Genomic DNA, 56405 nt, shown 5'->3' with positions numbered 1-56405 from the left:
CGAGGTCGGCGGCCGGGATGTGCTTGGCGGCGTCGATACGGAAGCCGTCGACGCCGTAGGAGAGCAGGCTGTTCATGTAACCGGCGATGGCCGAGCGGACGTACTCCTCGCCCGTGTCCAGGTCGGCGAGGCCGACGAGTTCGCAGTTCTGGACGTTGGTGCGGTTGGTGTAGTCGCTGATGGTGGCCGTGCAGTCGTCGAAGTCGAACGACGAGTACAGGCCCGGGTAGTCGTACTTGGTGTACGACGAGCCGCCGGTGCCGGTGCCGCTGCCGGCCGACATGTGGTTGATGACGGTGTCGGCGACGACCTTCACCCCGGCCGAGTGACACGTGTCGATCATGTCCTGGAAGTCGGTGGCGTCACCGAGCCGCCCGGCGATGCGGTAGCTCACGGGCTGGTACGAGGTCCACCACTGCGAGCCCTGTATGTGCTCGGCGGGCGGCGAGACCTGGACGTATCCATAACCGGCGGGGCCGAGCCGGTTCGTGCACTCCGCCGCCACCGAGTCGAACTTCCACTCGAAGAGCACGGCGGTGACGTCCTTGGTGCCGGGCGGGGAGGCGTACGCGGTACCGCTGGGGACGGCGACCGCGATGGACGCGGCCGCCGCGAGGGCGAGCGCGCCGGAGAGGGTTCTGCTGGCCATGTGGGGTCCTTCTCCGTTGAAGGGTTCCGGTCAAAGGGAGAGCGGCAAGATCGGTTGCCGATTCTTGCTGCAAGATGGCTGAAATATTTCAACCGAGAGGAAGGTACGAGTCCACTTGTCACACGGTCAACCCTCCGGACACGCCTTCTTCATGCGACTGAAACGCCCCGGGTCCCGATGCGACCGAAACGTCCGGTCCCGCTCCGGGAGGGCGTCGGACCGGAGGCCGAGAGGGCGTCGGGTCGGGGGCCGAGAGGGTGTCGGGTCGGGGGCCGAGAGGGCGTCGGGTCGGGGGCCGAGAGGGCGTCAGATTCCGTTCCCCGAGTGGGAGTTCCGGAGGGCCATGTACGCGGCCCGGGCGTCCAGCAGGGGCGGGGTCACCGAACGGCGGCGGCCCGGGCCGTGGGTGAGCGCGTGGCGTACGGCCGCCGGGCCGGCGTTCGGGAAGGCCGAGCACAGCAGGGCGGCCGCACCCGTGACGAAGGGCGCGGCGGCGCTCGTACCGCTCAGGGTGAAGGGGCGGCCGTCGGGGCCCGGCGCCTGGATACGGTCTCCGGGGGCGCCCACACCGTTGCGGCCGATGGAGGCGCCGAGGTTGGACTGCGGCATGGGGTGCCCGGCGCGGTCGTAGGCGATGACCGGGACGACCCAGGGGTGTTCGGTGAGGACGGAGGAGCCCACACGGCCCTGGTTCCCGGCGGCGACCACGACGATCACACCCCGGCGGGCGGCATGGTCGAGTGCCGCCTCCAGGGCGTGGTCGCGGAGTCCGGAGGGCGCGGGCTGGGCCATGCTCAGGTTCAGGACGTGGACGCCCGCGTCGACGGCCTCCGTGATCGCCTCGGCCAACTCCCCCGTCCGTACTCCGGTGAGGCAGGTCGCGGGGCCGCCGTCGGCGGGACGGTCGGTGAAGAGGGGGCGGGACAGCAGGGTGCAGCGGGGGCTGATGCCCTGGTCCCCGGCGATGATCCCGGCGACGGCCGTGCCGTGCGCACAGCAGACGTCGGCCCGGCCGCAGGCCGTTTCACCCGCTGCCGGGCGGAGTTCGCGGACCGAGCGGCCGGCGAAGGCGGGGTGCGCCAGGTCGACCCGTCCGTCGACGAGGCCGACGACCACCGAGGACCGGCCGGCGGTACGCGCCATGAGCGGCGGGAGGCCGACGAGGTCCAAGGGGTTCACGGCACGACGCCGGCCGGGGTCATTTCGGCGGCCAGGGCGTGGAGCACATCTCCTCGATGCACTCGTCGACGCAGTCGGGATTCCATGAGTGCTCGCACCCGGACTCGCAAGGTGGCCTGAACTCGTCCTCGCAGGGGATCTGCTGGGGGAACAGTCGGTCACCGGCCACGGCGGACCGGGACGTACGGGGGAATCCTGGCAGGGTCATATCGGATCACCGGGCCTGAGATCGGACGCCGTCGGAGCGACGGGTCACCACTTGACTGAGCAGAGCCTCGCGAGGCACCTCCGCACGCACGCGCGCGGGTCATGGGCGCCCCTGCACTGGTGGCGGCAGACCGGGGCCAGTTCCTCCTCGCAGGTGAACTGCTGAGGAACGACCAGGTCACCGGCGTGACCGGCCCCGCGTGGTGCCGACTCGACGGCGAATCCGGGGATACGCATGTCCGTTCGCCTCTCTTCTCTCTCGTCTCTCGTCTCTCGTCGGGTGACCGGCTGCACTCGCCGGTCAGCGGCTGTAGTACGGCTGGATCGGCGTCACCCGGAAGGGGAAGAGTCCCGCGAGTCCGACGCGGACGAACCACTTCTCGGTGACGTTGGAGCGGCGGTGGGTGTAGGAGAAGACGACCGTGATGACGGACTGGGAACCGCTGCTGAGCCGTGAGGGCGCGGCCTCCACCGAGGTGAGGGCGAAGCCCTCGGAGCGCATCTCGCTGGTCTTCCGGTAGATCTCCTGCTCCCTCACCGTCAGGTAGTTGAGGGCGCGGTGGGCGGGGTCGACGCCCGCGTTGTCCTGGAGTTGCAGCACCCGGTCGAGCACCTCTCGGGCGGTTCTCTCGAACTCCTTGCGGGAGGTGTCCTCGGGGCGGTCGATCGCCTCGATCAGCTCCCTGCTGTCGAAGGCCCAGATCTTCTCGACCCGGACGACCGGGACGGACAGCCCCTGGCAGACGCCCGGGGGCACGATCGGGCCGAGCGTGCCCACGACCACGGCGAGGTCGCGGTGGTCCCTGACTGGGCGCAGGGCCTCCACGAGGTCGTCCAGCCCGGCGGGGTCGGCCGGCTCCAGGATGTAGGTGTCGATGTCCTGGACGGAGAGGACGTAACACATCTGCCGGGCGATGTAGCGGTTGTCCGGGTCGGACAGGACGCGGTGGAAGGCGTCGGCGTCGGTGGCGTCGCGTATCCCGTCGGCGTCCGCCACCTGGAAGAACTCGTGCTGGACGGAGACATCGGGGAAGACGGGGTGCACCCGGCCGAGGACATAGACGGGACCACCGGTGGCCCCGCCCACGGCCTCCCCTCCGCCTCCGCCCTCGTGGGCGGCGGCCTCGCCGCAGCCGCAGCAGGCCTGTGTGACTGTGGGCTCGGCGGGCGCGGGGCGGGCGTTCTCGGGGTCGGGTGTCGGGGTGGGAGCGGGGGGTGAGGGTCGCGCCTCGGGTTCCGCCGGAGGTTCCAGGGCGGCGGCAGTGTCGGTGATCTCGGGGTCCATGGGTCACTCCTCCCACACACGCGGTCGGGCTCCGGGGCCGGATGCGGGCGCGCGCCGACGTTTCGGCGCTCCCGCACGCCGGCGCCTCAGCCGTCTCGTCCGCCGCCGATCGTCATCCACCGGTTCAGCGCGTCGGCCCTGCGTCCGCAGCCACCGCACGGCCGGATTCCCACCGCCGAGGTCACCCGGGCGACGGCGTCGCCCAACCCAACCTCCGGGCCCTCGTGCGCGAAGCCCGGGATACGGACCCGGTGGCGGGGCCTGTCGTGCGGGCGCGACTCACCGGGGCCGGGTTCCGACGGCACCCTGGGGCCGGATTCCGTCGACTCACCGAGGTCGGGGGCCGTCGACTCACCGGGGCCGGGTCGCGTCGGCTCTCCGGCCACACGGCGACCGCCCGCTCCGGCCGCACCGCGACCGCTCGTCCGGGCCGCGCCCCGACCACTCGTTACACCGTCAACCATCCTGCTCACATCCCGGTGTTGACGACTCTCACCCGGCGCCACCGGCGCGCGCCCGCCCCCTTCCACCGTCCTCCCGAGGCGCCCGGACCGCACCCCGACCGACCGGTGACCGCCGGGCGAGCGCGGTCACCGGCCTCAAGACCTGGACCTCAGCCGGTGGTCCACCAAACCGTCGTGTCCCCCGGCAGCTTCGCCTCGTCGGCCGCCACCGTGACCTCGCCGTTGGTGATCAGGACGTCGCCGTACGCGGGGATGCGGACGGACTCGGTGGTGGTGTTCACGACGCAGACGAAGTCACCGCGGCGGAAGGCGAGGACGCCCTCGGGGGACTTCAGCCATTCGACGGAGTCACCGGGGCCGAGGGCGGGCTCCCGGCGCCGTACGGCGAGGGCCGTGCGGTACAGCTCCAGCGTCGAACCCGGCGCCCCCGTCTGGGCCTCGACGCTCAACTCGCCCCATTCGGCGGGCTGGGGCAGCCAACTGCCGCCCGTCCCGAAGCCGTACGACGAGCCCTCCCGCGTCCAGGGGATCGGCACCCGGCAGCCGTCGCGGAAGCCGTCCTGGCCGGCGCCCCGGAAGTACGCGGGGTCCTGGCGGACCTCGTCGGGCAGGTCGACGACATCGGGGAGGCCCAGCTCCTCGCCCTGGTAGATGTAGGCGGAGCCGGGGAGCGCCAGCATCAGCAGGGTCGCCGCCCGGGCACGACGGAGCCCCAGTTCGCGGTCGCCCGCGAGACGGATCTGCGTGCCGAGGCCCGGCTCGTTGGCGAAGCGCGTCGCGTGGCGGGTCACGTCGTGGTTGGACAGGACCCAGGTGGCGGGGGCGTTGACCGGGCGCATGGCGTCCAGGGTGCGGTCGATGACGACCTTCAGCTCGGCCGCGTCCCAATCGGTGCTCAGATACTGGAAGTTGAAGGCCTGGTGGAGTTCGTCCGGGCGGACGTAGTTCGCGGTGCGCTCCACGGTCGGGGTCCACGCCTCGGCGACGAAGATCCGCCCGCCCGTCTCCCACCACCGCCCTTCTGAGGAAGGCCCTTCGGGCCCCTTGTTTCCCGCGTACTCGTCCAGGACGAGACGCCATTCGCGGTAGATCGCGTGCACACCGTCCTGGTCGAAGAACGGCATGACATCGTTGCCCAGCAGCTTCACCTGGTCGTGGGAGCCCAGGTCGGGCAGTCCCTCCGCCTTCACCAGGCCGTGGGCGACGTCGATACGGAAGCCGTCGACGCCCATGTCCAGCCAGAAGCGCAGGATGGAGCGGAACTCGTCGCCGACCGCCGGGTGCTCCCAGTTGAAGTCGGGCTGCTCGGGGGCGAAGAGGTGGAGGTACCAGTCGCCGGGGGTGCCGTCCGGTTCCGTGATCCGGGTCCAGGCGGGCCCGCCGAAGATGGACTCCCAGTCGTTGGGCGGGAGTTCGCCGTTCCCACCCTTGCCCGCACGGAAGTGGTAACGGTCGCGCAGCGGTGAGCCGGGGCCCTCCGCCACCGCCCGCTTGAACCACTCGTGCTGGTCGGAGGAGTGGTTCGGGACGAGGTCGACGATGACCCGGAGGCCCAGGTCGTGGGCGTCGCGGATCAGGGCGTCGGCGTCCAGCAGATTGCCGAACATGGGGTCGACGGCGCGGTAGTCGGCGACGTCGTAGCCGGCGTCGGCCTGCGGGGAGGCGTAGAAGGGCGACAGCCAGACCGCGTCGACGCCCAGATCGCGCAGATACGGGAGTCGGGAACGTACGCCCTCCAGGTCGCCCATGCCGTCACCGTTGCTGTCGGCGAAGCTGCGCGGATAGACCTGGTAGATCACGGCGTCGCGCCACCAGTCGCGGCGTGCGGCGACGGTGGCCACGGCGGAGTTGTCGGCCGGGTCGGCGGAGGAGTGCTGGCTCATGGCGTCCTTGGTGAGTAACGGAAGTCGGGTACGAGGCGGCCGCGGTGACAGCGGGGTCGGATGGACACCGCGACCGCCTCGGGTTTTCGGGGAGGGGGAACGATGAGCGCCCTTCAGGGGCGCGGGGAACTGCGCGACCAGCCACAACGGCGCCGCAGCCGAACCACGCACCCCCACCGGAGCCTCACCCCTTGGTGCCACCCGCAGTCAACCCGGTAACCAAGTTCTTCTGCACGAGATAGAAGAACCCGGAAACAGGAATCGCGACCAGCACAGCCGTGGCGGCCATCAGGTTCCGCTGGGCGTCATGCTCACTGACAAAGCTCTGCAGCCCCACCGCGAAGGTGTACTTCGTGTCCGACAGCATGAATGTCGAGGCGAAGGCGACCTCCCCGAACGCGGTGATGAAGCTGTAGAACGCGGCGACCGCGAGCCCCGGCTTGGCGAGCGGGAGGATCAGCCGCGCGAACGTGCCGAAGGGGGTCAGCCCGTCGACGCGTCCGGCCTCGTCGATCTCGAACGGGATCGTGTCGAAGTAGCCCTTCAACAGCCAGGCGCAGTACGGCACGGCCGTCGAGCAGTAGACGAGGATGAGTCCAAGGTAGCTGTCGATGAGCTTCAGTTCGGAGAGAATCTCGTACATCGGCACCATCAGGACCGCGACCGGGAACATCTGGGTCACCAACAGCACCCACATGAACTTGCGGTAGCCAGGGAAGCGCATCCGCGAAACCGCGTAGCCGGTGGAGGCGGCGATCAGCACCCCTATGACGGTGGTGCCGAGGGAGACCACGAGCGTGCTGACGAGCCAGTCGAAGAACGGTGTCTCCTTCAGCACGAAGGTGTAGTTGTCGAACGTCATCTTCCCGAAGATGCGCCCGGGGTGCAGATAGTCGTCCTTGTCCGGGCCGAGGGACAGGAAGACCAGCCAGGCGATCGGGAAGAGCGCGACCAGGCTCGCCACGGTGAGGATCGCGTGGGAGGCGAGGGAGCCGGCGAGGCTGTTCTCGCCCCGTCGGCGCGTTCGGCGCGGCGCGTCCCCGGTGGTCCGGGCGGCCGGCCGGTCTTCGGCGGCCGGGGTCGTGACGGTCGTCGTGGTGCTCATGGTGGCTCCTGCCTCAGATCGCGAGCTGCTGCTCATCGCGGTTCAGCCAGCGGCGGTAGACGGAGGTGAAGGCGATCAGGATGGCCAGCAGCAGGATGCCGTAGGCGGCCGACTGCGCGAAGTCACGCGGCTGCTGTCCGAAGCCCAGGTAGTACGCCCAGGTGACGAGGATCTGCGCGTCGGGCGCGGTGTCGCCGAACAGCAGGAAGATCACGGCGAACTGGTTGAACGTCCAGATGACGCCGAGGAGGACGACGGTGGAGCTGACCGACCTCAGGCCCGGCAGGGTGACGTAGCGGAAGCGCTGCCAGGCGCTCGCGCCGTCCATCTCGGCGGCCTCGTAGAGCGAGGTGTCGATGGACTGCAACCCTCCCAGCAGCGAGACCATCATGAACGGCACCCCGCACCAGGTGTTGACCATGACGGCGGCGAACCGCTGCCAGAAGGTGTCCTCCAGCCACAGCGGCGTCGGCAGGTGCAGCGCGTCGAGGGCGGCGTTGATGATGCCCTCGTCGGCGAGCATGAACCGCCAGCCGAACACGGTGACGAACGTCGGCACCGCCCAGGGCAGGACGAGGATCAGCCGGTAGAAGGTGCGGCCGCGCAGCTTCTGGTTGAGCAGCAGCGCGAGGCCGAGGCCGATGACGTAGTGGAGGGTGACGCAGAGGACCGTCCAGGCGATCGTCCAGATGAAGTGCGACCAGAAGCGGTCGTACGACGTCGGGCCCCACAGGATGTCGGCGTAGTTGTCGAAGCCGATGAACTCGTAGGTCGCCTCGATGCGGTTGACGCCGATCGTGCGGGCCGAGTTGAGGCTGTTGGCGTTGGTGAGCGTCAGATAGAAGCCCCGGACCAGCGGATACACCACGAGGACGCCGAGGACGACGACCACCGGGGCGATCATCGCGTACGCGTACCAGTAGCGCTGGTACGACTGCTTCAGCCGCGTCAGCGGGCCGGGGCGCCCGCCGCCCGGCTCACCGCGGCGCTTGCCGGTCGCGCGGTCGATGGCGACTGTCATCGTTCGACACCTTCTGGAAGATCTGGAAGATCGGTGGCTGGGCTTGCGCAGGGCAGTGGCCGCCGCATCCCTCCCCCGAAGCCGGGGATGCGGCAGCCACTCGGGGTCATTTGCTGTAGTCCGGGACCAGCTTGGCGATCGCGGTCTCCGCGTTGCTCAGACCCTTGTCCAGGGACTCCTTTCCGCCCGCGACGGCGAGCAGCTCGGTGTCGAGCGGGCCCCACAGGGAGCTGTACTCGGGCAGCTCGGGGCGCGGCTGGGCGGCGGCGAGGACGGTCTGGTAGCCGGCGATGCCCGGGTCGGCCTTGACCTCGGCGGTGTACGCGTCCTCACGCGTGGGCAGCGTGGAGTTCTTCAGGGCGATGGTCTCCTGGGACTTCGCCGAGGTCATGAAGTTGACGAACTTCAGCGCGGCCTCCTGGTGGGCCTGGTCCGAGCCGGCGTACACGGAGAGGTTGTGGCCGCCGGTCGGGGCGCCCGGCTTGCCGGTGGTGCCGGCCGGGACGGTGGCTATGCCCAGGTTGGCCTTGTCCTTGAAGGCGGAGCCCTTGTAGAAGTTGGTGATCTCCCACGGGCCCTGGATGATCGCGGCGACCTTGCCGTTGACGAACGCGTCCTGGATGTGGGCGTAGGCGTCGGCGGTGGTGTCGGCCTTGTGCAGGCCCTTGCCGTCGAAGAGGCCCAGCCAGGTGCCGTACGCCTTCTTGGCCTCGGCGGAGTTCACGGTGATCTTCTTGGCGGCGACGTCGACGGTGTCGGTGCCGTCGCCGTAGAGGAAGGACTGGGCGTAGTAGGCCTGGGTGGAGCCCCAGTAGCCGTCGACGCCGGTCTTGTCCTTGATGGTGGCGGCGGCCGTCTTCAGGTCGTCCCAGGTCTTGGGGGCCTCGGTGATGCCGGCCTTCTCGAAGAGTTCCTTGTTGTAGACCAGCGCGAGGGTGTCCGTGACGAACGGGACGCCGTAGGTCTTGCCGTCGTACTGGGCCTGCTGGAGCAGGCTGGGCTGGAACTTGTCCTGGTCCGCGAGGGCCTCGGTGCCGTCGAGCGGCGCGAAGAAGCCCTTCTTGGCGAAGGCGGGGGTCCAGCCGACCTCGGAGCGCAGCACGTCCGGGGCGCCGGTGGCGCCGGCGGCGGTGTCGAACTTGTTCTGCGCCTGGTCGAACGGCACATTGACGTACTTGACCTTGATGTCCTTGTTGGCGGCCTCGAACTCCTCGACCAGGGCCTTGTACGTCGGCGCCTCATTGGTGGCGTTGGAGGTGTCCCACCAGGTGATGGTGACCGGACCGTCGGCGCTCTCGCCGCTGTCGCTTCCGCCGCAGGCCGTCGCTGTGAGGGCGATCGACGCCACCAGCGCGGTGGCCGCTATGCCACGCCGCATGAGTTCTCCTTGAGGGTGAAAAGCCCGTGGGTGCAGGGGGCGGTCCCGTCGCCGCTCCTGTCTCGCCGACCGCGCATCGCCGCCGCCGGGCGTGGCCGAACGTAACAGCGTTGTAAGCGCGACGAAAGACCTTGCTGCAAAAAATTGCAACAACGGGCGATGGTTACCGGCCCGTGACCTGCGCTCGACTTGGCCGAAACCCGGTATCGGGGCCGCTCAGCGGGGGTTCGTACGGCTGTGAAAGACTCTGCAAGCTCTTGCCACCACCGACGGGGACGGCAATCATCACCCTGTCAGCGCCTTGCGGACGCGGGGCACGGACACCGACCGGAATCACGCCGGACACCGACCAGAATCACGAGGGACCGTTGATGACGCCGCAGCAGCCCGCAGTGGGCCGCACCCCCGCCCGCACCCGCCGCAGGGCCGGTGGGCAAGCGGACACCCGGCCGGTACAGTCCAGTGCTGTGACCACACGGCTTGCCGACATCGCAGCCCAGGCGGGGGTCAGCGAGGCGACTGTCAGCCGCGTCCTGAACGGGAAGCCGGGCGTCGCCGCGACCACCCGCCAGTCCGTACTCGCCGCCCTCGACGTCCTCGGCTACGAGCGGCCCGTACGGCTGCGCCAGCGCAGCGCGGGCCTGGTCGGTCTCATAACCCCGGAGCTGGAGAACCCGATATTCCCGGCGCTGGCCCAGGTCATCGGCCAGGCGCTGACCCGGCAGGGCTACACCCCGGTCCTCGCCACCCAGACCCCGGGCGGTTCCACGGAGGACGAACTGACGGAGATGCTCGTCGACCGCGGGGTCGCCGGCATCATCTTCGTCTCCGGACTGCACGCGGACACCTCCGCCGACATGCAGCGCTATGAGCAACTGCGCGCCCAGGGTGTGCCGTTCGTGCTCGTGGACGGCTTCTCCCCCAAGGTGCAGGCGCCTTTCATCTCACCGGACGACCGCGCGGCGATGACGCTGGCGGTGACCCACCTCGCCTCCCTGGGCCACACCCGCATAGGTCTGGCCCTCGGCCCGAAACGCTTCGTGCCCGTGCAGCGCAAGATCGAGGGCTTCGTCCGCACGATGCAGGACCAGCTGGGCCTTGCCGCGGCGGACATCGAGGCGGAGCTGGTCCAGCACTCCCTGTACACGCTGGAGGGCGGCCAGGCGGCGGCCACGGCGCTGATCGACCGGGACTGCACGGCGGTGGTGTGCGCGAGCGACATGATGGCGCTCGGCGCGATCCGGGCGGCCAGGCAGCGCGGCCTCGACGTGCCGAAGGACATCTCGGTCGTCGGCTTCGACGACTCCCCCCTGATCGCCTTCACCGACCCGCCCCTGACGACGATCCGCAAGCCGGTCCCGGCGATGGGCCAGGCGGCCGTGCGGACGCTCCTGGAGGAGATCGGCGGTACGCCGGCCCCGCACAGCGAGTTCGTGTTCATGCCGGAACTGGTCGTGCGCGGCTCGACGGCTTCGGCGCCGGGGGAACGCGGCCGATCCTGAACCTTCCGGGGCCCGAGCCCGGCGGCCCCTCCATGGACCGAACCCGATCATCTCTGAACCGAATTCGATCACCCGCGGAGCGAACCCGAAGCCCCTACGGGGCGTCCTCTTACCTGGGTGGGAGAAAGCCACGGGCGGGGCGATACGTACGGAGGAGACGTCCCCCTGAGGTACCCCCACGGACGTGCGTGATGAACCCGACCAGAGGATGATCGGAGGGGCATGGCTTTTCTGGCAGACTCTGTGCACATGGGTGACACGACCGTGACGACGCCGAAGGAAGGCCGGGAGCAGGCCGCTCCCCGGTCCGTCACGGCTGTGCCGGAGCAGGGCGTGCCGGAGCAGAGGTCCCTGCACCGGCTGCGGACTCCGCGTCGCCCCCGCTTCTGGTTCGAGATCCTTCTGATCGCGGTGAGTTACTGGACGTACTCACTGATCCGCAACGCGGTGCCGGAGCAGAAGGCCGAGGCGCTCGCCAACGCCGACTGGATCTGGAAGGTGGAGCACCACCTCGGGATCGCCGTCGAGGACACCGTCAACCACGCGGTGAACTCGGTGACATGGCTGATCGTCGGCATGAACTACTACTACGCCACCCTGCACTTCATCGTCACGCTCGGTGTCCTGGTGTGGCTCTACCGCAGCCACCCGGGCCGCTACGCGGCGACGCGCCTCGTGCTCTTCGCGACCACGGCCGTGGCCCTGATCGGCTACTACTTCTACCCGCTGGCCCCGCCCCGCCTGATGACCAGCGAGAAGTTCATCGACACGGTCCTCGTCCACCAGACATGGGGCTCCATGGCCTCCGGCGACCTGAAGCACATGTCGAACCAGTACGCGGCCATGCCGTCGATGCACATAGGCTGGTCGCTCTGGTGCGGCCTGACGATCTTCGCCCTGGCCTCGGTGCCCTGGGTCCGCGTGCTCGGCCTCCTCTACCCCGCCCTGACCCTGGTCGTCATCGTCGCCACCGCCAACCACTTCTGGCTCGACGCCGTCGGCGGCATGCTCTGCCTCACCTTCGGCTACACGGTGGCCCGCCTCTGGTACGGGACCCTGCCGTACGCACTACCGAGAACGGTGACGGCGAGTGACGGGGGCCGGCGGTTGGCGCCGGTGAAGGCGTAGCTGTCCGGCCGGGTCCCTGGCGGGGGTTTCAGGGGTCCCTGGCGGGGGTTCCAAGGGGGCGCAGCGCCCCTTGGCGGGGTCCGGGGCGGAGCCCCGTGGCGGGGGGAAGGGGGCGCAGCCCCCTGGGATGGGAAGGGTAAGGGCGGCGGGGGCGAGAACAATCGTCGCGGAACCCGGCTGCGAGCTGAACGGCCCCCACCCCCACCACTCCGGTTAGGCTCATGCCCGTACGACCTTGGTCGACCTTGATCGAGCGGCGATCGAACGAGAATGCGGGACTTCGACGGGAGGCCGAGGATGGCGGCGGCGCCGGGGCGCAGGAGCAGTACCTTCTCACGGCTGCTGCGGCACGGTTTCACCGATCCCCAGGCCGCCGAGCGGCTCCTGGAGAGCGTGGACCTGACCGCCGTACGCAACGACCCCGTCCTGCTGGACGCACTCGGCGCGACAGCGGACCCCGACCTCGCGCTGCTGGGCCTCGTACGGCTACTGGAGGCGCAGCCGGACCGTACGGCGCGGCGGGAGCTGCTGGACACGCTGATAGCGGCCAAGCCGCTGCGGGACCGGCTGCTGGGGGTGCTCGGCGCGTCGACGGCGCTCGGGGACCACCTCGCGCGCCACCCGCACGACTGGCAGGCGCTGGTGACGTACGAGCCGCAGGATCTGCATCCGGGGATCGAGGAGTTCGAGCGGGGCCTCGCCGAGGCCACCGACCCGGTGTCGCTGCGGATCGCCTACCGCCGCTGTCTGCTGTCGATCGCCGCCCGGGACGTGTGCGGGACGACCGATGTCGCCCAGGCCGCCGCCGAACTCGCCGACCTGGCCACCGCCACCCTGCGCGCCGCCCTCGCGATCGCCCGCGCCGCCGCCCCCGAGGACGACGCCCAGTGCCGGCTGGCCGTGATCGCGATGGGCAAGTGCGGCGGCCATGAGCTGAACTACGTCTCCGACGTGGACGTGATCTTCGTCGGGGAGACCGCCGACGGGGCCGACGAGCAGAAGGCGGTCCGCGCGGCCACCCGTCTCGCCTCGCACATGATGCGGATCTGCTCCGAGACGACCGTCGAGGGCAGCATCTGGCCCGTCGACGCCAATCTCCGCCCCGAGGGCCGCAACGGCCCGCTCGTACGCACCCTCAGCAGCCATCTCGCCTACTACCAGCGATGGGCGAAGACCTGGGAGTTCCAGGCCCTGCTCAAGGCGCGGCCGGTCGCCGGGGACATGGAGCTGGGCGAGGCGTATGTCACCGCGCTCGAACCGCTGGTGTGGAAGGCCGCCGAGCGCGAGAACTTCGTGCCCGATGTGCAGCGGATGCGGCGCCGGGTCGTGGCGAACATCCCGGCCGCCGAGGTCGACCGTCAGCTGAAGCTCGGCCCCGGCGGACTGCGGGACGTCGAGTTCGCCGTACAGCTGCTGCAGCTGGTGCACGGCCGCGCGGACACCACGCTGCGCTCCGGCACCACCCTCGACGCGCTGCGGGCGCTGGCCGGGGGCGGCTATGTGGGCCGGATGGACGCGGCCCAGCTCGACACGGCGTACCGCTTCCTGCGCTCCATGGAGCACCGCATCCAGCTGTACCGGCTGCGCCGCACCCATCTGGTCCCCGAGGACGACGCGGACCTGCGGCGCATCGGCCGCTCGCTGGGCCTGCGCACCGAGCCGGTCGCCGAGCTGCAGCGCGAGTGGCGGCGCCACGCGGCCGTCGTACGACGACTGCACGAGAAGCTGTTCTACCGACCGCTCCTCGACGCGGTGGCCCAGCTCGCCCCGGGCGAGACCGGGTTGAGCACCGACGCGGCCCGCGAACGCCTGGTCGCGCTCGGCTACGCCGACCCGGCCGCCGCCCTGCGCCATCTGGAGGCGCTGGCCTCCGGTGTCTCCCGCAAGGCGGCCATCCAGCGCACGCTGCTGCCGGTCCTGCTCGGCTGGTTCGCCGACTCGGCCGACCCCGACGCGGGCCTGCTGAACTTCCGCAAGGTGTCGGACGCGCTCGGCAGGACGCCCTGGTATCTGCGGCTGCTGCGCGACGAGGGCGCCGCCGCCGAGAACCTGGCCCGGGTCCTGTCCGCCGGCCGTCTCGCCCCCGACCTGCTGATGCGTGCCCCGGAGGCGGTGGCGCTGCTGGGCGACGGTGACGGTGCGGCCGGTGGCGCGGGCGGCCTGGAACCCCGGGAACGGGCCCAGCTGGAGCAGGAGATCCTGGCCGCCGTGGGCCGCGCCGACGACGCCGCGCAGGCGGTCACGGCCGCACGCGGCGTCCGCCGGCGCGAACTGTTCCGTACGTCCGCCATGGACATCGTCGGCTCCTACGGCACCGAGTCGACGCCGGCGGCCGCCGATCAGGGCGCGCTGGTGGACCTGGTCGGCGGCGCGGTGTCGGACCTGACGGCGGCGACGCTCGCCGGGACGCTCCGGGCCGTGGTCCGCGAGGGCTGGGGCGACACCCTCCCCACCCGTTTCGCCGTCATCGCCATGGGCCGCTTCGGAGGCCACGAACTGGGCTACGGCTCCGACGCCGACGTCCTCTTCGTGCACGAGCCGTGGGAGGGCGCCGACGAGCAGGAGGCGGCCCGCGCCGCGAACAAGGTGGTCGCCGAGATGCGCCGCCTGCTGCAGATCCCCAGCTCCGACCCGCCCCTCCTCATCGACGCCGACCTGCGCCCGGAGGGCAAGTCGGGCCCGCTCGTGCGCACCCTCACGTCGTACGAGGCGTACTACCGCCGCTGGTCGCTGGTCTGGGAGTCCCAGGCCCTGCTGCGGGCCGAGCCCGTCGCCGGGGACGAGGACCTGGGCCGCCGTTTCATCGACCTGATCGACCCGCTCCGCTACCCGGCGGAGGGCCTGGGCGAGGACGCCGTACGCGAGATCCGCCGGCTGAAGGCCCGGATGGAGTCGGAGCGGCTGCCCCGGGGCGCCGATCCGACCCTGCACACCAAGCTGGGCCGCGGCGGCCTCTCCGACGTCGAGTGGACCGTCCAGCTCCTCCAGCTCCGCCACGGCTGGGCCGAACCGGGCCTGCGCACCACCCGCACCCGCGAGGCCCTGGCCGCCGCCCGCGCCGCCGAACTGGTCACCACCGAGGACGCGGCCATCCTCGACGAGGCCTGGGTCCTCGCCACCCGGGTCCGCAACGCCGTGATGCTCGTACGGGGCCGCGCGGGCGACACGTTCCCCTCCGACGGCCGCGAACTGGCCGCCGTCGGCCGCTACCTGGGCTACGGCCCCGGCCATGTCGGCGACATGCTCGACGACTACCGCAGGACGACCCGGCGGGCTCGGGCGGTGGTGGAGGAGCTGTTCTACGGGGCGTGAGGGCGTGGGAGACGAGGCCGGCCTCGGCGGCGCCCGGGCCGCCGGTACACGCCGCCGCACTCGAAGACCCCCCCACCGGCCGACGGTCCCAACGGCGGCTCGGCCGACCGCCCGGCAAAGGTGCCCCCGAGGCCACCCGCGCTGCCTCTTTTCCTCTGTCGCCGGGCCCGCCCGCTGTCCTACACACGGAAGGAACGGGGAGGAGGCAGGGCCCCGGTGAGCGAAGGGGAGTCGGCGTATGCGGGACCGGAGTCGGGACGAGCAGGACGGGGGAGGCCGGGGGTCCGTTCGGGTCGCCCCGCGCCGTGTGGACGCGGGGCGCACGGCCGAGTCCATGACAGCGGCCGGTGCGCGGCAGGACCTGCCCACGGGGCTGCGCCAGGGGCTGCCCACCACCCCCGCCGGGTTCCTGGCCCTGCAACGGCTCGCGGGCAACGCGGCCGTGTCCCGCGCCGTCACCGCGCAGCGGCACGCGGCGGGCGGGCCGGGGCACCGGTGCGAGGAGGAGGCGGAGCGTACCGGCGGCCCCTCGGAGCCGGTGCGGCGCAGTACGTCCGTCCATGAGGTGCTGGGCACGTCGGGCCGTCCACTGCCGGGGCCGGTGCGTCAGGACATGGAGGCCCGGTTCGGCGGGACCGACTTCGGTGACGTACGCGTCCACGACGACGCGGCGGCCCGTCGGTCGGCACAGGAGATCGGGGCGCGCGCGTACACCTCCGGCAGCCATATCGTCATCGGCGACGGCGGCGGCGACCGGCACACGCTCGCCCATGAACTCACCCATGTCGTCCAGCAGCGCCAGGGCCCGGTCGCGGGCGCCGACCACGGTGACGGGCTGCGTCTGTCCGACCCCTCGGACCGTTTCGAACGGGCCGCCGAGGAGAACGCCCACCGGGTCCTCTCCGCGCCGACCGCCGCGCCCGCGCCCACGGCCGAGAGCGGCAAGAGCGGCAAGAGCGGTGAGACCGCCGAGGCCGTGCAGCGGGCCGTGGGAGGACCGGCGATGGAGGGGCCCGCGATGGTGGGAACACCGGCGGTGGGGACGGCCGCCATGGCGATGCCCGCCGTGCAGCGCGCCGGCTCGTCACGGGGGACGGCCGCGCTGGACCGGCCGACGCGACGCCGACGGGTGGACGTCGCCGGTCTCCCCGACTTCTTCGAGCTCCCGTCCTACACCCGCAGCCGCACCCGGGGTGCCGGCGGGACGCGCTCCCACGCCGTCCTCGGCCCGAACGGCTACTCCAGCAGAGGCACCGACGCCGACAGCACGCTGCCGCCCGCCATCGTCCAGGCCCGCCGCGACTACGGCATCCGCTTCATCGCCGGACACCTGCTGAACTCGGACTTCGGCGGCAGCGGCACGGACTCGAAGAACCTGACCATCCTGACGCCGGGCGCCAACTCCCGTATGAAGGGCTTCGACGACCCGGTCAAGGTCGCCGCGGAGACCCTGCGCAAGGTGTACGTCGGGCTGTCCCGTCTCTACTGCCCTGTCGACCTTCTGGCGTACGGCATCGAGATCGAGGTCAGCACGAGCGGGCCCGAGTACGTCTGGGACGACAGCTACCCCGGCAACTGCATCTCCCAGTTCGTCCACTGCCGGGCCGGAGTCATCGGGGGGTCGGCGATCGACGACTGGTACGAGGACTATCTGAACGGCGGAGCGCGCGACCGGCGGTCGGACGATCTCTGGGCCGAAGTGCTCGCCAACGCGGCCCTGGTGCGCCGCCTGGTGAGGCAGGCGAACCGGTACGTCACCATCAGCAACGAGGAATGACCAGGGGGCGCCCCGGTCCCGTACGGGGCGCCCCCTGCCGTGTCCGTCAGCGCGGTGCGGCGCCCCGGTCCTTGAGCATGCCCGTCATCAGGGAGATCTCGGACTCCTGGGCGTTGACCATCCCCTGGGCGAGCTTCTTCTCCACGCCGACCGTGCACCGGGAGACACAGCCCTCGGCCATGTGGATGCCGCCCTTGTGGTGGTCGGTCATCAGCTGGAGGTAGAAGATCTCGGCCTGCTTGCCGTTGAGCTTGCCGAGCTTCTCCATCTCGGCGTCGGTCGCCATCCCGGGCATCAGGGAGCCGTCCTCGCCGGAGGCCATGTCGCCCATGCCCATCCAGGCCATCGGCTTCTCCGAGGACACCTTCGGCAGACCCCACAGATCGAGCCAGCCGATCATCATGCCGCGCTGGTTGGCCTGGGTCTGGGCGATGTCGTAGGCGAGGCGGCGCACCTCCTCGTCGTCCGTGCGGTCACGGACGATGTACGACATCTCGACGGCCTGCTGGTGGTGGACCGCCATGTCCCGGGCGAACCCGGCGTCCGCCGAGTCGGCGGACGGGGTCTTCAGCCCCGAGTCTCCGTCGGCGTCGGCGACCGCGTAGGTGATCGCCCCGGCCGCGACGAGCACCGTCGCGGCTCCCGAGGCGATCCAGGCGATGTGCTTCATATGTGCCACTGTCCCACTCCGCCGGGGGCCGCCGTCAGGAAACGCCGCCGGTGCAGGCCGCACCGGGCTCGGGCGTCTGCTCGCCCTGGACGTACGTCTCGAAGAACTTGTCGAGGTTCGGGTCGGAGGCACTGGTCACCGTGCGCTGGTGGCCCCAGGCGCTGAGCATGATCGGGTCCTTCTGGTCCTCGACCGGGCTCATCAGCGTGTACGGGGTCTTCTTGACCTTCGCCGCGAGCGCCTTGACATCGGCGTCGGATGCCTTGTCGTTGTACGTCACCCAGACCGCGCCGTGTTCCAGGGAGTGCACGGCGTTCTCGTTCTTGATCGCGCTGTCGTAGACGTCGCCGTTGCAGTTCTGCCAGACCGGGTTGTGGTCGCCGCCGACCGGGGGCTCCATCGGGTAGTCCACGGTCTTGGTGACGTGGTTCTGGGTGAGCTTGGCGCTCCAGGTCTTGACGCCGTCCGACCCGGTCTCCCACTTGCCCGAGTTCTTGGAGTCGCTGGACGCGGTGGAGCTGCCGCTGTCGTCGGACTGCGACTGGATCAGTACGGTTCCGCCCACCACGAGGCCGGCGACTATCACCACGCTGGCGCCGATCACGAGAATCCGGTTCCGACGCTCCCGGGAGCGCTCGGCACGGCGCATCTCCTCGATGCGCGCCTTGCGCGCCGCGCTGCTGGTGTTCTTGGCGGCCATGGGTTGAGTCCTTAGTGGGGGTTGAGGCGGATGGGACGGTCGGACCACTCGATCGTAATTTGATCTGATCCTCCGAGTAAACGAGGGATCTCGCCCTCCCATGCTCCCTCGCACCCGGCGTCGGACAACCTGGGCGTTACGGATGGCGGCGCGAACAGGCAAGATGGGGAGGGGCTGCGGAGCGGCCCGTGCGCCGGGCGACCGGGCGGTACATCTGCCGTACGCCGGGCGTTCAGCCCGATGTCGGTTCGCCGATGGGGGCGCGCAACGCGCGTGAAACGCTGTTGTGGTGTCATGCTCAGGTGCCCGACCGCCTCCCGTGCTCGGGAGCAAGGCGGCCTGACCAGCAAGGAATGGGTGGAAGCGGAAGATGGACAAGCAGCAGGAGTTCGTGCTCCGGACATTGGAGGAGCGCGACATCCGTTTCGTACGCCTGTGGTTCACGGATGTGCTGGGCTTCCTGAAGTCCGTGGCCGTGGCCCCCGCTGAGCTGGAACAGGCGTTTGACGAGGGCATCGGTTTCGACGGCTCGGCCATCGAGGGCTTCGCCCGGGTCTATGAGTCCGACATGATCGCCAAGCCGGACCCGTCGACGTTCCAGGTGCTGCCGTGGCGTGCGGAGGCCCCGGGTACGGCCCGGATGTTCTGCGACATCCTCATGCCCGACGGCTCCCCGTCCTTCGCCGACCCGCGCTATGTCCTCAAGCGGGCGCTGGCGAAGGCCTCCGACCTGGGGTTCACCTTCTACACCCACCCCGAGATCGAGTTCTTCCTGCTGAAGGACAAGCCGACGGACGGCTCCCGGCCGACCCCGGCCGACTACTCCGGCTACTTCGACCACACCCCGCACAACGTCGGCATGGACTTCCGCCGCCAGGCGATCACCATGCTGGAGTCGATGGGCATCTCGGTCGAGTTCTCCCACCACGAGGGCGCCCCGGGCCAGCAGGAGATCGACCTCCGCTACGCCGACGCGCTCTCCACGGCCGACAACATCATGACGTTCCGCCTGGTCATGAAGCAGGTGGCGCTGGAGCAGAACATCCAGGCCACGTTCATGCCGAAGCCGTTCAGCGAGCACCCCGGCAGCGGTATGCACACCCACCTCTCCCTCTTCGAGGGCGACCGGAACGCGTTCTACGAGTCGGGCGCCGAGTACCAGCTCTCCAAGGTGGGCCGCTCCTTCATCGCGGGCCTGCTGAAGCACGCCGCCGAGATCGCGGCCGTGACCAACCAGTGGGTCAACTCCTACAAGCGGATCTGGGGCGGCACCGAGCGCACGGCGGGCGCCGGCGGCGAGGCCCCCTCGTACATCTGCTGGGGCCACAACAACCGCTCGGCCCTGGTCCGCGTGCCCATGTACAAGCCCGGCAAGACGGGCTCGGCACGGGTCGAGGTCCGCTCGCTGGACTCCGGCGCCAACCCGTACCTCGCCTACGCCATGCTCCTGGCCGCCGGCCTCAAGGGCATCGAGGAGGGCTACGAGCTCCCGCCGGGCGCCGAGGACGACGTCTGGGCCCTCTCCGACGCCGAACGCCGCGCCATGGGCATCGAACCCCTCCCCCAGAACCTCGGCGAGGCCCTGTCCCTGATGCAGCGCAGCGACCTCGTCGCCGAAACCCTGGGCGAACACGTCTTCGACTTCTTCCTGCGCAACAAGAAGCAGGAGTGGGAGGAGTACCGCAGCGAGGTCACCGCGTTCGAGCTGCGGAAGAACCTGCCGGTGCTGTAGCGCTCCGCGCGGTTGGCCGGGATCGGAGGGGAGCCCCGTCGGGGGCTCCCCTCCTTGCCGTTCCCGTCGTCGAACAGACTCCCGTCGTGGAACCGGTCTTCGTCGTCGAACCGGCTTTCGTGGGCCGGCGGTGGACACGTAAGGTCATCCCCGTGACCACGCTTCGACGAAAGGCCCATGCCGCGTAGACGGCAGGGCGCGCTGCGCGCCGCACGGCGGCTTCAGCACCGGCCCGTGCGCTGGGACACTCCCGCGCCGGACCGTATCCATGGCCTCTCGGCCCGTACGAGTCTCGCGATCCACCACTACGAGGCACTCTCGACCGACTACGACGTCTTCCCCGGCGCCACCAGGGCCGCGCTGCGACGGTGGGAGGCGTTCGCACGGTCGCCGGGCCGCCGCCCCCGGTACCCCTTCCTGGATGACTGCGGCTGCCGGGGCTGCGCCCTGCTGGACGTCAGACACAGCCGCGACGTGCTCGACACGGTCCTGCGGAGTCTGCCGCCGAGGGCCCGTGCCGAGCTGAGGCGTCGGATCGAGCCGCTGGACGCCGCCTATCTCGACCGCACCCTGCCGGACCCCTTCGTCGCCGTACGCCGCTGGTGGCGCCCCCATGTCTGGTGGTACCGCCGCCTGGAAGGCTGCCGGTACGCGGCGACAGGCGCTGTCTGAGTCAGTCCTGCCGTGCTGCCAGGTCGGCCAGTACCCGGTGGAGCGGCTCGGTGGCGCGGCGGCGGTATTCCTGGACGGCCCAGCCGTTGCCGTCCGGGTCCTTGAAGTACATGAACGTGGCGCCGTCGTCGGGGGCGTACTGGACGGGCTCGGAGACGTCCAGGCCGCGTTCGGTGAGTTCGGCGTGGGCGGCCTTGATGTCGGCGACGCAGAGTTGCAGGCCCTGGTAGGAGCCTGGGGCGGGCTTGGCGCCCTGGGCCATCTCCCAGATGGTGTCGCCGAGGGCGATGGAACAGCCGGAGCCGGGCGGGGTCAGCTGGATGATCCGCATGCCCGGCATGACCTCCTGGTCGATGTCGACATGAAAGCCGACCTTGTCCCGGTAGAAGTCACGGGCCCGGTCGAGGTCGGTGACGGGCAGCGGGATCACTTCGAGGGTGAAGTCCATGGCGTGACTCCTTCGACTCGGGTGTCAGGCGAACCGCCACCGCGTCTGGCAGAACGGCTCCCCCTTACCGAAGCCGAAAACCGTGCCGGGCGCCACCGAGAAGACGAGGGCGCGGCCGGCGCCGTGGTGGGGAATGGACCTCCTGTACCTCGAAGTGCCAGAAGTCGCCGTACTTCGCCTCCCATCCGGCGGCCAGCTCGCGCAGCCGCTCGTCGTCGGTCACGCGTACGGCCTCGCCCTCCGCCTTGCGCTCCTCGGGGCCGGTGCAGAAGTGCAGCGCGCAGGCCGACCAGACCGCAGGCAGCGGCGTCACATGCGGCCGTCCGTCCGGTCGCACCGTCGAGATCCAGAACAGCTCGGCCCCGGCCGGCATCCCCTCCACCTCGCCCCAGTCGGGCGCGGCGGCAGCCGGATCGCTGTAGCGGGAGTCCAACCGGCCCTGCGGCGTACTGCTGCTCACCATGGTGTGCCCTCTTCCGTCGCAGCCTGTTCGTCAGGAAGCCGCTTCGATCACCCGGTAGCCGGGAACGGAGGGCCAGCGGACCGTCAGTACCACGGACTCCTCCTCCGCGAACCAGGAGTGATCGACACCTCGGCCCCACACGACGTAGTCGCCCTGCCGCTCCAGGAGAACACTGCGCCCGGGCAGTTCCACCCGGAAGGCGTCCTTGTAGTGCCCCAGCAGCCACCCCCGGTCCAGTGCCGCTTCCTTGCCGGCATTGCCCACATACACGCTGTCGGTCATGGCCCCGGAAGGTAGCAACCGGCAGTGTTCCGTCCCCCCGCCCCCGCACAGCCCCTGTCCCGAGCCGTGGGTGCCAGGGGCGGTCAGCTGTCCGAGGAGGGTTCGACCTCGACGCGGGCCGCGATCGGGAGGTGGTCGCTGCCTGTTTCGGGGAGGTTCCAGGACGCCATCGGTTCCATGTCGCGGACCATGATCTGGTCGATGCGGGCCATCGGGAACGAGGCGGGCCAGCTGAAGCCGAAGCCGTCGCCTGCGGCGCCCTGGGTGGAGCGCATCTGGGCGGTGACGGCGTTGAGGGCGCGGTCGTTCATGGTGCCGTTGAGGTCGCCGAGGAGGACCACCTGCTGGATGGGCTCGTCGGCGATGGCCTCGCCGAGGGCGTTGGCGCTCTTGTCGCGCTGCCGGGCCGTGAACCCGGCCTCCAGCTTCACCCGCACCGACGGCAGATGGGCGACGTACACGGCGACGGAGCCCTCGGGGGTCGTCACCGTGGACCGCATGGCCCGCTCCCAGCCGAGCTTGATGTCGACGGCCTTGGTGTCGTTCATCGGGTACTTGCTCCACAGCCCGACCGTGCCGACGACCTTGTGGTACTTGTACGTCGCCGCCAGCGCCTTCTCGTAGACCGGCACCGCGTTCTCCGTCAGCTCCTCCAGGGCCACGACGTCCGCGCCGGACGCGGCGACCTCGCGGGCCGTGCCGGAGGGGTCGGCGTTGTCGGCGTTGACGTTGTGGGTGACGACCATGAGGTCACCGCCGCCGCCGGTCTTGCTGGTGACGAGCCCGCCGAACATGTTCAGCCAGACGATCGTGGGCACCAGGACCGCGATCAGCGCCGTCGCCGACCTGCGGACCAGGGCGAGCAGGAGCAGCAGCGGGATCGCCGCGCCCAGCCAGGGCAGGAACGTCTCCGTCAGACTGCCGAGGTTGCCGACCGTGTTGGGGATCTGGGCGTGGGCCACCATGACCAGCGCCAGCAGCAGGGCCAGGACCGCGATGACGATGCCGCGCCGCCAGATCCGCCGGTCCCCTCTCCAACTGTCGAGGAACCGTCCGGGAAATCGTCCGAGCAGGCGCCGAATCCGGGTTCCCTCGCGGCCCTCGCCCGTGCCGCCGCCGCCCGTCTCCGTCACATACGCCTGCGCCATACCGTCGCCTCACTGCCTGCCGTGCACTTCGTCCCCCCGCGCCCTCAAGACCCTAGGGGATGATCGCCGTCGTTCTCACCGCCCCACGGCGGCCGTACGGGCACGAGGACGAAAACGTCGCTGCTCGGAGTTCCGGACCGACCGCCAAGGCTCGTTTTCTGTAACGAAACGAGCACATTGCACTGTGACTCACCTCGCAGACTCACTTCGCGGATGCCCGCCTCGACGACTCGCTTCGCCGACTCACTTCGCGGCGGGGCGCAGTCCTTCGAGGAGGGTGTCGACGATGCGCGCCGGGAGATCCTCGGGGAGGTCGGCGTCGGGGCTCAGCACGGTACGCACGAGCATGGGGCCGAAGACCATGTCGCCGATGAAGTCGACGTCGACGTCCGAGCGGATCTCGCCGTTCAACTGGCCTCTGCGGAGCGTGTCGATGCCCATCTTGCGGCGCGGGGCGACGACATTCGTCTGGTAGGCGTCCCAGATCCTCGGGCTCCGCTTCATCTGGGCGAAGACGTTGTGCAGGATCGCCGACGACCGGTTGAACAGGCCGCGTTGGCGTGTCGACTCCAGGAGGACGACGAGGTCCTCGCGCATGGAGACGCCGGGGAGTTCCGGTTCGGGGGGTTCGGCGGCGCGCATCACGTCGACGAAGAGTTCCTCCTTGCCGGCCCAGCGGCGGTAGATGGTGGCCTTGCCCACACCGACGGTCCTGGCGACGCGTTCGATGGACAACTCCGAGAGCGGGACGCCCTCTTCGATGAGCTTCATCACGCCCTCGATGATCGCCCGCTCCACGGCCTCGCTGCGGGGCCGCCCGCGTACGGGACCCGCTTCCCTGGTCCGCTCATCTCCGGCCGGACTTTCGGCGAGGCTCACGGTCGACTCCGTTTCTGTGCGAGGGCGCCGGTGTGATTCTCCCTCGCGTACGAGGTGTACGAGAGAGGAGGGCGCCCCCGGCGTCGTACGGGTGGCCGAATTCAGTTCTCCGCGCTCACCAACTCCGCCTCCTTCTCCTCCCCTTCGCCGCTCTTCGGCCTGCCCGGCAGGAAGACGGCCATCACCACGGCACCGGCGACGGCCACCGCCGCGCCGCACAGCGCGGTGACGTGCATGGCGTGCAGAAAGGCGTCATGGGCCGGGGTCACCAGGGCGGCGCCCCGGTCGCCGAGCCGGGCGGCGAAGCCGAGGGTGGCCTCGATGGACTCGGCGGCGGCGTGCGGGGCCCCGGCGGGCAACTCGCCCTCGACGGCGCCCCGGTACGACGCGGACAGCACGGAGCCCAGTACGGCGATGCCGAGGGCGCCGCCGACCTGGCGGAAGGTGTTGCTGAGCGCGGACGCGGAGCCGGCCTTCTCACGGGGCAGGGCCTGCATGATGACGACGCTGAGCGGGGTCATCACATGGGCCATGCCCACACCCATCAGGAAGAAGATCACCTCAAGAATCCAAATCGGCGTGTCCGCGTCCAGCACGGCGAACGCGGCCAGCATCCCGGCGATCAGCAGCATGCCGACCGTGCACACCGCGCTGTTGCCGAACCGTTCGACGACGAGCCGGGCGCGCGGTGCGAAGAAGAGCTGCGCGAGGGCGAGCGGCAGCATCAACAGGCCCGTCTCCAGCGGAGAGTAGCCGCGTACGGTCTGGGTGTAGAAGACGGAGAAGAACGTGACGCCCATCAGCGCGAAGAAGACCAGGCCGATGACGCCGATCGAGGCCGAGAACACCTTGTTCTTGAAGAACGAGATGTCGATGGACGGATGGTCGCTGCGCTTCTCGAACAGGACGAAGCCGGTGAGGACGGCGAGTCCGCCCGCGATGGGGGCGAGGACCGTGGCGTCGGCGAAGTCGGCGAGCTGACCGCCCCGGATGATGCCGTAGACGAGCAGGACGAGCCCGACGACGGAGAGCAGCACACCGATCGGGTCGATCCGTCCGGGGTTCGGGTCGCGGGAGTCGGGCACCAGCCACAGCATCAGCCCGAGCGCGAGGATGACGATCGGAACGTTGACGAGAAAGACCGATCCCCACCAGAAGTGATCGAGGAGCAGCCCTCCGGTGATCGGCCCGATGGCGATGGCGAGACCGACGCCGCCCGCCCATATCCCGATGGCCTTAGGCTGCTCGTCGCGCTCGAAGACGTTCATCAGGACGGCGAGGGTCGCGGGCATGACGAAGGCGGCGCCGAGGCCCATCAGCGCGCGGAACGCGATCAGCTGGACCGGTGAGCCCGACTCGGCGGCCAGCGCGGAGCCGATGCCGAACACGACGAGACCGCCGAGCAGCACCCTCTTGCGGCCGAGCCGGTCGCCGAGCAGTCCGGCGGTGAACAGCAGCCCCGCGAAGACCAGCGTGTAGGCGTTGATCGCCCACTCCAGCTCACTCTGGGTGGCGCCGAGCCCGGTGGGTTCCGGGGTCGAGATCGTCTTGATGGCGACGTTGAGGATCGAGTTGTCGAGCACCACGATCAGCAGGCTCAGCATCAGCACACCGAGAATCGCCCAGCGGCGCCTGTGCACCGCTTCGGGCACCCGCCGTTCGACAGGGGCAGCAGGAGAAGTCATGTCTTCGACGATAAGCCAATTCCGATACGGCACCGTCTCGTATCGAAAATCTTTACGGAGAGATGAAGAACGGACCTAGGCCACGGGACGTAGGCACCCCGCCGGTGTGCCGTGTCGGAGCCGTCCCTCCCGTTGCCGTCCCCCTCCCCTCGCCGTCCCGTCGCGTGACTCATCTCCCCCACCCCGCTTCTGGTCGTATCTGGCACGAGGTGCCACCATGGAGCTGGTCCGGGGACGCCGTGAGGGCGCCTCGAGATGACATGAAGGAGCCGTTGCGATGACGCAGCTTTCCGCTGCCCAGAAGCAGCCTGCGCAGGGTGTGCGGCCGGCCGCCGACAGCGCCAAGGCGCTGTACGGAGGCAAGAGCACCCGGCGCATCACCGTCCGTGACCTCGCCGCCGCCAAGGAGCGCGGCGAGAAGTGGCCCATGCTCACCGCCTACGACGCGGCCACCGCGTCCGTGTTCGACGAGGCCGGCATCCCGGTCCTCCTCGTCGGCGACTCGGCGGGCAACACCCACCTCGGGTACGACACCACCGTGCCCGTCACCCTCGACGAGATGACCATGCTCTCCGCCGCCGTCGTACGGGGCACCGGCCGCGCCCTGGTCGTCGGCGACCTGCCCTTCGGCTCGTACCAGGAGGGCCCGGTGCAGGCGCTGCGCTCGGCGACCCGGCTGGTCAAGGAGGCCGGGGTCGGGGCCGTGAAGCTGGAGGGCGGCGAGCGGTCGTACGACCAGATCCGGCTGCTGGTGGAGTCCGGTATCCCGGTGATGGCCCATGTCGGGCTCACCCCGCAGTCCGTCAACACGATGGGCTACCGCGTGCAGGGCCGGGGCGAGGAGGCCGCCCAGCAGCTGCTGCGCGACGCCAAGGCCGTCCAGGACGCGGGCGCGTTCGCGGTGGTCCTGGAGCTGGTCCCGGCGGAACTGGCCGCCGAGGTCACGCGCGTCCTCCACATCCCGACGATCGGCATCGGCGCCGGCCCGGAGACCGACGCCCAGGTCCTCGTCTGGACCGACATGCTCGGGCTGACCGGGGGCCGCGTACCGAAGTTCGTCAAGCAGTACGCCGACCTGCGCCAGGTGATGGGCGAGGCGGTCAAGGCGTTCGCCGAGGACGTCGTCGGCGGAACGTTCCCGCAGGAGCAGCACTCCGTCCATTAGAGCCGCCGGGGCCCGAAACGCCCCCGCCTGCCCTCGAACCACTGCGGTACCACAGCAGCCCGCCGATCTTCCCCCGTCGGCGGGCTGCTTCGTTGCCGCGGCTGCCGGATGACGTAGGGGAACCCCCGCGCCCGCGAGGTGTCGGCCGGCTGTCGGTTCCGTGTCGGTGGTTTGTCGGTGGGGGCTGGCATCGTCGTCCGTATGACACGAATCGACGACAAGGCCGGCGGCGCGAAGGGCGCTGTGACCGTACGGGGGTTGGTCAAGCACTACGGCGAGACCAAGGCGCTGGACGGGGTCGACCTGGATGTGCGTGAGGGCACCGTCATGGGGGTGCTGGGGCCCAACGGGGCGGGGAAGACGACGCTGGTGCGGATACTGTCGACGCTGCTGGCGCCGGACGCCGGCTCGGCGACCGTCGCCGGGTACGACGTCGTACGGCAGCCCCGGCAGTTGCGGCGGGTGATCGGGCTGACGGGGCAGTACGCCTCGGTGGACGAGAAGCTTCCGGGGTGGGAGAACCTGTACATGATCGGGCGGCTGCTCGATCTGCCGCGCAAGGCGGCGCGGGCGCGCGCCGATGAGCTGCTGGAGCGGTTCTCGCTGACCGAGGCCGCCAAGCGGCCGGCCGGCACGTACTCCGGTGGTATGCGGCGGCGGCTCGACCTCGCCGCATCCATGATCGGACGGCCGAGCGTGCTGTTCCTCGACGAGCCGACCACCGGGCTGGACCCGCGCACCCGCAACGAGGTGTGGGACGAGGTCAAGGCCATGGTCGGGGACGGGGTGACCGTGCTGCTGACCACGCAGTACATGGAGGAGGCCGAGCAACTCGCCTCCGAGCTGACCGTCGTGGACCGGGGGAAGGTCGTCGCGGCCGGGGGGATCGAGGAGCTGAAGGCCAAGGTGGGAGGGCGGACGCTCAGGGTCCGGCCCGTCGACGCCTCGCGGTTGCGGCCGCTCGCCTCCTATCTCGACGGTCTCGGGATCACCGGGCTCGCGACCACCACCGTCGACACCGCCACCGGCACCCTCCTCGTGCCGATCCTCAGCGACGAGCAGTTGACGGCCGTCGTCGGCGCCGTCACCTCCCAAGGCGTCACCCTCGCCTCCATCACCACCGAACTGCCCAGCCTGGACGAGGTGTTCCTGTCCCTCACCGGCCATCGCGCCAGTGCGCCGCAGGACGCCACGCCCGCCACCACCGACGAACGTCAGGAGGTCGCCGCCGTATGAGTACCACCACTTCCGTCGCCACCAAGCCCCTCTCCACCGGCGACGACGCCCGGATCTCGCTGCGCGGGCATCTGCGGCACACCGGGGCGCTCGTACGGCGCAATCTGCTGTGGATACGGCAGGACCCGGAGTCGATGGCCGACGCGCTGCTGATGCCGGTCATCTTCACCCTGCTGTTCGTGTTCGTCTTCGGCGGCTCGATCGGGCAGGCACTGGGCGGCGGACAGGACCAGTACGTCCAGTACGTCATCCCCGGCATGATCGCGATGATGAGCATGACGCTGTCCCAGGGCGTCGGCACCGGATTCAGCCAGGACTTCAACTCCGGCGTCATGGACCGTTTCCGGTCACTGCCGATCGGGCGGGGCTCGGTGCTCTTCGCGAAGATCTCGGTGGAGCTGCTGCGGATGCTGTTCGCGACGGCCGTGCTGATGATCGTCGCGGTCGCGGTCGGGTTCGAGATCACCGACTGGCCCGGGCTGTTCGCGACGGTGGCGCTGTCCACGGTGTTCGCCTCGTCGATCATGTGGGTGTTCCTCACCCTGGGCGTGATCATGAAGAACGCGCAGTCCGTGCAGGCGATGGGCTTCCTGGTGCTGTTCCCGCTGCAGTTCGGCTCGTCGATCTTCGCGCCGACGACGTCGATGCCGGGCTGGCTGCAGGGCTTCACCGACTACAACCCGCTGTCCACCCTCGCGGACGCCGCCCGAGGTCTGATGGTGGGCGGTCCGGTCGCCCACGACGCATGGGTGACTCTCGCCTGGTCGCTGGCGATCACGGCGGTGATGGCACCGGTCGCGATCCACAAGTTCCGCACGAAGAGCTGACGGTATGAGGCCGCCCGCGGCCGGGGCGCCCGCGGCCGGGGCGGATCACATCAGGGCGGTGGCCTCCTCCGCGGTGAGGCCGCCGCCCTCGGTGTGGGCCGCCGCGTAGCTCTCGTCGTCCAGTACGGCCCTGATGCCGGCCTCGGCCTGGACGCGGCCCTCCTTCTCCAGGGAGCTCGGGACGTGGCCCGGCGGAAGCAGGGCGTCGGCCGCGCCGAGGAGACGGGCCGCGTCCCGGGCTCGGGCACCGCCGTCGAGCCGCGTCATGGCCGTGGCGGCGGTGACGAGATGGCTGGCGGACATATGCGGGGTGATCACCTGGGCGAGCGGGTCCAAAGCCTGCTCCATGGCCTGCCGTGACCGGTCGAGGGCCCGGGCGTGGTCCCCGGACAGATTGTCCAGCCATGCCTCGATGCCGAGGACGAGCCCGGCGAAGAGCACGAAGTCGACCACGTCGGAGACCTGGCGGAGCCGGCCGAGCTGCTCACGGGCCTCGGCCAGGCGATCGGTGCGGCCGAGCCGGATGACGAGAAAGAGATGGGCCGCCAACCGGGCCTCGTGGGCGGTGTGGTGGTCGGCCGCCAGCACCTCCTGCAGCATCTTCTCGCCCTTCTCGGCCTCGCCGCACTCGATCAGCACATTGCCCAGCCGCACCCCGAGGATGCCCAACTGGGCCTTGGCACCTAGCCGTTCGGCGTATCCGATGGCCTGCTCGAAGTCCGCCGCGGCCTGACTGAACCTCCCCGTGCGCTCCAGGGCCTCACCGCGCGCCGACAGCGCCTCGGCGGCGCTCCAGTCGTCGCCCAGCCTCTCGAACAGCTCCAGCGACTCATCGGCGTCACGGGTGGCGTCGCCCGCCCAGTCGCTGCGGTTGGCGAGGATGTTGGCCCGCATCTGCAGGCTCGCCGCCAGCTCCCAGGTGTCGCCGAGGGCACGGGCGGTACGGATGTTGGAGTCGATGATCTCCTTCACCCGCTCCATGTCACCGGACAGCAGGACCGCGTAGAACCACAGCATGGTCGGGAAACGGCAGACCTGCGGCTGGCCGGTCCGGTACGTCTCCCGCATGACGCGTATCCTCTCCTGCGCCTCGGGGGTCTGCCACGCCCTCAACTCCGAGTCCATACAGCCGAGATGGACGAGATGCACCGCGCGCCGCGCCTCCTGGAGGACCTCCTCGCGCATCGGCGGCGGGTCGGCGAGCAGCCGCTCCGGCAGGTCCGGTACGGGGCGGGCGGGCGCGGTGAACGGGTCCGGGCCGAGCTGCCCGACCTGCGTGGACCAGTGCCGGGCCTCGCTCTTGAGGTCGTGCATCTGCCAGTACCAGGACAGCGACAGCGACAGACAGAGCGCCTCCTGCTCGTCCCGCTCGGCGACGGCGTGCCGTAGCGCCGTACGGAAGTTCTCGTACTCCAGCTCGATCAACTCGATCGCCGCGCGCTGGCCGGGGCCGCGCAGCAACGGGTCGGTGGTGCGGGCGAGTTCGCGGTAGTACGTGAGGTGGGCGCGCTCGGCGGCGGTGCGGGTGCCGGACTCGGCGAGCCGTTCCCCGGCGTACTCGGCGACCGTCTCCAGCAGCCGGTAGCGCATCTCGCCATGGGTGACCGGGGCCGCCACCACCAGGGACTTGTCGACGAGCGAGCCGAGCGCCTCCAGTGCGGCCGGGCCGCAGACGGCCTCCGCCGCGGCGAGGTCGCAGCCGCCTGCGAAGACCGACAGCCGGCGCAGTACCTCGCGTTCCTCCTCGTCGAGGAGTTCCCAGGACCAGTCGACGACGGCGCGGAGGGTCTGCTGGCGGGGCAGGACGGTGCGGCTGCCGGAGGTGAGCAGCCGGAAGCGGTCGTCGAGGCGGTCGGCGATCTGGCGGGGGGTGAGCATACGGAGGCGGGCGGCGGCGAGTTCGATCGCCAGGGGCAGGCCGTCCAGGCGGCGGCAGATCTCGGCCGCCGCGTCGGGGTCGTCGGCCACCGTGAAACCGGGGCGGGCCGCCGCGCCACGGTCCGCGAGCAGGCGGAGCGCGTACGGCTCGGGGAGGGGTTCGACGGGGCGTACCGACTCCCCCGGTACGCCGAGGGGTTCGCGGCTGGTGGCCAGGACGGTCAGGCCGGGGCAGTGCTGGAGGAGGCGTTCGACGAGGTGGGCGGCGGCGGTGATGACGTGTTCGCAGTTGTCGAGGACGAGGAGCATTCTGCGGCGGGCGCAGTGCTCCAGCAGGCGGGCCGTGGGGTTGCCGTGGCGGTCGGCCACCGCGCGCATCTCCTCGGCGCCGGCGCCTCTGAGGACGGTTTCTCGGGCGCCGAGGGCGGTGAGGACGGCTTCCGGGACGTCCTCGGGGGCGTCCACGGGGGCGAGTTCGGCGAGCCATACGCCGTCGGGGAGGGTGGTTGCGACTGCCTCGGCGGCCTCCTGGGAGAGGCGGGTCTTTCCGGCGCCGCCGGGGCCGAGGAGGGTGAGCAGGCGGGTGGTGGTGAGGTCGGTTCGGATGGTGTCGATGTCTGTGTCTCGGCCTACGAAGGAGGTCAGGCGGGTGGGGAGGTTGCCCAGCGCTGCCGCGCGGTGGGGCGGGTGGGGGTGGGTGGGTGGTTCTGGCCTGGGGCCGCCTGAGAGTTCGAGAGGGGTCTCGCCCCCGCCGCCCCTACCCGTCCCATCCCCAGGGGCGCTGCCCCTTCGACCCCGGGCGCCTGAGAGCTCGGGGGGTTGGGGTGTGATGCGCGGGTGAGGGTGAGTGGGGGGCTGGTCGCGCCCACGCGGCGGAGCCGCATATGTAGCTGCCCCGCGCCCCTGGGGTGGCTCGACTCGTCGTATCTCGGGACGTTCAGCCCAGCTCACGCGCGGCGCTCGGCTCCCGTTGGCTCGTGTCGGAGTTGTGGTCAGTAACTCCTTGTGCAGGGACTGTAGTTCTGGGCCTGGGTCCGTGCCCAGGTGGGTGGACAGGTGGCGGCGGAAGTGGTCGTAGGCGGCCAGGGCTTCCGCTGGGCGGCCTGTGGCTCTCAGGGCCTGGAGGCGGAGGGACTGGAGGGGCTCGTCCAGGGGGTGGGTGTCGCAGAGGGCCGTCAGGGTGGGGAGGGCGGAATCCGCTTGGCCCAGGGCCAGGGCCGCCGTGAGGCGGGTGCGGTGGGTTTCCAGGTGGCGGGTCCGCCAGCGGGACGCCTCGGCCGTGCGGTCGGGGAGGTCGGCCAGGGGTGGGTCCTGCCAGAGGGCGAGGGCCTCGTCCAACACCGCCGCCGCCTTCGCCGGATCGCCGTCCGCGAGTGCCCGGGTGCCTTCGGCCGACAGGCGGTCGAAGCGGTGGAGGTCCACGTCGTCCGGGCCGGCCGCCAGACGGTAGCCGCCGTTGCCGGACGCCACCGCCTCGGCGCCCAGGGCCCGGCGCAGTCGGCCGACCAGCGCCTGGAGCGCCCCGTGGGCGTCGGCGGGCGGATCTCCGTCCCACACCTCGTCGACCAGCGCCGGCGCCGGAACCGTACGGCCGGGGCGCAGCGCCAGCACGGTCAGCAGGGCGCGCAGCCGGGCCCCGCCGAGCGGGACGGGCGTGCCGTCGGCGTACAGGGCCTGGGTGGTGCCGAGGATGCGATAGCGCACGGGGTCCATTGTCTCTGTATCTGTACGGGGGCCGGGGCCGCGGAGCCAGGCGGCTCTCCGGCTGCCGGTCAAGCGGTTTGTCGTGCCCACCTTGCTAGGAACTCGGCGGTACCCGCGAGACGTTTTCGGCGTACGCCCGGTACCGTCGGGCAGTCCCATCCAAGAAGTCCCAGTACTTCGCAGAGTCCAGCCGCTTGATCGAGAGTCCTAGGAGCCCCATGACCACCGCCGCGTCCCGGAGTAGGAGCGACCGGAGGATCAGTCCTGTCTTCGTGGGCATCGTGGCCGTGATGGCGGTCACCGGCTGGGCCACCTGGTCCGGCTTCGCCGAGCAACCCGGGCTCGCCGTCTTCCTCTTCGTGACCTCGGCGTGGATCGTCTCGCTCTGTCTGCACGAGTACGCCCACGCCCGTACCGCCCTGCACAGCGGTGACATCTCCATAGGCGGCAAGGGCTATCTCACCCTCAACCCCCTGAAGTACACCCACGCCCTGCTCAGCATCGTGCTGCCGGTCATCTTCGTGATCATGGGCGGTATCGGTCTGCCGGGCGGTGCCGTCTTCATCGAGCGGGGGCGGATCAGGGGGCGGTGGAAGCACAGTCTGATCTCGGCGGCCGGGCCGTTGACGAACGTCCTGTTCGCGGCGGTGTGCACGGCCCCGTTCTGGCTGGGGGTGACGGACGGGGTGCCGGCGGCGTTCCTGTTCGCGCTCGCCTTCCTGGCGATGCTCCAGGTCACGGCGGCCATTCTGAACTTCCTGCCGGTGCCCGGCCTGGACGGCTACGGCGTGATCGAGCCCTGGCTGTCGTACAAGATCCGCCGCCAGGTGGAGCCGCTGGCCCCGTTCGGGCTGCTGCTGGTCTTCGTGGTGCTGTGGATTCCGTCGGTGAACGCCGTGTTCTGGGACGCGATCGACGCCCTCATGCGGGGGCTGGGTGTCCAGGACATCCTGTCCGACTGCGGTTTCCAGCTCTACCGCTTCTGGCGGGAGGACAGCGACATCTGCCTCACGGTGTGAAGCGTCAGCGCGGGCTCAGTTCGCCGCCGACTGCGCCCGCCCGGCCTTCGCCCGCCGTACGTAGTACCAGGTCATGTTGGACGACAGCCCGGCCATCAGGACCCACACCACACCCAGCCAGCTGCCCCGGGCGAAGGAGACCACGGCGGCCGCGACGGCGAGAAGACAGACGATGAGCGCGTAGAGGGCGAGTCGCCGGGCCGGGTTGGGTGGGGGCAAGGGGGGCATGGAAGTCGGCTCCTGACAGCAGGACGGTCGGACGGGGTCGTACGCGTCCGAAGGCGTACGGCGTCCAGTGTCCCCCATGCCCGTGCGCTCACGGACGTGACCTCACTCGGCACACGCGTCACACGTCACACGTCACACGTCGGTCAGGCGGATGCCCGCGTGGGCCTTGTAGCGGCGGTTGACGGAGATCAGGTTGGCGACGAGGGACTCCACCTGGTGGGCGCCCCGCAGCCTGCCTGCGAAGATGCCGCGCATTCCGGGGATGCGGTCCGCCAGGGCCTGGACGATCTCGACGTCGGCCCGTTCCTCGCCGAGGACCATCACATCGGTGTCGATCTCCTCGACCTCGGGGTCCTGGAGGAGTACGGCGGAGAGGTGGTGGAAGGCCGCGGTGACCCGGGAGTCGGGCAGCAGGGCGGCGGCCTGCTCGGCGGCGCTGCCCTCCTCCGGCTTCAGCGCGTAGGCGCCCTTCTTGTCGAAGCCGAGCGGGTTGACGCAGTCGACGACGAGCTTGCCGGCCAGTTCCTCGCGCAGGGATGCGAGGGTCCTGCCGTGGCCGTCCCAGGGCACCGCGACGATCACGATGTCGCTGCGGCGCGCGGTCTCGGCGTTGTCGGCGCCCTCGACCCCGTACCCCAGTTCCTCGGCGGCGGCCCGTGCGCGGTCGGCGGCCCGGGACCCGATGATCACCTTCTGGCCCGCCTTGGCGAGACGGTAAGCGAGGCCCTTGCCCTGCGGGCCGGTCCCGCCGAGGACACCGACGACGAGACCGGAGACGTCGGGCAGGTCGAAGGGGTCCTTGGCCGGGGCCTTGACGGGCTGCTGGGGCTGCGGTTGCTGCGGTGCGCTGTCGGTGGAGGTCATGCGCTGACTCTACGTGCGGGGATCGTGGAGGGAGCGGGCCCGGTCGGCTGGGGGTCAGGTGAGAGAGGTCACGGGGACACGGCGGAAGGTGATCGTCTCGTACGCGCTGAAGTCCCCTGTCTCGTACAGCAACCCGACCGTGTCGTCGTCGACGCGTACGAGGTCGGAGTACGCGGCGGGGAGGCCGTCGACGGTGTGGGCGGTGCGCCAGGTGACGCCGTGGTCCGTGCTGGCCCGGACGGTCATCAGGGCGCGGAAGCCGGGGTCGGCCGGGCCGGAGTACAGGAGCAGGTCGGGGTCGTGGAGTTGGAGGACGCTGCCCTCGACCACCGGGCCGGTGAGGCCCGCCTGCGGCCGGAACGGTTTGACCAGGCTCTCCCCGCCGTCCTCGGAGTAGGCGTCGGCGCGGGTGCCGGGGGCCGGGGAGTCGTTGCGGGTGTTGAAGTAGACGCGGCCGTCGGGGAGTTCGGTGGCGGTGGTTTCGTTGGCGTTGATGTAGCCGTCGGTGTTGTCGTCGACGTGGCCGAGCCGCCAGGTGACGCCGTCGTCGTCGCTGAGGAGGCAGTGGCCGCCGTTGTACTGGCCCTCCGTGCCGTTGTCGGTGCCGGTCGGGGGGAGGGAGTGGTTGGCGGGGACGACGACTCGGCCGGTGGTCAGTTGGAGGGCGTGGCCGGGGGTGGTGGCGTACCAGCGCCATTCCGGTTTCTTGGTGGTCGCGGTGATCTCCGTGGGGCCGGACCAGGTGGCGCCCTCGTCGTCGCTGTGCTGCACCCAGACGCGGCGGCCGTCGGCCGCGCTCACCGTGCCGCGGCGGATGGCGTCCTCCGTGGCGTGGGCGGCGTTGCGGACGTGGACCAGGAGGATACGGCCGGTGTCGAGGACGACCGGGGCCGGGTTGCCCGCGAGGTCGTCGCCGTTCTTGGCGGCGACCCGCAACGGGCCCCAGGTGCGGCCGCCGTCCGTCGACCGCTTCACCACGATGTCGATGTTCCCGAAGTCGTCCCGGCCGCCGACCCGCCCCTCGCAGAAGGCCAGCAGCGCGCCGGACGCCGTGGCGACGACCGCCGGAATCCGGAAGCTGGCGTAGCCCTCGGTGCCGGCGCGGAAGGGGACGCTGGTCTCTGGGGTGGGGGGCACGTGGAGCTCCTTGGGTCGTGGGTTGGTTCGGTCCGGTGTGGGGGTTTTCGCCGTTGGCGGGTGCGGGTACAGACCTTGCCCGCCCGCGCGCCACCCGTGTCGGCCAGGTCACACGTGCGGGTTTCCCGTGGAGGTTTTTCGCCGTTGGCGGCTGCGGGTGCCCGTCCGCGTCTTGTCTGCGCGGGAGTTGGGGCGGGCGGTGGGTGGTCAGGTGTTGTGCGGGTCCTCCGGCGTCGGGGTGTCGTGCCAGCGCGGGTCGGTTTCCCATTCCGCGTTGCGTTCCTGGGCCGTTTCCATCGCTCGGTTCGCGTCCCCGCGGGTCGCGTAGGGGCCCATACGGTCCTTGCCGGGGCAGTCGGGGCCCTCCTCGACCTTCTTGTGTTCCAGGCAGTAGAACCATTCGCCGGGCTTGCCGGCCGTGCGCCGCTTGAACAGAGGCATGACGTGAGCTCCTTTCACCGCCGATCGCGACGGATCGCCACCCACATGGTCCCCCACCGCCGCTGGTTAAACTCGCTGGCATGTCTGGCCAGTCGCTGCTCGCACCGGGGAAGCTCTCCCCCACCCGTGCCGTCCCGGGAAACATCCGCCGACCCGAGTACGTGGGCAAGCCCGCGCCCACTCCGTACACCGGGTCGGAGGTGCAGACACCCGAGACGGTCGAGGCGATGCGGATCGCCGGGCGGATCGCGGCCCGGGCCATGGCCGAGGCCGCCAAGCACATCGCCCCCGGCGTCACCACCGACGAACTGGACCGGGTCGCCCACGAGTACATGTGCGACCACGGCGCCTATCCGTCGACGCTCGGCTACCGAGGCTTCCCCAAGTCCCTGTGCACCTCGATCAACGAGGTCATCTGCCACGGCATCCCCGACTCGACGGTCCTTCGCGACGGCGACATCGTCAACCTCGACGTGACCGCCTACATCGGCGGCGTCCACGGGGACAACAACGCCACCTACCTGGTCGGGGACGTGGACGACGAGTCCGCGCTGCTCGTCGAGCGGACCCGGGAAGCCCTCACCCGCGCCATCAAGGCCGTCAAGCCCGGACGGCAGATCAACATCATCGGGCGCGTCATCGAGTCGTATGCCAAGCGGTTCGGGTACGGGGTCGTGCGGGACTTCACGGGGCACGGGATCAACTCGTCGTTCCACTCCGGGCTGATCATCCCGCACTACGACTCCCCGCACGCCACGACCGTGATCCGGCCCGGGATGACGTTCACGATCGAGCCGATGCTCACGCTCGGGTCGTACGACTACGACATGTGGGACGACGGCTGGACCGTCGTGACCAAGGACCGCAAGCGCACCGCCCAGTTCGAGCACACGCTGGTGGTCACCGAGACCGGGGCGGAGATCCTCACGCTTCCGTAGCCCACGGCCTACCTCAGACCGTCTGTCCGGCCCGCCCCCTGGTTCTGTCCATGGGGGCGGGCCTTTTTCTTCCGTGATCGAGGTGAACGGGATCGGGAGGCGGGGTAGCGTTTTTACCGACAGGGAGTCGGGAACCTGTTGACTTAGGTAAGCCTAACCATAGAAAATCGCGACAGGTTCTCATCCTTCCTCTTCGGCACCGGAGGCCTTCATGAACGCGTCGGCAGCACCCGGCAGCGGCTCCGCCACGGACTCGGTCACGGCGTTCTCCACGCTCATCCGCATCGCGTCCCACGAGCAGCACACGGAGGCGGAGAGCACGACGTTCATGGGCGACATGCTGGGCGGCAAACTCGGCGTCGACGCCTACGCGCGCTACACGGAGCAGCTGTGGTTCGTGTACGAGGCGCTGGAGAGCGGGGCGCGCGAGCTGGCCGACGACCCGGTCGCCGGGCCGTTCATCCAGCCGGAGCTGATGCGGCTCGCCCCGCTGGAGCGGGACCTCGCGCATCTGCGCGGGGCGGGGTGGCGGTCGACGCTCGCGGCGCTGCCCGAGACCGCGGCGTACGCGGAGCGGGTCGCCGAGTGCGCCCGGGAGTGGCCCGGTGGGTATGTGGCCCACCACTACACGCGGTATCTCGGTGATCTTTCGGGTGGGCAGATCATCCGGGACCGGGCCGAGAAGACGTGGGGGTTCGCCAAGAAGGGCGACGGGGTCCGGTTCTATGTGTTCGAGGACATCACGAATCCGGCCGCCTTCAAGAGGGGGTATCGGGAGCTGCTGGATCGGGTGCGGGCGGATGATCTGGAGAAGCAGCGGATCGTGAGTGAGTGCAAGCGGGCGTTCAGTTTGAACACTGCTGTGTTCCGGGCGTTGGGTGAGGAGTTTCCGTTGAGCGCGTGAGCGCTGCGCTTGCGAGGCCGTTCGTTCACTGCGGGTGCGTGGGGGCTGGTCGCGCCCACGCGGCGGCAGCCGCAGATCGATACAGCCCCGCGCCCCTTAAAAGACGGGGCTGCGCCCCTCTTTTTAGGACGCAGCCCCCTCCTCACCGCTCCAAGAACACCCTCCCCCCCACCTCCACCCAGCCGTGCGGCTGCGGTGCCGTCAGGATCTGGGAGCCCGTGCCCTGGACGATGTTCAGGGCGCGGCCCAGTTGGGCGGTGAGTTGGAGGGCTGCGGCGCCGGTGGCCTCGTCCTCGTCGATGCCGTCGTCTCGGCCGGGGAAGGCCCGCGCCCGGATGCGGCCCGCGGCCTCGTCCTCCCAGGCCCAGGCGTAGACCCTCCCCCAGACTCCGTCCGGGGGGACCCCCATCTCGCTTCGCTCGCCCGGCGGCGGGACCTCCAGGTCGTCGATCTCGGCCGGCGAGCCGTACTGGCGGAACGTGCGCGGCGGGGCCCACTCCGGCATCGCCTCGATCCAGCTGAACTCCCCGTCGAGGCGGGCCCCGACGACTCCGGCGGGGGTCACCAGTTCGGGTACGTCGAGCAGCCAGGCCGCGCCGACGCAGGGGTAGCCCGCGAAGGGCAGACGCAGGGTGGGGGTGTAGATGTCGATGACACCGCGCTCGGGGTCGTCCACGAACACGGTCTCGCTGAAGCCGAGTTTGGCGGCGAACTGCTGGCGGTCGGTGCGGTCGGGCATCACGGAGCCCTCGCGTACGACGCCCAGTTCTTTGCCGTATCCACCGCCGGGGCCGCAGAACACCCTCAGCACATCGAAGTCAGTCACGCCCGCATTGAAGCACCTCGCCGCGACCTCGCCCGCATCGCCGGGTCGCGGTCGGACGGCGACGCCATGGCGACCGGGCCGACCCGCCCAGCGAGGTAAGGCTCACCTAAGCTAATTCGACCCACCAGCCCCGAGAGGAACGACGTGACCGTACTGCGCAAACGGCACGACCCGGACCGGCCAGTGGCCGAGGATTCCGCGGTCGCGGCCGGTGTCTCCGGTGAAGGCACCGCCCCTCTCCCCCGGCCCCGCCGACGCGCCCCCCTCCTCCTCACCCTCGGCCTCCTCGCCGCCCTTCTCCTCCTCGTGCCGCTCGCCGGGGGGCTCGGGGCCTATCCGATCCCCACCGGTGATGTCGTGACCTCCGTCGCGCATCGACTGGGCCTCGGCGGCTCCGCCCTCGAACGCGTTCCCGAGTCCGTGCTCTGGAACGTGCGGTTCCCCCGGATCGTGCTGGCGTTGCTGATCGGTGCCTCGCTCGGGTGCGCGGGAGCGCTGACGCAGGGGGTCTTCGGGAATCCGCTGGCGGAGCCCAGTGTCATCGGGGTCTCGCTCGGCGCGGCCGTGGGGGCCGTCGCGTCTATCGCGTTCGGGATCACCTTCCTCGGGAACTGGACGGTGTCCGTCTTCGCGTTCGTCACGGGGCTCGTGACCGTGTTCGTCGTGTACGCGATGTCCCGGTCCGGCGGGCGTACCGAGGTGGTGACCCTGATCCTCACCGGTATCGCCGTGAACGCCTTCGCGGGGGCCACCATCGGTCTGTTCATCTTCCTCGCCGAGGACACCGCCGCCGTCAACCAGATCACCTTCTGGCAGCTCGGCTCGCTCGCCCAGTCGACCTGGCCGAAGGTGCTGGCGGTGCTGCCGTGCGCGGTGATCGGGCTGGCCGTCGCCCCGCTCTACACCCGGAAGCTGGACCTGCTGGCCCTCGGTGAGCGGCCGGCGCGGCATCTCGGGGTGGAGGTGGAGCGGCTGCGGGTGGTGCTGATCCTCGTGGTCGCGCTGCTCACGGCCGCCGCGGTGAGTGTGTCGGGGGTGATCGGGTTCGTGGGGCTGGTCATCCCGCATCTGCTGCGCATGGCCGCCGGGCCGGGGCACCGCTTCCTGATCCCGGGCAGCGCGCTCGGCGGCGCGGTCGTCCTGCTGGCGGCCGATCTCGCCGCCCGCACGATCGTCGCCCCGGCGGAACTCCCGCTCGGCGTCCTCACGGCCCTGATCGGCAGTCCCTTCTTCTTCTGGCTGCTCCGCAGAACCCGCCGCAAGCAAGGGGGTTGGGCATGAAATCCATGAACCTCGTAACGAACCCCGTACGAGAACTGCTCACGGGACGCCGCTTCCGTGCCGCCGCCGCTGCCGCTCCCCCACCGCCCCCCTGCCCCGGTGACGTCCTCGCGGAGGCCCACGCCCTGCGTGTGTCGCTCGGCTCGCGCGAAGTGCTGCGCGGGGTCGATGTCGTCGCCCGTGCCGGGGAGGTGCTCGCGCTGGTCGGGCCCAATGGGGCGGGGAAGTCGACCCTGTTGGGGGCGCTGGCCGCCGATCTGCCGCCCGACGGCGGGGTCGTACGGGTGCACGGTCGGCCGGTGGGCGAGTGGTCGGCCGCCGAACTCGCCCTGCGGCGGGCGGTGTTGCCGCAGTCGGCGGCGCTGTCGTTCCCGTTCACGGTGGCGGAGGTCGTACGGATGGGGCGGGCGCCCTGGGCGCGGCAGCCGGGGGCGTACGAGGAGGACGACCGGGCCGTCGCGGAGGCGATGGCCCTCACGGAGGTCGGCGGCTTCGCGGCGCGGCCCTTCTCGGCGCTGAGCGGGGGCGAGAGGGCCCGGGTCGCGCTCGCGCGGGTGCTGGCCCAGAAGGCGCCGCTGCTGATGCTGGACGAACCGACGGCCGCCCTCGATCTGCGGCATCAGGAGCTGGTGCTACGGGTGTGCCGGGAGCGGGCGCGGGCCGGGGACGCCGTCGTGGTCGTACTGCATGATCTGGGGCTGGCGGCGGCGTACGCGGACCGGGTGGCGATCCTGCGGGACGGCGTCGTCGCGGCGGACGGGCCGCCCGGTGAGGTGTTCGAGGACGAACTGCTGTCGGAGGTGTACCGGCAGCCGGTGGAGGTGTTTCCGCATCCTCGGACCGGTGATGTCCTGATCACACCGAAGCGGGGTTCTTGATCATCAAGGCTGGTTTGATCACTCAATGGCGCTCTTGATGACCCAATGCCGCCCTTGACCCGCGCTTGACCGGAATATGGGGGCTGTTTTGAGCCACCGTGATCGGGCCGTGCTCGCCCGGTCCGGGGGAGACGGTTTCACTGGAGGCACAGCATTTGGTGAGGTTAGCCTCAGATAACTTGGGGCGGCCTCACCTTTCCTGTGCACACCTGGTGAACTCCCTTGGAGCCGAAATGCGCCCCCTCAGATCCACCGTCGTCACCGCCGCGGCCACCGTGGCGGCCCTCGCCGTCGTCACGGGCTGCACGGAGAAGAGCAGCGCCGGCGAGGACGGGGTGATCGCGGTGACCGCCACCGACACCAAGTGCGAGGTGTCGAAGAAGGAGTTCCCGGCGGGGCATGTGGAGCTGGACATCGAGAACAAGGGTTCCAAGGTCACCGAGGTCTACATCCTCTTCCCCGACGACCGGGTCGTGACCGAGCGGGAGAACATCGGCCCGGGCACCAAGCAGAAGGTCACCGCCGAGGTGAAGGCCGGTCAGTACCGGATCGCCTGCAAGCCGGGCATGAAGGGCGACGGCATACGGCAGGACGTCACCGCCACGGGCGGCGGGAAGGTCGCCGAGCGGGACCCCCGGCTCGACAAGGCCGTCGCCGCCTACCGCAAGTACGCGCAGGAGCAGGCCGACGCGACACTCCCGCTGGTGAAGGTGTTCGCCGAAGCCGTCAAGGACGGCGACATCGAGGCCGCGAAGAAGGCGTACGCGCCCTCCCGGATCGGCTGGGAGCGCACCGAGCCGGTCGCAGAGTCGTTCGGTGACATCGACCCGAAGGTGGATGTGCGCGAGGACGGGTTGGCGGCGGGCCAGGACCCCGAGACGGACTGGACCGGCTGGCACCGCCTTGAGCGTTCGCTGTGGCAGGACGGCAAGCTCACCGACCGCGACTCCGAGCTGGCCGATCAGCTGGTGACGGACCTGGAGGACTGGCAGAGCCGCGTCGGCAAGGCCGAGATCACCCCGACCTCCATGGCCAACGGCGCCAAGGAACTCCTCGACGAGGTCGCCACCGGCAAGGTCACCGGCGAGGAGGAGCGCTACTCGCACACCGACCTCGTCGACTTCAAGGCGAACGTCGAGGGTGCGGAGGAGTCGTACGGGCTGCTGAAGGCCGTGGCCGCCGAGAACGACCCCGAGCTGACCGAGGAGCTGGACAAGCAGTTCGCCGCGCTGAACACGCTGCTCGACAAGTACCGCGAGGACAAGTCGGGTTACGACTTCGTCTCCTACGACAAGGTCGGCGAGACCGAGCGCAAGGAGCTGTCCGACGCGGTGAACGCCCTCGCCGAGCCGCTGTCCCAGCTGGCCGCCGCGGTCGTGAAGTAGCCACGGGGCGCGAGGATGACCGACTCGGACAGCGGGAACAGCAGGAACAGCGAAGACAGCAAGGGCAGCGGGGACGGCAGGACCGGCGGGGACGACATACGTGCCCAGGCCCCCTCGCGCCGGGCGCTGATCGGGTGGGGCGGGGCCGGGCTGGCGCTCGGTGCCGCCGCGGCCGGGGGCGCCGTCGCCGTGGCACGCGGCGGCGATGAGACCGACCCCGCCGCGAGCGGTGGCCCCGTCGCCTTCCACGGCACCCACCAGGCCGGTATCGCCACCCCGGTGCAGGACCGGCTGCACTTCGCCGCGTTCGACGTGGAGACCGACGACCGCGCCGAGTTCGTGGCGATGCTGAAGGAGTGGACGGCCGCCGCGCGCCGGATGACGGCCGGGAAGGCGGTCGGGGAGGGCGCGTACGGGGGTCTGGCGGAGGCTCCGCCGGACGACACCGGTGAGGCGCTCGGTCTGAAGCCGTCCCGGCTGACGCTGACCATCGGGTTCGGGCCGTCGCTGTTCGAGCGGTTCGGGCTCGGCGACCGGCGGCCCGAAGCGCTCGTCGATCTGCCGCAGTTCGCCGGGGACAACCTGGACCGGGCCCGCAGCGGCGGCGATCTGTGCGTCCAGGCCTGCGCGGACGACCCCCAGGTCGCGGTGCACGCCATCCGCAATCTCGCCCGGATCGGCTTCGGCAAGGTGTCGGTGCGCTGGTCACAACTCGGCTTCGGCAAGACCTCGTCGACGACCCCCGAGGCCCAGACCCCGCGCAACCTCATGGGCTTCAAGGACGGCACCCGCAATATCGCGGGCACCGAGACGGACCGGCTGAGGAAGTTCGTGTGGGTGGGCGAAGGGGACGGCCCGGCGTGGATGGCCGGCGGTTCGTATCTCGTCGCCCGGCGCATCCGGATGCATATCGAGACCTGGGACCGGACCTCGTTGCAGGAGCAGGAGGACATCTTCGGCCGGGACAAGGGCGAGGGCGCGCCGGTCGGCAAGGCGAAGGAGCGCGACGAGCCGTTCCTGAAGGCGATGAAGCCGGACGCGCACGTCCGGCTCGCGCACCCCGACTCCAACGACGGGGCGACCCTGCTGCGCCGCGGCTACTCCTTCACCGACGGCACGGACGGCCTGGGCCGGCTGGACGCGGGCCTGTTCTTCCTCGCCTACCAGCGCGACGTGCGCACCGGGTTCATCCCCATCCAGCGCAATCTGGCCACGGATGCCCTGGGCGAGTACATCCAGCACGTGGGTTCGGCGATCTTCGCGGTGCCGCCGGGCGTCCGGGACGCGGACGACTGGTGGGGCCGGGCGCTGTTCGATACACCGTCCGAGCCGTCATCGTCCGAGCCGTCTTCGAAGGGGGCCTAGGGCCGTGTTCGCGAACTATCTGATCGGGCTGCGCGAGGGGTTGGAGGCCGGCCTCGTCGTCTGCATCCTCATCGCGTATCTGGTGAAGACGGGCCACCGGGAGGCGCTGCGCCCCATCTGGATCGGTATCGGGGTCGCCGTCGGGCTCGCCCTCGGTTTCGGCTGTGTGCTCGAATTCGGCTCGCAGGAGCTGACGTTCCAGGCGCAGGAGGCGCTCGGCGGTTCGCTGTCGATCGTCGCGGTGGGCCTGGTGACCTGGATGGTCTTCTGGATGCGGCGCACCGCCCGGCATCTGAAGGCGGAGCTGCACGGCAAGTTGGACACGGCCCTGACGATGGGCACGGGTGCGCTGGTGGCGACGGCGTTCCTGGCGGTGGGCCGGGAGGGCCTGGAGACCTCGCTGTTCGTGTGGACGTCGGTACGCGCGTCGAGCGACGGCACCGAGGCCCCGCTGATCGGCGTACTGCTGGGCCTGGCCACGGCGGTCGTCCTGGGCTGGCTGTTCTACCGGGGCGCCCTGCGCATCAACCTCGCCAAGTTCTTCACCTGGACCGGCGGCATGCTGGTCGTGGTGGCGGCGGGCGTGCTGGCGTACGGCTTCCACGACCTCCAGGAGGCGGACTTCCTGCCGGGGTTGACGGACAAGGCGTTCGACATCTCGGGGACGATCCCGCCGGACAGCTGGTACGGCACCCTGCTGAAGGGCGTGTTCAACTTCCAGCCCGATCCGACGGTCCTCCAAGTCACGGTCTGGCTCCTGTATCTGATCCCGACGCTCGCGCTGTTCCTCGCCCCGGTAGGGTTCGCCTCCGGGAAGGGGAAGGTGAAGGTTCCTGATGAGCACGGTGCGCGGGGTTCGTCGCGGGATTCGTCGCGGGGTTCGCAGTCCACGAAGGCTTCGTGAGTACGGCCGGGGCCTCCTACTGACGACGGCGGTGGCCGTGTTGTCGCTGACGGCGAGCGGGTGCGTGGTGGTCCGCGGCGATCTGGAGATCGTTCCCACGGCGACCCGGGGCGAGGCGGCGCAGGCGCTCAAGGAGTTCACCACCGCGTACAACGCGGCGGACAAGGCGTACGACCAGTCCCTGGACGCCAATCGGGTCACCGGTGCCCTCGCCGACATCGACGGGGGCAAGCTCCGCTCGGGCGCGAAGATCAGCCCGAGCGGCAATCCGAACCATGTGCCGCTGGAGCTGACCGACGTCACGTACACGATTCCGGAGAAGGCGGCGTGGCCGCGCTGGTTCGTGGCCGACGCCGCCGCCAACAAGGGCCGGGACACGGATCGTTGGCTGTTCGTCTTCACCCGGGACGGGCTGGACGATCTGTGGGAGGTGTCGTTCCTGACGATCGTGGCGGCCGACGACATGCCGACGTTCCAGAAGGACGCGGACGGCTACGCGCAGGTGGTCTCCCCCGATGACCCGGCGCTGTCGATAGCGCCCGCCGAACTGCCCGACAAGTACGTGACGTATCTGGCCCAGGACAGCGCGATCTTCGCGGACGGGCCGTACACGTCCGAGGAGCGCACCCAGCGGCAGCGGAACTCCGAGCGGCCCGGCATCGTCCGCCAGTACATCGACGAGGCCCTGACGAACGGCGACTACGCCCCGCTCGGCCTGCGCACCGAGGACGGCGGCGCGTTGGTCTTCTTCACCATGCGCCACTACGAGAAGCAGACCGCCGCGCAGGGCGTGGACATCCCGGTCGACGACGCGGCCGTCAAGGCCCTGATGACGGGCGAGCCCACCCAGTCCCTCACCCTGGAGTTCATCACCAACCAGGCGGTACTGGACCCCGCGAAGACGGCCTCGGACCAGCAGGTGACGTTCCTGAGCCAGGTGGGGGGACTGGTGGGGGCGAAGGGGGAGTAGGCCGCGGGGGACCGTCCGGGAGATTCAGCCGCGTAGGGGCCAGGGGGCCGGCTGGTCGGTGGCGTGGCGGGCGCAGGCGTCGGTGAGGGTTTCGAGGAGGGTCAGGGGGTCCGGGAGGGGGTGCTCGGGGCCTCGTACCCAGTGGACGGTGAGGTCGCCGGGGAGCCGGGCCGGGGGGACGAGGACATACGAGCCCCGGCAGTGCCAGCGCAGGCCCGGATGCTCGTCCATGGTCTCCGGGTGGCAGTCCAGCTCACAGGGCCACCACTCGTCCTCGTCCTCCGGCGTACCCCGGGTGAGGGTGAAGAAGAGCAGCCGTCCCTCACCGGACTCGGACTCCTCCTCGGCGACCGGCCCGACGTCGATCCCGGCGGCGAGCAGCCGGTCCAGGGCTTCCCGCCCGGCCTCGAACGGTACGTCGAGTACGTCGTGGACCATGCCGGTCGCGGTGATGAAGTTGGCCTCCGGCTGGTGCCGGGCCCACCGCTCGATCTGGGCGCGGTCGGTGGTCGACTGTGTCTGCCAGGCGAACGACACCGGGTGCCGCGCGGGGGTCGGACAGCCGACGCGGTCGCAGGAACAGCGGTAACCGGACGGGTACGCGGCGGGCGCCAGCGGCAGCCCGGCAGCGGCGGCGGCGAGCAGCAGCCCCTCACGACCGGCGTCGTCGGCGGTCTCCTGCGGCGGGCGGCCTGTGCGGCGGGCGCGCAGCCACTCGGAGATCCTGCCCTGCCGGCCGGTCCGGCCGCCGAACGTCGCGCTCATCTATCGCCTCGCCTCGCTGTGGTGCGGACAGCATGCTCCATGGTCCCACCATCCTGCGCTCCGGGTGGCCAGAGCCCACATCCGGGGTAGGTGGGGCGATGCCGGAGCCCGGACAGGGATGGTGGGCCATTCCATGCTTTGGCGGGATTTTCGGACCGCGGTGATCGACCGCGATCCGGGCGCCGGGGCCCGCCCGGTCGGATTTGTCACACCTGGCGGCGCCGGGAGCGCCGGGGAGCGTCCGACGGCGGCCGGCGGCTGCGGGGAACGGGGACCGGCCGGTGCTCAGCGGGGGGCGAGGCCGTGCAGGGCGTAGTCGACGAGGGTGTCCGTGTACTCGTACGAGAGGGGCCCGCTGCGCTGGAGCCAGCGCTGGGCCAGCGGTGAGACGAAGAGTTCGAGGGCGATCCGCGGGTCGAGGTCGGGGCGTATGTCGCCCGCCTCCTGGGCTGCCCTCAACCGGCGGACGTAGAACTGCAGTTGGGGTTCGAGGAGTTTGGCCACGAATTCGGCGCTCAGCTTCTCGTCGACGAGGCCGGCGGCGGCGAGGGCGCGCGAGGGTGCCTCGAACTTCGGATCGAGGAGTTCGTCGACGGTGGCCCGCAGGACGCCCTTCAGGTCGGCCGCGAGGTCCCCGGTGTCGGGGATCGCGTACTCCTCGGGCTCCTGACCCGGCGCGGCGGCCTCCGCGGCCTGGTCCTGCAGATCGAGGAACGCCTCCAGCAGCACCTCCGCCTTCGAGGACCACCAGCGATAGATCGTCTGCTTCCCGACCCCGGCGCGCGCCGCGATGCCCTCGATGGTCGTCCTCTGGTACCCGACCTCGCCGATCAGCGCGAGGGCGGCGTCGTAGATGGCACGGCGGGACTTCTCACTGCGCCGGGCGGAGTCGGGGGCGGTCTTCGCGGGGGTCTGTTTGGCCATACCCCCGAATTTAACAGGTTGACAAGACGCTGCGTCTCGCCTGACGCTGGTATGCGTACGGGACGAGACGGATCGTTTCGTCCCGAGGTCCATCGATCGAGAGGAGACGGACCCCATGTCCCGAGGTGGAGCCGGAAACATGCTGGGAGTCGGGGGCACCCGCAGCAACCTGGGCCGCAAGGCCCTACGAGCCGGCCGGAACAACGACCGCGTGGGCGGCGCCCCCGACCCCCGGGCCCAGAAACGCGAACTGCTGCGCAAGCTCCAGGAGAAGCAGGCGCGGGCACAGCAGCGAGAGCAGCAACGGGAGGAGCGGGAGGAACAGCGGGAGTAGCCGGTCCGGCTCGGTCCGCCCCGGGTCGCGTCGAGCCGCCCCGGTCCGGGCCGCGTCGGTCCGTCTCGCTCACCGTCGGTCCCTCTCGCTCAGCGTCGGTCCGTCTCGCTCAGCGTCGGGCCAACGCCAGCAGGCTCAGGCCGAACATCAGGACGCCCAGGGGGAGATGGACCGACGGGACGTGCGCGATGCCGAGTACGACCTGGAGCGAGGCGAGTGCGAGGAAGCCGGACGCGTGCCCGATGGGCCGGGACGAGCCGCCGCCCGGCTTCCACGCCAGTACCGCCGCGAGCACGTACAGCATCGACGCCCCGTACATCACCCGTGCTCCGACGCTGTGCGGGGTCTCGCCGTAGGACGAGGTCAGCAGCAGCCCGGCGGAGACCGCCTGGAGGAAGATGGTCAGGGTCTGCAGGGCGATCGCGATCCGCAGGAACGATGCGCCGCGCCGCGCGTTCGCCGTCGTCGTCACCTGAGTGGCCATGTCACAGTCCCCTTGTCCGCCTTCGGGCAGCGGCCCTCCGGCAGTGGATGGATAAGGTCTCACCGGTTCGACGACGCGGGCCCGCGAAAGGTAAGGCGAGGGGGCGGCCGGAAGCATGGGGACTGTGGGGACCGGCGCGGACGGGACGGTCGGTGAGCGACGTCAACTGGTCAATGTCGCCTACCGGTTGCTCGGTTCGGTGACCGAGGCCGAGGACGCCGTACAGGACGCCTACGCACGCTGGTACGGGCTGCCGCGCGGCCGGCGGGAGGAGATCGACTCCCCCGGCGCCTGGCTGACGACGGTGACCTGCCGTATCTGTCTGGATCTGCTCGGCTCGGCACGGGCCCGCCGTGAACGCTATGTCGGCGCGTGGCTGCCCGAGCCGCTGCCCGACCGCACCGAGTGGGACCACGCGGGCGGAGCCGCCGCCACCGGCCCCGGGGACCCCGCCGACCAGATCGTCCTGGACGAGTCGGTGACCATGGCCTTCCTGGTGGTCCTGGAGTCGATGACGCCCGCCGAGCGGGTGGCGTTCGTCCTGCACGACGTCTTCCGGTACCCGTTCGCCGAGATCGCCGCCGTTCTCGACCGGACCCCCGCCGCCTGCAAGCAGCTGGCGGCCTCCGCCCGCCGCCGGGTGAGCCTCGCGCGCACGCCGGTGACGGCGTCCGGCCACGCCGAGGTGGTGAGGCATGTCAAAGCGGCGTGGGAGGCCAAGGACATCGCGGCCCTCGTCGGCCTCCTCGACCCGGCCGCCGTGATGACCGCCGACGGCGGCGGCCTGGCCGGCACCGTCCTCCGCCCGGTCGAGGGCGGCGCGCGCATCGCCCAGTACATGGTGGCCATCGCCGACAAGGCCCCGGGACTCGAACTCCTTCAGCGGTCGGTCAACGGGCTGCCCGGCCTGGTGGCCCAACGGGCCGGCGTCGTCATGACCGTGGCGTCGTTCGACATCTCCGCCGGGCGCGTCAGCCAAATCTGGGCGATCCGCAACCCGGAGAAGCTACGGCCGTGGGCGTGGCCGGGGGGAGGGACGGGGGCGGGGACACGGACGGGGACGGCGACGAGGACAGGGACGGGTTAGGCCCGCGCCGGGGACAGGGGCGACGAGCACCGGGACGGGGCCGGTGGCAGGGACGGGGACGGCAACGAGCACCAGGACGGGCCAGGCCCACGCCGGGGACAGGGGCGACGAGCACCGGGACGGGGCCGGTGGCAGGGACGGGGACGGCAACGAGCACCGGGACGGGCCAGGCCCGCGCCGGACGTGGGTCCCGATCATTGTCAGTGGGGCCGGTGGGCCAAGTGGGCGGCAGCTGCACGGCGGTTGTGCCTCTTCACGTCCGGCCGGACCGTCTGTGACCCGTGGGCCGCTCCAGTCCTTGATCGTCAACCCCTTGGTCGTCAACCCCCGGGTCGCTCTAGTCCCGGTCGTGGTCCCCGGCCGGCGGCGGCCAGGCGTCGCCCCAGTCGGCGTCGCGGGCGGCCCGGTAGAGGCGGCCGTGGCGTTTGGTGACGGTGGTCCGGGTGAGGACGGGCTCGGCCTCCCCGAATCCGGCCCCGATCCCAGCACCAGCTTCTGTCCTGGCCTCCGTCCCGGCCTGCGGCCCCACCCCGGTCTCCATCCCGGCCTCCGGCCCCACCCCGGTCTCGCAGAGGTCCAAGAGGACCTGGCCCTTGCGGATCTGGGGCTTGCGGATGATGCGGGCGGGGGCCGGGGTCGGGGGGAAGCGGGTGGCGGCGACGTAGCCGAACTTCTCGTCCTCGTACGCCAGGGAGCCGCCCTTGACCTGCCGGTGCAGGGAGGAACGGCTGACCCGGGCGGAGAAGTGGCACCAGTCCTCGCCGGGCACGATGGGGCAGTCGGCGCTGTGCGGGCAGGGCGCGGCGACATGGAACCCGGCCCGGATCAGACGGTCGCGGGCCTCGATGACGCGGGCGTAACCGTCGGGGGTGCCCGGCTCGATGATCACCACGGCCTGGGCGGCGGTCGCGGCGGCGTCCACCACGGCGGCGCGGTCGGCGGCGGTCAGCTCGCCGAGGACGTACGACACGGTGACGAGATCGGTGCTCTCGATGGTGAGCGCCGATCCGATACGGGAGCGCTGCCACTCGGCGGCCTTCAGCTCCGGGTTCGCGGCGGCGATCTCCCGCCCCAGCGTCAGCGCGGGCTCGGCCCAGTCCAGTACGGTCACCGGCCGCTCACCGGCCCAGGTCGCGTTCACGGCCCAGGTCGCCGCGCCCGTACCCCCGCCGACATCCACATGGCTCCCCGGCGCCCACCCGGGCACCGCCGCCGCGAACGCCTCCAGCGCCGTACCCACCGCCTCGAACGTCGCCGGCATCCGATACGCCGCGTACGCCACGACATCCGAACGGTCCCGCAGCACGGGTGCGTCCGTCGGCGTCCGCCCCCGGTAGTTCGCGATCAGCCGCTCCACCGCCTGCGAGGCCGCCTTCGGCGGCAGCCCGTCGAGAAGCCGGGCGAGGGCCGCGCGGAGGGTGTCGGCGGGGGCGGTGGAGAGAGGGGCGTTCACATGGTGATTCTACGAGCGGGCGAGGGGTCGTCCCGCTCGTCGTACAGGGTGGGGGATACAGGCGGGGGCGTAGGGTGCGGGGATGATCGAAGGGGGCCTGATGATCGACGTACCCGACTCGTTCGTACGGACCACGGTCGGGCGGGAGGGCGAGCCGGGGGCCGCGTGGCTGGCCGAACTGCCGGGAATCGTGGCGGAGTTGCTGGAGCGATGGGGGTACGAGCCGGACGGGGAGGTCCTGCACGGGGGCGTCGGGCTGATCGTCCCGGTACGGCAGCGGGGCGATGGCCGCGCCGCCGAGGCCCCCGAGGAGCCCGGCCCGGCCTCCGCCGCCGTGCTCAAGGTGTCCTTCCCGCACCCCGGCAATGTGCATGAGCCGGACGCGTTCGAGACGTGGGGCGGATGTGGGGCCGTACGGCTGTACCGGCGGGACGACGCGCGGTTCGCGATGCTGCTGGAGCGGGTACGGACGTCGACGTTGGCGGAGTCGGCCGACGAGGACGAGATCGTGACCGTCGCCGCGCGGCTCAACCGGCGGCTGGCCGTACCCGCGCCACCCGGTCTGCCCCGGCTCCGGGACCGCGTCGACGGCTGGGCGGAGGAGCTTCGCACGGACGCCGCCGAGCTGACCCACACCCTGTCGCGCGACGCGGTCGACATGGCCCTGGCCACGCTGCGCGAGCTGGGGCACGACCAGCCGGAGACCGTCGTCCACGGCGACCTCCACGCCCGCAACATCCTGCGCGCCGACCGTGAACCCTGGCTGGCCGTCGACCCCAAGGGCTACGTCGGCGACCCGGCGTACGACGGCGGCACCCTGCTCAAGTCCCGGGCGCTCAGCCTCATCGAGGCGGACGACCTGCGCGAAGCCGTCCACCGGGTACTGGACCTCTTCGCCGAGTCCGCGGAACTCGACCCCGTACGCGTCCACCGCTGGGCCCAACTCCACGCCGTCCAGGCCGCCTTCCACGCCCGCCGCCACGGCTTCCGCGTCGCCCGCACGGGAGCGCGGCTCGACTGGATCACCGAGTTCGTGGACCACTTCGTGGGGCTCCTGACGGAAGGGCCCCGGATGCGCTGAGCCGTCACCCGGCTAAAACGAACGAACCTTCGCTCACGAGCACCTGACCCGGGCTAAACGAACGAACCTTCGTTCACCGCCGCCTCCCCCCGGTTAGCCGCCTCCCCCAGTTAGCCGCCTCCCCCGCTTAAACGAACGAACCTTCGCTCACCAGCTCCTCCCCCGGATACCGCACCCCGATCCGCTCCCGCACCGCGTCCAGGGTGCGCATCACGGCGAGCGTGCCGTCGAGGGGGACCAACGGGGACTCGGTCTCGCCGGCGCGGAGGGCCCGCATGACCTCCCTCGCCTCGTGGCGGAAGCTGTTGCGGGGCCCGTCGGCGGGGTCCGCGGCGAAGGATTCCGGGTCCCGGCCGGGGCGGTGGAGGACGAAGCGGTCGGCGGTGAAGAAGCCGTCCGGGATGTCGATACGGCCCTCGGAGCCGGTGATCGAGGCGGTGGTGCCGGTGTCACCGACGAGAGAGCAGTGCACCGCGGCGATGGCACCGCTCTCCCACGAGAGCAGTGCCCCCGTCTGGAGATCGATGCCCTCGTCCGAGAGCACCGCCCTCGCGGTGACGTCCGAGGGCTCCCCCAGCAGCAGCTGCGCGAGCGAGATCGGATACACACCGAGGTCGAGCAGCGCGCCCCCGCCCTGCGCCGGGTCCCGCAGCCGGTGCGACGGCGCGACGGGGCCCACGAACCCGAAGTCGGCCCGCACGCTGCGCACTTCGCCGATCGCGCCGTCCCGGACCAGCCCCGCGAGCCGCCGTACGACCGGGTTGCAGTACATCCACATGGCCTCCATCAGGAACCGTCCGCGCTCCTTCGCCAGAGCGACGAGTTCCTCGGCCTCCCGCACGTTCAGGGTGAACGGCTTCTCGCACAGCACATGCCGGCCGGCCTCCAGACACAGCCCGGCGGCGGCCCGGTGCGCCGAGTGCGGGGTGGCGACGTACACCACATCCACGTCCTCGTCCTCGGCGAGCGCCCGCCAGTCGCCGTACGCCCGGGGTATCCCGAACCGTTCCGCGAACCCCTTCGCCGACTCCTCGCCGCGCGAGGCCACGGCCACGACCTCGGCGTCCGGCAGATCGACGAGATCGGCGGTGAAGGCCGCGGCGATCCCCCCGGTCGCCAGAATTCCCCAACGCACGGGTCGTTCGTCGTTCGCCATGGCCATTCCGCTCCCGTTCCCGCTCTGCACGCCGTACGAGCTGAGAGCATAGGTTGCGGACTCGACGAAAAGGGAGGGGCACATGCCCGAGGGGCACATACCGGGCTCGGCACCGGCCGAGCGCGGTCACGGACACGTGCAACCGCCGCCCGGCGATCACACCCCCACCGACACCAGCCTCCGAGGGCCCCACCCCACCGGCGTCCGTCCCACCGGCGTCCACCCCACCGCCGCCCGCCGTGCCGGTCTCCTCGTCACCCTCCTCCTCGGCGGGCTCACCGCCACCCCGCCCCTCGCGATGGACATGTACCTCCCGGCGCTGCCGGAGGTCACCGACTCGCTGCGCGCGCCCGCCACCACCGTGCAGCTCACCCTCACCGCCTGCCTCGCCGGTATGGCCCTCGGCCAGTTGCTGATCGGCCCGATGAGCGACCGCTGGGGACGTAGGCGCCCCCTGCTGCTCGGCCTCGCCGTCTACGTCGTCGCCACCGTGCTGTGCGCGCTCGCGCCCACCGTCGAGACGCTGATCGCGTTCCGGCTGGTGCAGGGCCTCGCGGGCTCGGCCGGGATCGTGATCGCGCGGGCAGTCGTCCGCGACCTGTACGACGGCGAGGCGATGGCCCGTTTCTTCTCGACGCTGATGCTGGTCTCGGGGGTGGCCCCGATCGTCGCGCCGCTGATCGGCGGTCAGATCCTGCGGGTCACGGACTGGCGGGGCGTGTTCGTCGTGCTGACCGTGATCGGGGTCGCGCTGATGGCGGTGGTCTGGGCGAAGCTCCCCGACACGCTCGCCCCAGCCGACCGCCACGGCGGCGGCATCGGCGAGACGTTGCACGCGATGCGCGGACTGCTGACCGACCGGATCTTCATGGGGTACGTACTCGCGGGCGGGTTCGCCTTCGCCGCGCTGTTCGCGTACATCAGCGCCTCCCCGTTCGTGATCCAGGAGATCTACGGCGCCTCCCCGCAGACGTACAGCCTGCTCTTCGGCGTCAACTCGGTGGGCCTCGTCCTCATGGGCCAGATCAACGGCAGGGTGCTGGTGGGCCGGGTGAGCCTGGACAAGGTGTTCGCGGTGGGCCTCGTCATCGTCGCCGTGTCCGCGACCGCGCTGCTGCTGATGACGCTGGGCGTCTTCGGCGAGGTGGGTCTCGGACCGATGGCGGCGGCCCTGTTCGTACTGATGTCCGCGATGGGCATCACCCTGCCCAACACCCAGGCACTCGCCCTGATGCGAGTACGTCACGCGGCGGGCTCGGCGTCGGCCCTGCTGGGCACGTCGTCCTTCCTGATCGGCGCGATCGCGTCACCACTGGTCGGCGTCGCGGGAGAGGACACCGCCGTCCCGATGGCCGTCGTCCAAGTCACCGCGACACTCGTCGCCGCGGCCTGCTTCCTCGCCCTGTGCCGCCCCTGGAACAGACGTACGACACCGGAGGGCGTCGAAAGCTGAACCCCGCTGTCCGTACGGCGGCTGCCGCGCCCCGATGGTCGCGGGCGCGGGCAGCCACCGCCTCCCCCTCACACCTGTGTGAGCCCCGGCTTCCCCGCCTCCAGCGCGAAGGCGCCCACCGTCGTGATTCCGGCACCCTGGGTCGTCACATACGGGACGGCGCGGAATTCGGCGCGGGCCTGTTTGCGGCCGAGGGCGACCGCCACATAGCCACGGCGGCCCTGGTAGAAGCGCATATGGGGGTTGGCGGTCGTGTAGGTGGACCAGTTCGTGGGGCGGTCCGTGCCGTCGCCGCCGCTGCTGATGGAGGTGGCGACCAGTTCCGTGCCGACCGTGCGGGACGAGGGGTCGTCGAAGTCCTGTTTGAGGTCGTAGGCGTAGGCGTTGTGGACGTCGCCGGTGAGGATCATCAGGTTCTCGATGCCGGCGGCGTCGGCGCCGGCGAGGACGCGGTCGCGGGAGGCGGAGTAGCCGTCCCAGGAGTCCATGGAGAGCTTGTAGTCGGCGGTCGTGGCGTTGCGGCGCTGGGCGAAGGTGACCTGCTGGGGGACAACGTTCCACACGGCGTCGGACTTGGCCCAGCCGTCGAGCAGCCAGCGTTCCTGCGCGGCGCCCGTCATCGTGCGGGACGGGTCGGCGGACTCGGCGGTCGGGCGCTGCCAGCCGTCGCCGTTCGCCTGGTCGGAGCGGTACTGGCGGGTGTCGAGTATGTCGAACTGGGCGAGGCGGCCCCACTGGAAGCGGCGGTAGAGCTTCATGTCGGGACCGCTCGGTTTCTGCGGGGTGCGCAGCGGCTGGTTCTCCCAGTACGCGCGGTACGCGGCGGCCCGGCGCAGCAGGAACTCCTCCGGGGGTACGTCGTTCTCGGGGATGCCGTCGGCGTAGTTGTTCTCCGTCTCGTGGTCGTCCCAGGTGACGACGAAGGGGTGCGCGGCGTGGGCGGCGCGCAGATCGGGGTCCGACTTGTAGAGGGCGTACCGCAGTCGGTAGTCCTCCAGGGTGGTCGTCTCACGGTTGAAGAGGTCGGGCAGGACGCGGTCGGTGTACGCGCGTCTGCCGCCGGCGGAGTTCACGGCGTACTCGTAGAGGTAGTCCCCGAGATGGAAGACGACATCGACGTCCTCCTCCGCCAGGTGCTTGTACGCGGTCCAGTAGCCGTCGTGGTACGCCTGGCAGGAGACGGCGGCGAAGGAGATCCCGGTGTTGGTGCCGAGGTGGCCTCGGCCGGGGGCGGTGCGGGTGCGGCCGGTCTCGCTTATCCAGGTCCCGGTGCGGAAGCGGTAGTAGTACTCGCGGCCGGGGTCGAGATAGCCGACCTCGACGTGGACGGTGTGGTGGAACTCGGGGTGGGCGGTGGCGGAGCCGCGTCTGACGATCCGTCGGAAGTTCGCGTCGTGGGCCAGTTCCCAGCGGACGGTGACGCGCTGGGCGGGCAGTCCGCCGTCGGGCTGGTACGGGGCCGGGGCGAGCCGGGTCCACAGCAGTACGGAGGCGGGCAGCGGGTCACCGGAGGCCACGCCCAGGGTGAAGGGGTTCTCGGTGATGGCGGCGGCGGACAGCTGGGCGGCGGCCGCGGTGCCGGCGGCCGGGAGGTTCGTCGCGAACGCGAGCGCGGCGGCGGCACCGGTGACGGTGAGGAAGCGGCGGCGGTCGAAGTGGCGTGCGGCGGCGCGGAGTTCGGGCGAGTGCGACGGACGGGACGGCGTCGACCTATGGGCTGCGAGTGTCATCTGGCCCTCTCCTGGCGGTAGTTGTCCTTGGCATTGGAGTGGCCAGGTTCGACGATCTTGTGTCACCCGCACAACGGGCGGGTGGCGGACTGATGAGTTCCGCATGGCGTGGCCGAGGGTCGGGGGCCCTCCCTCACGCCTTACGCTGCGGGCCCATGAGGACCAAGCAAACGAAGATCGCGATCGTGACGGGTGCGGGCTCCGGCATCGGCCGTGCCGTGGCCGTCGAGTTGCTGCGCGGCGGCTGGTCGGTGGCGCTCGCGGGACGCCGGGAGGACAAGCTCGCCGAGACCGCGGTCGAGGCCGGGACCGGGGTCCGGGACGCTCCGTGCGTCCCCACCGACGTCTCACGCCCCGAGGACGTCGACGCCCTGTTCGAGGCCGTGCGCGAGCGGTTCGGGCGGCTGGATCTGCTGTTC

At 70.8% G+C, this 56405-nt stretch carries 49 protein-coding genes and 1 pseudogene (2 of these 50 cut by a window edge); 23 read left to right on the top strand and 27 right to left on the bottom strand.

Annotated features, from left to right (window positions below; translation table 11 throughout):
* From ACWD4G_RS19055 to ACWD4G_RS19025, 7 genes are all read right to left on the bottom strand, one after another.
* Window positions 1-649, bottom strand: partial view of an alpha-amylase gene (locus ACWD4G_RS19055; protein WP_451294777.1) — the 5' end (the start) only. Its footprint begins 734 nt before the window's first position; only the first 649 of its 1383 coding nucleotides appear in the window; it begins with the start codon at window positions 647-649; its stop codon lies off the left edge, out of view.
* 306 nt (window positions 650-955) lie between these two features.
* Window positions 956-1828, bottom strand: a complete 873-nt coding sequence (locus ACWD4G_RS19050) for a S8 family serine peptidase (RefSeq protein WP_451294775.1) — start codon at window positions 1826-1828, stop codon at window positions 956-958.
* 508 nt (window positions 1829-2336) lie between these two features.
* Entirely contained in the window at window positions 2337-3320 is a 984-nt protein-coding gene (locus ACWD4G_RS19045; protein WP_451294773.1) for a cyanobactin maturation protease PatG family protein, read from the bottom strand.
* Between the two features lie 613 nt (window positions 3321-3933).
* A complete protein-coding gene (locus tag ACWD4G_RS19040) occupies window positions 3934-5667 on the bottom strand; it encodes a glycoside hydrolase family 13 protein (RefSeq protein WP_451294771.1) in 1734 nt (577 codons plus the stop codon).
* A 184-nt stretch (window positions 5668-5851) separates the two neighbouring features.
* The gene (locus ACWD4G_RS19035; protein WP_451294769.1) at window positions 5852-6772 is read right to left on the bottom strand and encodes a sugar ABC transporter permease; all 921 of its coding nucleotides are present in this window, start codon (window positions 6770-6772) and stop codon (window positions 5852-5854) included.
* Between the two features lie 13 nt (window positions 6773-6785).
* A complete protein-coding gene (locus ACWD4G_RS19030) occupies window positions 6786-7793 on the bottom strand; it encodes a carbohydrate ABC transporter permease (RefSeq protein ID WP_451294767.1) in 1008 nt (335 codons plus the stop codon).
* Between the two features lie 106 nt (window positions 7794-7899).
* Window positions 7900-9171, bottom strand: a complete 1272-nt coding sequence (locus tag ACWD4G_RS19025) for an extracellular solute-binding protein (protein ID WP_451294765.1) — start codon at window positions 9169-9171, stop codon at window positions 7900-7902.
* A 467-nt stretch (window positions 9172-9638) separates the two neighbouring features.
* Between ACWD4G_RS19025 and ACWD4G_RS19020 the strand changes: the two genes are divergently transcribed.
* The 4 genes from ACWD4G_RS19020 (at window position 9639) to ACWD4G_RS19005 (ending at window position 16890) form a co-directional block, all read left to right on the top strand.
* Window positions 9639-10673: a LacI family DNA-binding transcriptional regulator gene (locus ACWD4G_RS19020; RefSeq protein WP_451294763.1), complete on the top strand. Its 1035-nt coding sequence runs from the start codon at window positions 9639-9641 to the stop codon at window positions 10671-10673.
* Window positions 10674-10922: 249 nt separating this feature from the next.
* The gene (locus tag ACWD4G_RS19015) at window positions 10923-11801 is read left to right on the top strand and encodes a phosphatase PAP2 family protein (RefSeq protein WP_451294761.1); all 879 of its coding nucleotides are present in this window, start codon (window positions 10923-10925) and stop codon (window positions 11799-11801) included.
* 297 nt (window positions 11802-12098) lie between these two features.
* Window positions 12099-15113 carry a bifunctional [glutamine synthetase] adenylyltransferase/[glutamine synthetase]-adenylyl-L-tyrosine phosphorylase gene (locus ACWD4G_RS19010; protein ID WP_451294759.1) on the top strand — a complete coding sequence of 1005 codons (3015 nt, stop codon included), beginning with the start codon at window positions 12099-12101 and terminating at the stop codon, window positions 15111-15113.
* Between the two features lie 238 nt (window positions 15114-15351).
* Window positions 15352-16890: an eCIS core domain-containing protein gene (locus tag ACWD4G_RS19005; protein WP_451294757.1), complete on the top strand. Its 1539-nt coding sequence runs from the start codon at window positions 15352-15354 to the stop codon at window positions 16888-16890.
* A gap of 46 nt (window positions 16891-16936) precedes the next feature.
* Here ACWD4G_RS19005 and ACWD4G_RS19000 read toward each other — a convergent pair whose 3' ends face one another.
* On the bottom strand, window positions 16937-17560 hold the full coding sequence (locus ACWD4G_RS19000) for a DUF305 domain-containing protein (protein WP_451294755.1): 624 nt from the start codon (window positions 17558-17560) through the stop codon (window positions 16937-16939).
* 34 nt (window positions 17561-17594) lie between these two features.
* Complete coding sequence (locus tag ACWD4G_RS18995) at window positions 17595-18260, bottom strand: DUF3105 domain-containing protein (protein WP_451294753.1); 666 nt, start codon at window positions 18258-18260, stop codon at window positions 17595-17597.
* 370 nt (window positions 18261-18630) lie between these two features.
* On the opposite strand from ACWD4G_RS18995, the gene ACWD4G_RS18990 reads away from it, so the two are divergent.
* Together ACWD4G_RS18990 and ACWD4G_RS18985 are read left to right on the top strand one after the other, a co-directional pair.
* A complete protein-coding gene (locus ACWD4G_RS18990) occupies window positions 18631-19992 on the top strand; it encodes a glutamine synthetase family protein (protein WP_451294751.1) in 1362 nt (453 codons plus the stop codon).
* A gap of 177 nt (window positions 19993-20169) precedes the next feature.
* The gene (locus ACWD4G_RS18985) at window positions 20170-20664 is read left to right on the top strand and encodes a hypothetical protein (RefSeq protein WP_451294749.1); all 495 of its coding nucleotides are present in this window, start codon (window positions 20170-20172) and stop codon (window positions 20662-20664) included.
* A gap of 1 nt (window position 20665) precedes the next feature.
* Here ACWD4G_RS18985 and ACWD4G_RS18980 read toward each other — a convergent pair whose 3' ends face one another.
* The 6 genes and pseudogenes from ACWD4G_RS18980 to ACWD4G_RS18955 form a co-directional block, all read right to left on the bottom strand.
* Complete coding sequence (locus ACWD4G_RS18980) at window positions 20666-21112, bottom strand: VOC family protein (RefSeq protein WP_451294747.1); 447 nt, start codon at window positions 21110-21112, stop codon at window positions 20666-20668.
* A 24-nt stretch (window positions 21113-21136) separates the two neighbouring features.
* Window positions 21137-21575: pseudogene (locus tag ACWD4G_RS18975) on the bottom strand (pyridoxamine 5'-phosphate oxidase family protein).
* A 30-nt stretch (window positions 21576-21605) separates the two neighbouring features.
* Entirely contained in the window at window positions 21606-21857 is a 252-nt protein-coding gene (locus tag ACWD4G_RS18970) for a hypothetical protein (RefSeq protein ID WP_451294745.1), read from the bottom strand.
* 83 nt (window positions 21858-21940) lie between these two features.
* Window positions 21941-23005: an endonuclease/exonuclease/phosphatase family protein gene (locus ACWD4G_RS18965; RefSeq protein ID WP_451294743.1), complete on the bottom strand. Its 1065-nt coding sequence runs from the start codon at window positions 23003-23005 to the stop codon at window positions 21941-21943.
* A 243-nt stretch (window positions 23006-23248) separates the two neighbouring features.
* Window positions 23249-23884, bottom strand: a complete 636-nt coding sequence (locus tag ACWD4G_RS18960) for a TetR/AcrR family transcriptional regulator (RefSeq protein WP_451294741.1) — start codon at window positions 23882-23884, stop codon at window positions 23249-23251.
* Window positions 23885-23985: 101 nt separating this feature from the next.
* Window positions 23986-25569, bottom strand: a complete 1584-nt coding sequence (locus tag ACWD4G_RS18955; RefSeq protein WP_451294739.1) for an MFS transporter — start codon at window positions 25567-25569, stop codon at window positions 23986-23988.
* A gap of 277 nt (window positions 25570-25846) precedes the next feature.
* Here ACWD4G_RS18955 and panB point away from each other — a divergent pair, with 277 nt between their 5' ends.
* From panB to ACWD4G_RS18940, 3 genes are all read left to right on the top strand, one after another.
* Window positions 25847-26734: a 3-methyl-2-oxobutanoate hydroxymethyltransferase gene (gene panB, locus ACWD4G_RS18950; RefSeq protein ID WP_451294737.1), complete on the top strand. Its 888-nt coding sequence runs from the start codon at window positions 25847-25849 to the stop codon at window positions 26732-26734.
* 201 nt (window positions 26735-26935) lie between these two features.
* On the top strand, window positions 26936-27970 hold the full coding sequence (locus tag ACWD4G_RS18945) for an ATP-binding cassette domain-containing protein (RefSeq protein WP_451294735.1): 1035 nt from the start codon (window positions 26936-26938) through the stop codon (window positions 27968-27970).
* The gene (locus tag ACWD4G_RS18940) at window positions 27967-28797 is read left to right on the top strand and encodes an ABC transporter permease (RefSeq protein ID WP_451294734.1); all 831 of its coding nucleotides are present in this window, start codon (window positions 27967-27969) and stop codon (window positions 28795-28797) included. Before ACWD4G_RS18945 ends, ACWD4G_RS18940 begins: the two co-directional genes overlap by 4 nt.
* A 45-nt stretch (window positions 28798-28842) precedes the next feature.
* On the opposite strand, the gene ACWD4G_RS18935 is transcribed toward ACWD4G_RS18940, so the two are convergent.
* A complete protein-coding gene (locus tag ACWD4G_RS18935) occupies window positions 28843-32388 on the bottom strand; it encodes an AfsR/SARP family transcriptional regulator (RefSeq protein ID WP_451294733.1) in 3546 nt (1181 codons plus the stop codon).
* Between the two features lie 209 nt (window positions 32389-32597).
* Between ACWD4G_RS18935 and ACWD4G_RS18930 the strand changes: the two genes are divergently transcribed.
* Window positions 32598-33398, top strand: coding sequence for a site-2 protease family protein (locus ACWD4G_RS18930; RefSeq protein WP_451294732.1), 801 nt, complete (start codon window positions 32598-32600; stop codon window positions 33396-33398).
* A gap of 15 nt (window positions 33399-33413) precedes the next feature.
* Here ACWD4G_RS18930 and ACWD4G_RS18925 read toward each other — a convergent pair whose 3' ends face one another.
* From ACWD4G_RS18925 to ACWD4G_RS18910, 4 genes are all read right to left on the bottom strand, one after another.
* Window positions 33414-33626, bottom strand: coding sequence for a hypothetical protein (locus ACWD4G_RS18925; protein WP_451294731.1), 213 nt, complete (start codon window positions 33624-33626; stop codon window positions 33414-33416).
* A gap of 132 nt (window positions 33627-33758) precedes the next feature.
* On the bottom strand, window positions 33759-34490 hold the full coding sequence (gene npdG, locus ACWD4G_RS18920) for an NADPH-dependent F420 reductase (RefSeq protein WP_451294730.1): 732 nt from the start codon (window positions 34488-34490) through the stop codon (window positions 33759-33761).
* Between the two features lie 54 nt (window positions 34491-34544).
* A complete protein-coding gene (locus tag ACWD4G_RS18915; protein WP_451294729.1) occupies window positions 34545-35627 on the bottom strand; it encodes a sialidase family protein in 1083 nt (360 codons plus the stop codon).
* Between the two features lie 207 nt (window positions 35628-35834).
* Entirely contained in the window at window positions 35835-36068 is a 234-nt protein-coding gene (locus ACWD4G_RS18910) for a hypothetical protein (protein ID WP_451294727.1), read from the bottom strand.
* An 80-nt stretch (window positions 36069-36148) separates the two neighbouring features.
* Here ACWD4G_RS18910 and map point away from each other — a divergent pair, with 80 nt between their 5' ends.
* Together map and ACWD4G_RS18900 are read left to right on the top strand one after the other, a co-directional pair.
* A complete protein-coding gene (gene map, locus ACWD4G_RS18905; protein ID WP_451294725.1) occupies window positions 36149-37006 on the top strand; it encodes a type I methionyl aminopeptidase in 858 nt (285 codons plus the stop codon).
* 211 nt (window positions 37007-37217) lie between these two features.
* Window positions 37218-37910, top strand: coding sequence for a biliverdin-producing heme oxygenase (locus ACWD4G_RS18900; protein WP_451294723.1), 693 nt, complete (start codon window positions 37218-37220; stop codon window positions 37908-37910).
* A 142-nt stretch (window positions 37911-38052) separates the two neighbouring features.
* Here ACWD4G_RS18900 and ACWD4G_RS18895 read toward each other — a convergent pair whose 3' ends face one another.
* Window positions 38053-38736: a PhzF family phenazine biosynthesis protein gene (locus ACWD4G_RS18895; protein WP_451294721.1), complete on the bottom strand. Its 684-nt coding sequence runs from the start codon at window positions 38734-38736 to the stop codon at window positions 38053-38055.
* A 183-nt stretch (window positions 38737-38919) separates the two neighbouring features.
* Between ACWD4G_RS18895 and ACWD4G_RS18890 the strand changes: the two genes are divergently transcribed.
* The 6 genes from ACWD4G_RS18890 to ACWD4G_RS18865 all read left to right on the top strand — a co-directional run bounded on the left by ACWD4G_RS18890 (window position 38920) and on the right by ACWD4G_RS18865 (window position 45519).
* A complete protein-coding gene (locus ACWD4G_RS18890) occupies window positions 38920-40017 on the top strand; it encodes a FecCD family ABC transporter permease (RefSeq protein WP_451294876.1) in 1098 nt (365 codons plus the stop codon).
* Window positions 40014-40895, top strand: a complete 882-nt coding sequence (locus ACWD4G_RS18885) for a heme ABC transporter ATP-binding protein (protein WP_451294719.1) — start codon at window positions 40014-40016, stop codon at window positions 40893-40895. Before ACWD4G_RS18890 ends, ACWD4G_RS18885 begins: the two co-directional genes overlap by 4 nt.
* 233 nt (window positions 40896-41128) lie before the next feature.
* Window positions 41129-42280, top strand: a complete 1152-nt coding sequence (gene efeO / locus ACWD4G_RS18880) for an iron uptake system protein EfeO (protein WP_451294717.1) — start codon at window positions 41129-41131, stop codon at window positions 42278-42280.
* Between the two features lie 15 nt (window positions 42281-42295).
* Complete coding sequence (gene efeB / locus ACWD4G_RS18875) at window positions 42296-43645, top strand: iron uptake transporter deferrochelatase/peroxidase subunit (protein WP_451294715.1); 1350 nt, start codon at window positions 42296-42298, stop codon at window positions 43643-43645.
* Window positions 43646-43649: 4 nt separating this feature from the next.
* Window positions 43650-44549, top strand: a complete 900-nt coding sequence (gene efeU / locus ACWD4G_RS18870) for an iron uptake transporter permease EfeU (protein WP_451294713.1) — start codon at window positions 43650-43652, stop codon at window positions 44547-44549.
* A 31-nt stretch (window positions 44550-44580) separates the two neighbouring features.
* Window positions 44581-45519, top strand: coding sequence for a hypothetical protein (locus ACWD4G_RS18865; RefSeq protein ID WP_451294711.1), 939 nt, complete (start codon window positions 44581-44583; stop codon window positions 45517-45519).
* 24 nt (window positions 45520-45543) lie between these two features.
* Here ACWD4G_RS18865 and ACWD4G_RS18860 read toward each other — a convergent pair whose 3' ends face one another.
* Window positions 45544-46284 carry a bifunctional DNA primase/polymerase gene (locus ACWD4G_RS18860; RefSeq protein WP_451294709.1) on the bottom strand — a complete coding sequence of 247 codons (741 nt, stop codon included), beginning with the start codon at window positions 46282-46284 and terminating at the stop codon, window positions 45544-45546.
* A gap of 285 nt (window positions 46285-46569) precedes the next feature.
* Entirely contained in the window at window positions 46570-47208 is a 639-nt protein-coding gene (locus tag ACWD4G_RS18855) for a TetR/AcrR family transcriptional regulator (protein ID WP_451294707.1), read from the bottom strand.
* A gap of 139 nt (window positions 47209-47347) precedes the next feature.
* On the opposite strand from ACWD4G_RS18855, the gene ACWD4G_RS18850 reads away from it, so the two are divergent.
* Window positions 47348-47542 (top strand): DUF6243 family protein, encoded by a 195-nt coding sequence (locus tag ACWD4G_RS18850; RefSeq protein ID WP_451294705.1) that lies wholly within the window; start codon window positions 47348-47350, stop codon window positions 47540-47542.
* Between the two features lie 109 nt (window positions 47543-47651).
* Here the strand turns inward: ACWD4G_RS18850 and ACWD4G_RS18845 are convergent, their stop codons facing one another.
* Window positions 47652-48026 (bottom strand): hypothetical protein, encoded by a 375-nt coding sequence (locus ACWD4G_RS18845; RefSeq protein ID WP_451294703.1) that lies wholly within the window; start codon window positions 48024-48026, stop codon window positions 47652-47654.
* A 115-nt stretch (window positions 48027-48141) separates the two neighbouring features.
* Here ACWD4G_RS18845 and sigJ point away from each other — a divergent pair, with 115 nt between their 5' ends.
* Window positions 48142-49113: an RNA polymerase sigma factor SigJ gene (gene sigJ, locus ACWD4G_RS18840; RefSeq protein WP_451294701.1), complete on the top strand. Its 972-nt coding sequence runs from the start codon at window positions 48142-48144 to the stop codon at window positions 49111-49113.
* Between the two features lie 337 nt (window positions 49114-49450).
* Here sigJ and ACWD4G_RS18835 read toward each other — a convergent pair whose 3' ends face one another.
* Complete coding sequence (locus ACWD4G_RS18835) at window positions 49451-50566, bottom strand: small ribosomal subunit Rsm22 family protein (protein ID WP_451294699.1); 1116 nt, start codon at window positions 50564-50566, stop codon at window positions 49451-49453.
* 100 nt (window positions 50567-50666) lie between these two features.
* Between ACWD4G_RS18835 and ACWD4G_RS18830 the strand changes: the two genes are divergently transcribed.
* Window positions 50667-51647: an aminoglycoside phosphotransferase family protein gene (locus tag ACWD4G_RS18830; protein WP_451294874.1), complete on the top strand. Its 981-nt coding sequence runs from the start codon at window positions 50667-50669 to the stop codon at window positions 51645-51647.
* A gap of 127 nt (window positions 51648-51774) precedes the next feature.
* Here ACWD4G_RS18830 and ACWD4G_RS18825 read toward each other — a convergent pair whose 3' ends face one another.
* On the bottom strand, window positions 51775-52809 hold the full coding sequence (locus ACWD4G_RS18825; protein ID WP_451294697.1) for a Gfo/Idh/MocA family protein: 1035 nt from the start codon (window positions 52807-52809) through the stop codon (window positions 51775-51777).
* 76 nt (window positions 52810-52885) lie between these two features.
* Between ACWD4G_RS18825 and ACWD4G_RS18820 the strand changes: the two genes are divergently transcribed.
* The gene (locus ACWD4G_RS18820; RefSeq protein ID WP_451294695.1) at window positions 52886-54256 is read left to right on the top strand and encodes a multidrug effflux MFS transporter; all 1371 of its coding nucleotides are present in this window, start codon (window positions 52886-52888) and stop codon (window positions 54254-54256) included.
* A gap of 68 nt (window positions 54257-54324) precedes the next feature.
* On the opposite strand, the gene ACWD4G_RS18815 is transcribed toward ACWD4G_RS18820, so the two are convergent.
* Complete coding sequence (locus tag ACWD4G_RS18815) at window positions 54325-55986, bottom strand: alkaline phosphatase D family protein (protein ID WP_451294693.1); 1662 nt, start codon at window positions 55984-55986, stop codon at window positions 54325-54327.
* A gap of 155 nt (window positions 55987-56141) precedes the next feature.
* Between ACWD4G_RS18815 and ACWD4G_RS18810 the strand changes: the two genes are divergently transcribed.
* On the top strand, window positions 56142-56405 hold the 5' portion of the coding sequence (locus ACWD4G_RS18810; protein ID WP_451294691.1) for an SDR family oxidoreductase. 501 nt of this gene lie beyond the right edge of the window; 264 of the gene's 765 nt are visible here — the first part of the coding sequence; it begins with the start codon at window positions 56142-56144; its stop codon lies off the right edge, out of view.

Source organism: Streptomyces sp. NPDC002643, from assembly GCF_053592555.1.
This window is presented reverse-complemented; position numbering and strand designations above follow the sequence as displayed.

Excerpts from the sequence above, each read along its gene's own strand:
- map (WP_451294725.1), top strand. The coding sequence starts at position 36,149 with ATGTCTGGCCAGTCGCTGCTCGCACCGGGGAAGCTCTCCCCCACCCGT.
- ACWD4G_RS18945 (WP_451294735.1), top strand. The coding sequence starts at position 26,936 with ATGACACGAATCGACGACAAGGCCGGCGGCGCGAAGGGCGCTGTGACC.
- ACWD4G_RS19015 (WP_451294761.1), top strand. The coding sequence starts at position 10,923 with ATGGGTGACACGACCGTGACGACGCCGAAGGAAGGCCGGGAGCAGGCC.
- ACWD4G_RS18925 (WP_451294731.1), bottom strand. The coding sequence starts at position 33,626 with ATGCCCCCCTTGCCCCCACCCAACCCGGCCCGGCGACTCGCCCTCTAC.
- ACWD4G_RS18985 (WP_451294749.1), top strand. The coding sequence starts at position 20,170 with ATGCCGCGTAGACGGCAGGGCGCGCTGCGCGCCGCACGGCGGCTTCAG.
- ACWD4G_RS19000 (WP_451294755.1), bottom strand. The coding sequence starts at position 17,560 with ATGAAGCACATCGCCTGGATCGCCTCGGGAGCCGCGACGGTGCTCGTC.
- ACWD4G_RS18995 (WP_451294753.1), bottom strand. The coding sequence starts at position 18,260 with ATGGCCGCCAAGAACACCAGCAGCGCGGCGCGCAAGGCGCGCATCGAG.
- ACWD4G_RS19030 (WP_451294767.1), bottom strand. The coding sequence starts at position 7,793 with ATGACAGTCGCCATCGACCGCGCGACCGGCAAGCGCCGCGGTGAGCCG.
- ACWD4G_RS18940 (WP_451294734.1), top strand. The coding sequence starts at position 27,967 with ATGAGTACCACCACTTCCGTCGCCACCAAGCCCCTCTCCACCGGCGAC.
- ACWD4G_RS18970 (WP_451294745.1), bottom strand. The coding sequence starts at position 21,857 with ATGACCGACAGCGTGTATGTGGGCAATGCCGGCAAGGAAGCGGCACTG.
- ACWD4G_RS18885 (WP_451294719.1), top strand. The coding sequence starts at position 40,014 with ATGAAATCCATGAACCTCGTAACGAACCCCGTACGAGAACTGCTCACG.
- panB (WP_451294737.1), top strand. The coding sequence starts at position 25,847 with ATGACGCAGCTTTCCGCTGCCCAGAAGCAGCCTGCGCAGGGTGTGCGG.
- ACWD4G_RS19035 (WP_451294769.1), bottom strand. The coding sequence starts at position 6,772 with ATGAGCACCACGACGACCGTCACGACCCCGGCCGCCGAAGACCGGCCG.
- ACWD4G_RS18900 (WP_451294723.1), top strand. The coding sequence starts at position 37,218 with ATGAACGCGTCGGCAGCACCCGGCAGCGGCTCCGCCACGGACTCGGTC.
- ACWD4G_RS18930 (WP_451294732.1), top strand. The coding sequence starts at position 32,598 with ATGACCACCGCCGCGTCCCGGAGTAGGAGCGACCGGAGGATCAGTCCT.
- ACWD4G_RS18935 (WP_451294733.1), bottom strand. The coding sequence starts at position 32,388 with ATGGACCCCGTGCGCTATCGCATCCTCGGCACCACCCAGGCCCTGTAC.
- ACWD4G_RS18820 (WP_451294695.1), top strand. The coding sequence starts at position 52,886 with ATGCCCGAGGGGCACATACCGGGCTCGGCACCGGCCGAGCGCGGTCAC.
- ACWD4G_RS18845 (WP_451294703.1), bottom strand. The coding sequence starts at position 48,026 with ATGGCCACTCAGGTGACGACGACGGCGAACGCGCGGCGCGGCGCATCG.
- ACWD4G_RS19010 (WP_451294759.1), top strand. The coding sequence starts at position 12,099 with ATGGCGGCGGCGCCGGGGCGCAGGAGCAGTACCTTCTCACGGCTGCTG.
- ACWD4G_RS18980 (WP_451294747.1), bottom strand. The coding sequence starts at position 21,112 with ATGGACTTCACCCTCGAAGTGATCCCGCTGCCCGTCACCGACCTCGAC.
- ACWD4G_RS19025 (WP_451294765.1), bottom strand. The coding sequence starts at position 9,171 with ATGCGGCGTGGCATAGCGGCCACCGCGCTGGTGGCGTCGATCGCCCTC.
- ACWD4G_RS18815 (WP_451294693.1), bottom strand. The coding sequence starts at position 55,986 with ATGACACTCGCAGCCCATAGGTCGACGCCGTCCCGTCCGTCGCACTCG.
- ACWD4G_RS18830 (WP_451294874.1), top strand. The coding sequence starts at position 50,667 with ATGATCGACGTACCCGACTCGTTCGTACGGACCACGGTCGGGCGGGAG.
- ACWD4G_RS18850 (WP_451294705.1), top strand. The coding sequence starts at position 47,348 with ATGCTGGGAGTCGGGGGCACCCGCAGCAACCTGGGCCGCAAGGCCCTA.
- ACWD4G_RS19045 (WP_451294773.1), bottom strand. The coding sequence starts at position 3,320 with ATGGACCCCGAGATCACCGACACTGCCGCCGCCCTGGAACCTCCGGCG.
- efeO (WP_451294717.1), top strand. The coding sequence starts at position 41,129 with ATGCGCCCCCTCAGATCCACCGTCGTCACCGCCGCGGCCACCGTGGCG.
- ACWD4G_RS18860 (WP_451294709.1), bottom strand. The coding sequence starts at position 46,284 with ATGAGCGCGACGTTCGGCGGCCGGACCGGCCGGCAGGGCAGGATCTCC.
- sigJ (WP_451294701.1), top strand. The coding sequence starts at position 48,142 with ATGGGGACTGTGGGGACCGGCGCGGACGGGACGGTCGGTGAGCGACGT.
- ACWD4G_RS19040 (WP_451294771.1), bottom strand. The coding sequence starts at position 5,667 with ATGAGCCAGCACTCCTCCGCCGACCCGGCCGACAACTCCGCCGTGGCC.
- ACWD4G_RS18910 (WP_451294727.1), bottom strand. The coding sequence starts at position 36,068 with ATGCCTCTGTTCAAGCGGCGCACGGCCGGCAAGCCCGGCGAATGGTTC.
- ACWD4G_RS18965 (WP_451294743.1), bottom strand. The coding sequence starts at position 23,005 with ATGGCGCAGGCGTATGTGACGGAGACGGGCGGCGGCGGCACGGGCGAG.
- ACWD4G_RS18825 (WP_451294697.1), bottom strand. The coding sequence starts at position 52,809 with ATGGCCATGGCGAACGACGAACGACCCGTGCGTTGGGGAATTCTGGCG.
- ACWD4G_RS18955 (WP_451294739.1), bottom strand. The coding sequence starts at position 25,569 with ATGACTTCTCCTGCTGCCCCTGTCGAACGGCGGGTGCCCGAAGCGGTG.
- ACWD4G_RS19005 (WP_451294757.1), top strand. The coding sequence starts at position 15,352 with ATGCGGGACCGGAGTCGGGACGAGCAGGACGGGGGAGGCCGGGGGTCC.
- ACWD4G_RS18990 (WP_451294751.1), top strand. The coding sequence starts at position 18,631 with ATGGACAAGCAGCAGGAGTTCGTGCTCCGGACATTGGAGGAGCGCGAC.
- ACWD4G_RS18855 (WP_451294707.1), bottom strand. The coding sequence starts at position 47,208 with ATGGCCAAACAGACCCCCGCGAAGACCGCCCCCGACTCCGCCCGGCGC.
- efeB (WP_451294715.1), top strand. The coding sequence starts at position 42,296 with ATGACCGACTCGGACAGCGGGAACAGCAGGAACAGCGAAGACAGCAAG.
- npdG (WP_451294730.1), bottom strand. The coding sequence starts at position 34,490 with ATGACCTCCACCGACAGCGCACCGCAGCAACCGCAGCCCCAGCAGCCC.